57 protein-coding genes (2 of these 57 cut by a window edge) are annotated in these 54810 nt (G+C 67.1%); 19 read left to right on the top strand and 38 right to left on the bottom strand.

The window, feature by feature from the left end; genetic code table 11:
- A protein-coding gene (locus tag MGN01_RS11515) for an L-threonylcarbamoyladenylate synthase (protein WP_147046753.1) crosses the window boundary here: on the top strand, window positions 1–605 show its 3' portion. It extends 403 nt beyond the left edge of the window; the window shows 605 of its 1008 coding nt (coding positions 404–1008); its start codon lies off the left edge, out of view; it ends in the stop codon at window positions 603–605.
- A 130-nt stretch (window positions 606–735) separates the two neighbouring features.
- Here the strand turns inward: MGN01_RS11515 and wrbA are convergent, their stop codons facing one another.
- A complete protein-coding gene (gene wrbA, locus MGN01_RS11510; RefSeq protein ID WP_147046752.1) occupies window positions 736–1335 on the bottom strand; it encodes an NAD(P)H:quinone oxidoreductase in 600 nt (199 codons plus the stop codon).
- A 159-nt stretch (window positions 1336–1494) separates the two neighbouring features.
- Between wrbA and MGN01_RS11505 the strand changes: the two genes are divergently transcribed.
- Window positions 1495–2403 carry a LysR family transcriptional regulator gene (locus tag MGN01_RS11505; protein ID WP_174804578.1) on the top strand — a complete coding sequence of 303 codons (909 nt, stop codon included), beginning with the start codon at window positions 1495–1497 and terminating at the stop codon, window positions 2401–2403.
- Here the strand turns inward: MGN01_RS11505 and greA are convergent.
- The 8 genes from greA to MGN01_RS11465 form a co-directional block, all read right to left on the bottom strand.
- Window positions 2387–2851, bottom strand: coding sequence for a transcription elongation factor GreA (gene greA / locus MGN01_RS11500; RefSeq protein ID WP_147046751.1), 465 nt, complete (start codon window positions 2849–2851; stop codon window positions 2387–2389). The genes MGN01_RS11505 and greA overlap by 17 nt on opposite strands.
- A 54-nt stretch (window positions 2852–2905) precedes the next feature.
- Window positions 2906–3892, bottom strand: coding sequence for an acrylyl-CoA reductase (NADPH) (gene acuI, locus MGN01_RS11495; RefSeq protein ID WP_147046750.1), 987 nt, complete (start codon window positions 3890–3892; stop codon window positions 2906–2908).
- A 114-nt stretch (window positions 3893–4006) separates the two neighbouring features.
- A complete protein-coding gene (locus tag MGN01_RS11490; RefSeq protein ID WP_147046749.1) occupies window positions 4007–4603 on the bottom strand; it encodes a hypothetical protein in 597 nt (198 codons plus the stop codon).
- 226 nt (window positions 4604–4829) lie between these two features.
- Window positions 4830–5789 (bottom strand): cell wall hydrolase, encoded by a 960-nt coding sequence (locus MGN01_RS11485; protein ID WP_147046748.1) that lies wholly within the window; start codon window positions 5787–5789, stop codon window positions 4830–4832.
- A 133-nt stretch (window positions 5790–5922) separates the two neighbouring features.
- Window positions 5923–6180, bottom strand: a complete 258-nt coding sequence (locus MGN01_RS11480; RefSeq protein ID WP_147046747.1) for a hypothetical protein — start codon at window positions 6178–6180, stop codon at window positions 5923–5925.
- A 243-nt stretch (window positions 6181–6423) separates the two neighbouring features.
- Window positions 6424–9087, bottom strand: coding sequence for a pyruvate, phosphate dikinase (gene ppdK / locus MGN01_RS11475; protein ID WP_147046746.1), 2664 nt, complete (start codon window positions 9085–9087; stop codon window positions 6424–6426).
- A gap of 141 nt (window positions 9088–9228) precedes the next feature.
- A complete protein-coding gene (locus MGN01_RS11470) occupies window positions 9229–9381 on the bottom strand; it encodes a DUF3096 domain-containing protein (protein WP_147046745.1) in 153 nt (50 codons plus the stop codon).
- Window positions 9382–10233: 852 nt separating this feature from the next.
- Complete coding sequence (locus MGN01_RS11465; RefSeq protein WP_147046744.1) at window positions 10234–10875, bottom strand: L,D-transpeptidase; 642 nt, start codon at window positions 10873–10875, stop codon at window positions 10234–10236.
- A gap of 186 nt (window positions 10876–11061) precedes the next feature.
- Here MGN01_RS11465 and MGN01_RS11460 point away from each other — a divergent pair, with 186 nt between their 5' ends.
- Entirely contained in the window at window positions 11062–11505 is a 444-nt protein-coding gene (locus tag MGN01_RS11460) for a VOC family protein (protein ID WP_147046743.1), read from the top strand.
- 63 nt (window positions 11506–11568) lie between these two features.
- On the opposite strand, the gene MGN01_RS11455 is transcribed toward MGN01_RS11460, so the two are convergent.
- Complete coding sequence (locus tag MGN01_RS11455) at window positions 11569–12021, bottom strand: Crp/Fnr family transcriptional regulator (protein ID WP_147046742.1); 453 nt, start codon at window positions 12019–12021, stop codon at window positions 11569–11571.
- A gap of 348 nt (window positions 12022–12369) precedes the next feature.
- Between MGN01_RS11455 and MGN01_RS11450 the strand changes: the two genes are divergently transcribed.
- Window positions 12370–12555 (top strand): con-10 family general stress protein, encoded by a 186-nt coding sequence (locus MGN01_RS11450; RefSeq protein ID WP_147046741.1) that lies wholly within the window; start codon window positions 12370–12372, stop codon window positions 12553–12555.
- Between the two features lie 88 nt (window positions 12556–12643).
- Here MGN01_RS11450 and MGN01_RS11445 read toward each other — a convergent pair whose 3' ends face one another.
- Complete coding sequence (locus MGN01_RS11445; RefSeq protein ID WP_238258311.1) at window positions 12644–13126, bottom strand: MarR family winged helix-turn-helix transcriptional regulator; 483 nt, start codon at window positions 13124–13126, stop codon at window positions 12644–12646.
- 122 nt (window positions 13127–13248) lie between these two features.
- On the opposite strand from MGN01_RS11445, the gene MGN01_RS11440 reads away from it, so the two are divergent.
- On the top strand, window positions 13249–14028 hold the full coding sequence (locus tag MGN01_RS11440) for a DUF1499 domain-containing protein (protein ID WP_147046740.1): 780 nt from the start codon (window positions 13249–13251) through the stop codon (window positions 14026–14028).
- A gap of 16 nt (window positions 14029–14044) precedes the next feature.
- Here the strand turns inward: MGN01_RS11440 and map are convergent, their stop codons facing one another.
- The 3 genes from map to MGN01_RS11425 all read right to left on the bottom strand — a co-directional run bounded on the left by map (window position 14045) and on the right by MGN01_RS11425 (window position 16825).
- The gene (gene map / locus MGN01_RS11435) at window positions 14045–14797 is read right to left on the bottom strand and encodes a type I methionyl aminopeptidase (protein WP_147046739.1); all 753 of its coding nucleotides are present in this window, start codon (window positions 14795–14797) and stop codon (window positions 14045–14047) included.
- Window positions 14798–14821: 24 nt separating this feature from the next.
- Window positions 14822–15757 carry an MBL fold metallo-hydrolase gene (locus MGN01_RS11430; protein WP_147046738.1) on the bottom strand — a complete coding sequence of 312 codons (936 nt, stop codon included), beginning with the start codon at window positions 15755–15757 and terminating at the stop codon, window positions 14822–14824.
- Between the two features lie 87 nt (window positions 15758–15844).
- Window positions 15845–16825 carry a DUF2865 domain-containing protein gene (locus MGN01_RS11425; protein WP_238258313.1) on the bottom strand — a complete coding sequence of 327 codons (981 nt, stop codon included), beginning with the start codon at window positions 16823–16825 and terminating at the stop codon, window positions 15845–15847.
- Between the two features lie 890 nt (window positions 16826–17715).
- Here MGN01_RS11425 and MGN01_RS11420 point away from each other — a divergent pair.
- Window positions 17716–17892: a DUF1328 domain-containing protein gene (locus tag MGN01_RS11420; protein ID WP_012454900.1), complete on the top strand. Its 177-nt coding sequence runs from the start codon at window positions 17716–17718 to the stop codon at window positions 17890–17892.
- A gap of 47 nt (window positions 17893–17939) precedes the next feature.
- On the opposite strand, the gene MGN01_RS24580 is transcribed toward MGN01_RS11420, so the two are convergent.
- Window positions 17940–18164, bottom strand: a complete 225-nt coding sequence (locus tag MGN01_RS24580) for a NepR family anti-sigma factor (protein ID WP_147046736.1) — start codon at window positions 18162–18164, stop codon at window positions 17940–17942.
- Between the two features lie 186 nt (window positions 18165–18350).
- Here MGN01_RS24580 and MGN01_RS11410 point away from each other — a divergent pair, with 186 nt between their 5' ends.
- Together MGN01_RS11410 and MGN01_RS11405 are read left to right on the top strand one after the other, a co-directional pair.
- On the top strand, window positions 18351–19154 hold the full coding sequence (locus MGN01_RS11410; RefSeq protein ID WP_147046735.1) for a response regulator: 804 nt from the start codon (window positions 18351–18353) through the stop codon (window positions 19152–19154).
- A gap of 432 nt (window positions 19155–19586) precedes the next feature.
- Complete coding sequence (locus MGN01_RS11405) at window positions 19587–19967, top strand: hypothetical protein (RefSeq protein WP_147046734.1); 381 nt, start codon at window positions 19587–19589, stop codon at window positions 19965–19967.
- A gap of 9 nt (window positions 19968–19976) precedes the next feature.
- Here the strand turns inward: MGN01_RS11405 and MGN01_RS11400 are convergent, their stop codons facing one another.
- Window positions 19977–20516, bottom strand: a complete 540-nt coding sequence (locus MGN01_RS11400) for a hypothetical protein (RefSeq protein ID WP_147046733.1) — start codon at window positions 20514–20516, stop codon at window positions 19977–19979.
- Window positions 20517–20622: 106 nt separating this feature from the next.
- Between MGN01_RS11400 and MGN01_RS11395 the strand changes: the two genes are divergently transcribed.
- The 3 genes from MGN01_RS11395 (at window position 20623) to MGN01_RS11385 (ending at window position 23399) form a co-directional block, all read left to right on the top strand.
- Window positions 20623–22014: an aminotransferase gene (locus MGN01_RS11395; RefSeq protein ID WP_147046732.1), complete on the top strand. Its 1392-nt coding sequence runs from the start codon at window positions 20623–20625 to the stop codon at window positions 22012–22014.
- A 35-nt stretch (window positions 22015–22049) separates the two neighbouring features.
- Window positions 22050–22928, top strand: a complete 879-nt coding sequence (locus tag MGN01_RS11390) for an ATP-binding protein (protein ID WP_147046731.1) — start codon at window positions 22050–22052, stop codon at window positions 22926–22928.
- Window positions 22929–23027: 99 nt separating this feature from the next.
- A complete protein-coding gene (locus MGN01_RS11385; RefSeq protein WP_147046730.1) occupies window positions 23028–23399 on the top strand; it encodes a YidB family protein in 372 nt (123 codons plus the stop codon).
- 168 nt (window positions 23400–23567) lie between these two features.
- Here MGN01_RS11385 and MGN01_RS11380 read toward each other — a convergent pair whose 3' ends face one another.
- The 11 genes from MGN01_RS11380 to MGN01_RS11330 all read right to left on the bottom strand — a co-directional run bounded on the left by MGN01_RS11380 (window position 23568) and on the right by MGN01_RS11330 (window position 34643).
- Entirely contained in the window at window positions 23568–24836 is a 1269-nt protein-coding gene (locus MGN01_RS11380; protein WP_147046729.1) for a M23 family metallopeptidase, read from the bottom strand.
- A 133-nt stretch (window positions 24837–24969) separates the two neighbouring features.
- Window positions 24970–25638 carry a protein-L-isoaspartate O-methyltransferase family protein gene (locus MGN01_RS11375; RefSeq protein WP_147046728.1) on the bottom strand — a complete coding sequence of 223 codons (669 nt, stop codon included), beginning with the start codon at window positions 25636–25638 and terminating at the stop codon, window positions 24970–24972.
- 159 nt (window positions 25639–25797) lie between these two features.
- A complete protein-coding gene (gene surE, locus MGN01_RS11370; RefSeq protein ID WP_147046727.1) occupies window positions 25798–26562 on the bottom strand; it encodes a 5'/3'-nucleotidase SurE in 765 nt (254 codons plus the stop codon).
- Window positions 26562–27845, bottom strand: coding sequence for a serine--tRNA ligase (gene serS / locus MGN01_RS11365; protein WP_147046726.1), 1284 nt, complete (start codon window positions 27843–27845; stop codon window positions 26562–26564). The genes surE and serS overlap by 1 nt, the downstream gene beginning before the upstream one ends.
- Before the next feature lie 63 nt (window positions 27846–27908).
- Window positions 27909–28709 (bottom strand): twin-arginine translocase subunit TatC, encoded by an 801-nt coding sequence (gene tatC / locus MGN01_RS11360; RefSeq protein ID WP_147046725.1) that lies wholly within the window; start codon window positions 28707–28709, stop codon window positions 27909–27911.
- Window positions 28706–29224, bottom strand: a complete 519-nt coding sequence (gene tatB / locus MGN01_RS11355; RefSeq protein WP_147046724.1) for a Sec-independent protein translocase protein TatB — start codon at window positions 29222–29224, stop codon at window positions 28706–28708. Before tatB ends, tatC begins: the two co-directional genes overlap by 4 nt.
- Window positions 29225–29280: 56 nt before the next feature.
- Complete coding sequence (locus MGN01_RS11350; RefSeq protein ID WP_147046723.1) at window positions 29281–29547, bottom strand: twin-arginine translocase TatA/TatE family subunit; 267 nt, start codon at window positions 29545–29547, stop codon at window positions 29281–29283.
- Between the two features lie 149 nt (window positions 29548–29696).
- Window positions 29697–30704: a beta-N-acetylhexosaminidase gene (gene nagZ / locus MGN01_RS11345; protein WP_147046722.1), complete on the bottom strand. Its 1008-nt coding sequence runs from the start codon at window positions 30702–30704 to the stop codon at window positions 29697–29699.
- A 174-nt stretch (window positions 30705–30878) separates the two neighbouring features.
- Window positions 30879–32297 (bottom strand): SPOR domain-containing protein, encoded by a 1419-nt coding sequence (locus tag MGN01_RS11340; protein ID WP_147046721.1) that lies wholly within the window; start codon window positions 32295–32297, stop codon window positions 30879–30881.
- Between the two features lie 27 nt (window positions 32298–32324).
- The gene (gene argS / locus MGN01_RS11335; RefSeq protein WP_147046720.1) at window positions 32325–34082 is read right to left on the bottom strand and encodes an arginine--tRNA ligase; all 1758 of its coding nucleotides are present in this window, start codon (window positions 34080–34082) and stop codon (window positions 32325–32327) included.
- Window positions 34083–34163: 81 nt separating this feature from the next.
- Complete coding sequence (locus MGN01_RS11330; RefSeq protein WP_147046719.1) at window positions 34164–34643, bottom strand: acyl-CoA thioesterase; 480 nt, start codon at window positions 34641–34643, stop codon at window positions 34164–34166.
- Window positions 34644–34783: 140 nt separating this feature from the next.
- Between MGN01_RS11330 and MGN01_RS11325 the strand changes: the two genes are divergently transcribed.
- A complete protein-coding gene (locus MGN01_RS11325) occupies window positions 34784–35245 on the top strand; it encodes a hypothetical protein (RefSeq protein ID WP_147046718.1) in 462 nt (153 codons plus the stop codon).
- Between the two features lie 38 nt (window positions 35246–35283).
- On the opposite strand, the gene MGN01_RS11320 is transcribed toward MGN01_RS11325, so the two are convergent.
- Window positions 35284–36570, bottom strand: coding sequence for a deoxyguanosinetriphosphate triphosphohydrolase (locus tag MGN01_RS11320; protein ID WP_147046717.1), 1287 nt, complete (start codon window positions 36568–36570; stop codon window positions 35284–35286).
- A gap of 109 nt (window positions 36571–36679) precedes the next feature.
- On the opposite strand from MGN01_RS11320, the gene erpA reads away from it, so the two are divergent.
- Together erpA and MGN01_RS11310 are read left to right on the top strand one after the other, a co-directional pair.
- Complete coding sequence (gene erpA, locus MGN01_RS11315; protein WP_147046716.1) at window positions 36680–37006, top strand: iron-sulfur cluster insertion protein ErpA; 327 nt, start codon at window positions 36680–36682, stop codon at window positions 37004–37006.
- 194 nt (window positions 37007–37200) lie between these two features.
- The gene (locus MGN01_RS11310) at window positions 37201–39054 is read left to right on the top strand and encodes an aq_1923 C-terminal domain (RefSeq protein WP_147046715.1); all 1854 of its coding nucleotides are present in this window, start codon (window positions 37201–37203) and stop codon (window positions 39052–39054) included.
- 9 nt (window positions 39055–39063) lie between these two features.
- On the opposite strand, the gene MGN01_RS11305 is transcribed toward MGN01_RS11310, so the two are convergent.
- The 5 genes from MGN01_RS11305 to MGN01_RS11285 form a co-directional block, all read right to left on the bottom strand.
- On the bottom strand, window positions 39064–41274 hold the full coding sequence (locus tag MGN01_RS11305; protein WP_147046714.1) for a xanthine dehydrogenase family protein molybdopterin-binding subunit: 2211 nt from the start codon (window positions 41272–41274) through the stop codon (window positions 39064–39066).
- A 14-nt stretch (window positions 41275–41288) separates the two neighbouring features.
- Window positions 41289–41759 (bottom strand): (2Fe-2S)-binding protein, encoded by a 471-nt coding sequence (locus tag MGN01_RS11300; protein WP_147046713.1) that lies wholly within the window; start codon window positions 41757–41759, stop codon window positions 41289–41291.
- A gap of 117 nt (window positions 41760–41876) precedes the next feature.
- A complete protein-coding gene (locus tag MGN01_RS11295) occupies window positions 41877–42164 on the bottom strand; it encodes a hypothetical protein (RefSeq protein ID WP_147046712.1) in 288 nt (95 codons plus the stop codon).
- Between the two features lie 135 nt (window positions 42165–42299).
- Entirely contained in the window at window positions 42300–43454 is a 1155-nt protein-coding gene (rnd, locus tag MGN01_RS11290) for a ribonuclease D (RefSeq protein WP_147046711.1), read from the bottom strand.
- Between the two features lie 9 nt (window positions 43455–43463).
- Entirely contained in the window at window positions 43464–43892 is a 429-nt protein-coding gene (locus tag MGN01_RS11285) for a hypothetical protein (RefSeq protein WP_373319199.1), read from the bottom strand.
- A 132-nt stretch (window positions 43893–44024) separates the two neighbouring features.
- On the opposite strand from MGN01_RS11285, the gene aspS reads away from it, so the two are divergent.
- The 4 genes from aspS to MGN01_RS11265 all read left to right on the top strand — a co-directional run bounded on the left by aspS (window position 44025) and on the right by MGN01_RS11265 (window position 48186).
- Entirely contained in the window at window positions 44025–45839 is a 1815-nt protein-coding gene (gene aspS, locus MGN01_RS11280; RefSeq protein ID WP_147046710.1) for an aspartate--tRNA ligase, read from the top strand.
- A gap of 96 nt (window positions 45840–45935) precedes the next feature.
- A complete protein-coding gene (locus MGN01_RS11275; RefSeq protein ID WP_147046709.1) occupies window positions 45936–46817 on the top strand; it encodes a glycosyltransferase family 2 protein in 882 nt (293 codons plus the stop codon).
- Window positions 46814–47890 carry an acyltransferase family protein gene (locus tag MGN01_RS11270; protein WP_147046708.1) on the top strand — a complete coding sequence of 359 codons (1077 nt, stop codon included), beginning with the start codon at window positions 46814–46816 and terminating at the stop codon, window positions 47888–47890. The genes MGN01_RS11275 and MGN01_RS11270 overlap by 4 nt, the downstream gene beginning before the upstream one ends.
- On the top strand, window positions 47887–48186 hold the full coding sequence (locus tag MGN01_RS11265) for a hypothetical protein (RefSeq protein WP_147046707.1): 300 nt from the start codon (window positions 47887–47889) through the stop codon (window positions 48184–48186). The genes MGN01_RS11270 and MGN01_RS11265 overlap by 4 nt, the downstream gene beginning before the upstream one ends.
- A 150-nt stretch (window positions 48187–48336) precedes the next feature.
- On the opposite strand, the gene MGN01_RS11260 is transcribed toward MGN01_RS11265, so the two are convergent.
- The 3 genes from MGN01_RS11260 to MGN01_RS11250 are packed head-to-tail and all read right to left on the bottom strand — an operon-like array spanning window position 48337 to window position 49860.
- Window positions 48337–48933: a YdeI/OmpD-associated family protein gene (locus tag MGN01_RS11260; protein ID WP_147046706.1), complete on the bottom strand. Its 597-nt coding sequence runs from the start codon at window positions 48931–48933 to the stop codon at window positions 48337–48339.
- 13 nt (window positions 48934–48946) lie between these two features.
- Window positions 48947–49201 (bottom strand): DUF3297 family protein, encoded by a 255-nt coding sequence (locus MGN01_RS11255; protein WP_147046705.1) that lies wholly within the window; start codon window positions 49199–49201, stop codon window positions 48947–48949.
- A gap of 41 nt (window positions 49202–49242) precedes the next feature.
- Entirely contained in the window at window positions 49243–49860 is a 618-nt protein-coding gene (locus tag MGN01_RS11250) for a CatB-related O-acetyltransferase (RefSeq protein ID WP_147046775.1), read from the bottom strand.
- A gap of 80 nt (window positions 49861–49940) precedes the next feature.
- On the opposite strand from MGN01_RS11250, the gene MGN01_RS11245 reads away from it, so the two are divergent.
- Window positions 49941–52274 carry an NADP-dependent malic enzyme gene (locus tag MGN01_RS11245; RefSeq protein ID WP_147046704.1) on the top strand — a complete coding sequence of 778 codons (2334 nt, stop codon included), beginning with the start codon at window positions 49941–49943 and terminating at the stop codon, window positions 52272–52274.
- 68 nt (window positions 52275–52342) lie between these two features.
- Here the strand turns inward: MGN01_RS11245 and MGN01_RS11240 are convergent, their stop codons facing one another.
- Together MGN01_RS11240 and leuC are read right to left on the bottom strand one after the other, a co-directional pair.
- Window positions 52343–53278, bottom strand: coding sequence for a DMT family transporter (locus MGN01_RS11240; RefSeq protein ID WP_373319223.1), 936 nt, complete (start codon window positions 53276–53278; stop codon window positions 52343–52345).
- Window positions 53279–53460: 182 nt separating this feature from the next.
- Window positions 53461–54810: the 3' portion of a 3-isopropylmalate dehydratase large subunit gene (leuC, locus tag MGN01_RS11235; protein ID WP_147046702.1), read on the bottom strand. The gene runs 66 nt beyond the window's last position; 1350 of the gene's 1416 nt are visible here — the last part of the coding sequence; its start codon lies beyond the right edge, outside the window — the gene reads right to left on this strand; its stop codon occupies window positions 53461–53463.

The raw sequence follows: 54810 nt of genomic DNA, 5'->3' as shown, positions 1-54810 counted from the left end.
CAAATCGGATCGCGCGAGAGGTCCTCGCGCGAGTCGGACGGCCGATCGCTGCTCCATCCGCCAATCGCTCCGGACGGGTCAGCCCGACATCCGCCGACCATGTGCTCGGTGATCTCGACGGCCGCATCGCTGCGGTGCTCGATGGCGGCCCCTGCCCCGTTGGCATCGAGTCGACGGTGGTGGCCTGCCTCGGCGGGATGCCCCGGCTGCTGCGCCCCGGCGGTGTCACGCGCGCCGAGCTGCGCCGTGTTCTCGGGGCCGATCCGGCGGCCGCTACAACCGAGAGCGAGCGCCCGATCGGGCCCGGGCTTCTCGCCTCTCACTACGCGCCGCGTGCGGCCGTCCGGCTCGATGCCGAACAAGTCGCGGCCGGCGAGGCCGTGCTGTTGTTTGGAAACGCCCGGCCTGCCGGGCTCGACGCTGCCGTGGCGGTCGAGAATCTTAGCCGAACCGGCGATCTGGCCGAGGCTGCTGCCCGGCTCTTCGAAACGTTACGCCGCCTCGATGCGTCGGGGGCCGCCACGATTGCCGTGGTGCCGATCCCGCAAGAGGGCCTCGGCGAGGCGATCAACGACCGGCTTGGCCGGGCCGCTGCGCCTCGCTGATTTTTTTCGTACGACCCGCGGAACCGTTCGCTGCGAAGGCTGTTGTCCACTCACGAAGGCCAGTTCAGCCCCCAATGGCCTTTTTCCTTCCCAAGGCTCGCAGCAATGCGAGCCTTTTTTCTTGGATCGATCAGGCCGAAAGCTTAGCCGCGATGCCGGCGACGTGTTTGCCCTGAAAGCGGGCGCCGTCGAGTTCAACCTGACTCGACTGACGGCTGCCGTCATTGCCGGCGATCGTTGTAGCGCCATATGGCGTGCCGCCCTTCACTTCCTCCACGCCCGTTTGGCCCTGGAAGGCGTAGGGCAGGCCGACGATGACCATCCCGTGGTGCAGGAGCACGGTATGGAAACTTGTGATCGTGGTCTCCTGGCCGCCATGCTGCGAGGCAGTCGACGAGAAGACCGAGCCGACCTTGCCGACGAGCTTGCCCTGCGCCCACAGACCTCCGGTCTGATCGAGGAACTGCTTCATCTGTGCGGCCATGTTGCCGTAGCGGGTCGGCGTACCGAAGATGATCGCGTCGTAATCGGCGAGTTCGTCGGGCGTGGCGATGGGGGCCGCCTGGTCGAGCTTATAATGGAACTGCTTGGCGACCTCTTCGGGCACCAGCTCGGGGACGCGCTTCACCGTCACCTCGGCGCCGGCTTCGCGAGCACCTTCGGCCGCCGCATTGGCCAGGGCCTCTACATGGCCCCAGGACGAGTAATAGAGGACCAAAACCTTCGCCATCGCGTGATCTCCTGCCGGAATCCGAATCGAACAGAGCCGCCCGCGATGCGCGCCGCGTCTCCACGACGGACTACATCGTCCCGCTTGGTGATTGCGGAAATGCCCTGATCTGCAAAAACGTCTTTGCAGAATTGCCGATCAACCGCTGATGCCCGCCCCATGAGCCTGCCCTGGGATGACTTCCGCCTCGTGAAAGCCATCGCCGATTGTGGAGGCCTCACCCATGCCGCTGCGCATCTCGGGATCAATCACTCCACGGCTTTCCGGCGCCTGGCCGCCGTCGAGGCCGCCCTCAATGCGCAGCTATTCGAGCGCTCGCGCTCGGGATACGTGCCGACGCCGGCAGGGCTCGCGATGGTCGAAGCGGCCGAGCGAATGGAAACCGATGTCGCGCGGTTCGGCCGGGAGGTGCTTGGCCACACGCTGACGCCGTCCGGGGAGCTGCGCATCACCGCTCCCGTAGGCTTCGTGACCGACCTTTTGATGCCGTTTTTTGCCCAGTTCCGTGAGACCTATCCGGAGGTGCGGCTAGACGTCGTGATGTCTGAGGATGCGCTCAACCTGTCACGACGTGATGCCGACGTGGCAATCCGCGCGACGGGTAACCCGCCCATCAACCTCGTCGGCCGGCGCCTCTCCGGAATTGCCTGGGCCGTCTATGGGCGGCGCGATCGCCTCCTCGACAACGCCTATCGCACGCGTTGGGTCACGCCGGGACCGCAGGTGGCGGATGGCCGCTTCACCCGCTTTCTCCAGGCCCGCGAGGACGTGAACGAGATCGCGCTGCAGCTCAACGCCGTCATGGGCCTTCGAGAGGCCGTCCTTTCCGGCATCGGGGTCGGCCTGCTGCCCTGCTATATGGGAGACCGTTGTCCAGAACTTCGCCGCCTCGAAGATCCTGATCCGGGCGTGGCGTCAGACCTCTGGCTGCTGACGCATCCGGACCTGCGCCACGCCATGCGTGTGCGCGCCTTCATGGACTTCATGGCGGAGGCGATCCTGCCGATGCGCCGGGCCTTCGAAGGAATCATCGATGCGCGTCCGAAGGCGGCTACGCCGACACCTTGAGAATTTCGACCTCCTGGCCGTTCACCTCGACAGTGTCGCCGACATTCTTGCCGGTGATCGCCCGAGCGAGCGGTGAAACGTAGGAGATCGAACCCTTGGCCGGGTCTGCCTCGTCCTCGCCGACAATCCGAAAGACCTGCTTGGTGTCGTCCGCGCGAACCACGGTTACGGTCGAGCCGAAATGCACCGTGTCACCCTCGACCTTGTCGACGAGTTGGGCCGAGTTCTTCCGAGACGACCAGTAGCGCAGGTCGCGCAAGACGCGGGCGGTCTCGGCCTTGTCGTCGTGGTTGAGGCGTGCGCTCTCGGCCTGCAGCCGCGCGACCTCGGCCTCGATCTGCGCAAGACCTTCTCGGGTCACGAAGTTGGGATGCGGAGAGATCGGGCGATCGGGAAGATCCTCGAACGCCTCGCCACCCTCATTCTCGCGAACGAATGCTACACTCATGAGAGAAGCAATGCTCGGACAGGCTGTGCAGTTCCGCTTGGGCTCTGCGCAGACTCAGCCGATCTCCACCACGGTTCGACCCCGCGTCTTTCCGGCCAGGATCGTCTCCGCGAGGCCGCCGACATCCTCCAGGCCGACCGTCGTCGTCATGGCGGCGAGTGCGTCGAGGTCTAGCTCCCTCGCGAGCCGCGCCCAGGCCTCGCGCCGGGGTGTCTGCGGCGTCGTCACGCTGTTGATGCCGAGCAGCGACACGCCGCGCAGGATGAAGGGCGCGACCGAGGACGGAAGGTCCATGCCGCCGGCATTGCCGCAGGCCGCAATGGCGCCGCCAGCCTGCGTCATCGCCAGGAGGTTGGCGAGCGTCTTCGACCCAACCGCGTCGATGCCGGCGGCCCAACGCTCCTTGGCCAGCGGCCTCGGATCACTTGCCAGCTCCGACCGGTCGAGAATCTCCGAGGCGCCAAGGCCCTTCAGGTAATCCGCTTCGCCGTCACGGCCGGTGGCGGCGATGACGTGCCAACCACCGCGCTTCAGCAGCGCGACTGCGACCGAGCCGACGCCGCCCGACGCGCCGGTGACGACGGCGGGGCCGGCCTGCGGCGTGAGCCCATGCTTCTCCAGCGCGATCACCGAGAGCATGGCAGTGTATCCGGCCGTGCCGATCGCCATGGCCTGGGCCGGCGAGAGACCATCGGGCAGTGGCACCAGCCACTCACCCTTGACGCGGGCGCGCTCGGCGAGGCCGCCGAGATGCGTCTCGCCGACGCCCCAGCCCGTAAGCACCACCGTGTCGCCGGGCTTCCAGGCCGGGTTCTCGGAAGCTTCGACGATGCCGCAGAAGTCGATACCGGGGATCATCGGGAAACGGCGCACCACCGGCATCTTTCCGGTCATGGCGAGCCCGTCCTTGTAGTTCAGGCCCGAATGGGTGACGCGCACGGTGACGTCGCCGTCCATCAGGCCGGTCTCGTCGAAGTCTTTGAGGGCAAGGCTCTGGCCGCTCTCACCCTTCTCGACCACCCAGGCCTTGAACGCCGCCATCCTTGTCTCCCGTCACCGTTCCTCCAGGTGGGGAGGTACAGCGCGGGCGACCTGAATCAAGACGGCCCCGGAGGCAGGATGCTCCGAGGCCGTTCACAACTCCGGAAATGTGGCTCAGTAGCCGTCGTAGATGCTGCCCGAGGAGAAGCCGAGGCCGACACCGACATCGGCCGAGGAGGCGCCGGTGATGCCGACGGCATCCGGGATCGAACCGACGCGCAGGCCGACCGGGGCGAAGCCGCCCCCGTATCCGCCGCCGGCAGGCACCCATTGCTGGCTCGCCGGCTGCACGAGCACGCGGCGCGAGTAGCTCGCGTAGACCGGCGGGAGCGTCTCCGGAATGACCTCGGCCTGGCGCACCAGGACGCGGCGCGTCTGCACGGCAAAGCGCGGCGGCGTGGTGATCCAGCAGCCCACGAGCTGGCCGTAGGCGTCGTAGCGCGTCTGCCAATGGCGGCCGCCGGGCGAGACCATCACACGCTCGGACACCGTATCGTAGACCGGCGGCGTGGTGCGGTAGATGGTGCGGGCCGGGCGCACGAGACGCTGCTCTGACACGGTGTCGAAGATCGGCGGGGTGGTGACCCGGCGGTAACACTCGACGCCGTAGCAGCCGCCGGCCGTAGCCGGAGCCGCAAACAGGACGGCACTGGCCAATGCGGCGGCGAGTGACGTGGCAAGAGTAGGGGTACGGCTGACCGACACGGTCATGACGGCATCCTCGATCTGATACGCTGCGCGAACGGAATGCGGCTGACGCTCAGCACGCGGTCCTCGACGCGCAGGAAACGGTCAAGTTGCAGTCACGGCAAGTTCTATCGGGGAAGACGGTAAAATTAACCTATGCTCGGGACTACGCAGGCTTCGAAGTCTTGCGCATTTCCTACGGAAGACTTCGGCATTTTACGCAGTTGACCGAAGCTATGGTCTATCCTGCTCAAGTCTGCCCGCGCTTTAGCTGGTAGAAGATGTGCCGACCGATGACGTCCATCTTCTTGAGACGTCGCGACCAGCCGGGGCGGACGTAATTGGCGTGGTAGTGCGTCGCGCCGCCGACCTCGCTGAGATAGGTCTTGCCGTCGATCACGGCGCTGGCGATGCGGGTAGCGGTCTGCCAGGAGCCGGCATCGGTGATGCGCAGCGACTTGCCTTCGCAGGCGAAGGAGAACTGGCAGCCCATGTAGCGGTGCCGGTTCTGGTAGACGACGCCGCACACGTTCGAGGGATAGAGCCCGCTCTTCACCCGGTTGAGGATGACCTGCGCGACGGCGGCCTGACCTTCTTCGGGCTCGCTGCGGGCCTCGAAATACACGGCTTCGGCGAGGCACCGCTGCTCGCGGTCCATCGCCTCGGGTTGGATCAGGTCGGCGTAGCGGTGCTGCGAGGCTTCCGCCTCGGCCGGCGTCTGCTGGGGGGCGGCCTCCTGGTCGAGCCGCGGGGAGAAGCCGGGCAAGGCGAGGCTGGAGGCGGCAACCTCGATCGGCACGGCATCAGCGGGGGCCGGCGTCACCGAGGACAGGGCGACCGCCTTCGGTACTGCCGGGGTGGCGCCATCGGAATCCTCGAGGGACTCGAGATCGGCCTCGCGGCTGTTCGGGAACTCCCCAGGCGGGTAGCCCAGTCCGAGATCGGGAACCGGGATGAAGCCGTCCGGCGTCTGCTCGGGGCTCCACGCGGCTCTGCCGGCGCGAAGGCCGCCCGGCGTCACGCCCTGCGGCAGGCGAGCATCGCGCTCGAACAGGTTGGCGGGACGCAGGCCCATCATGTGGTCTGTGCCGGCCGAAGCCGTGAAGGAGATGAGCAGGCCGGCTCCGGCGGCCCATGGAACCATGGCGGCCGCCAGCCAGCCCAGTCCCGATTGGCGCTTACGCCCGCCTCGAACCCGCCTCGTCGCCACGCCGCAAGACCCGCGTCAGGAATCCAGTGCCCACGCGCAGAGTCGCAACAGACCACGCGATCAATTGGGCCGTCGCCCAGATATCGCGCGGTATGGTTGAGGTGAGGTTAAAACCAGGGCGCGGGAAGCGGGCTCAGAAACCCCTCGGCCGGCCTTGAGCCGCGATCAGCTGCGAGGCCACGACCGGAAGATAGCCGTCGCCTTTCTGCATGCCGATGATCATCCGTCCGGCCACGCGCTCGTTGTGATGCCAGACGAGCAGGGTGACCACGAAGATCGTGAGCGCCGTAGCAAAGCAGCCCAGCGCACAGAGACAGGCCGTCTGCATGGCCCGACCACCATCGGGTAGGCGGCCGTCGATGATGGCGGAAGGCGAGGTCGGATCAGACATCGGAGGAGGTCCCGCGAGCCCCGGTCGGACAGCCGACGAGTGCGCTCGCGCACATGGCTCCGATAGCAGCTAACGTGCCGCCGAGACAGGGGTTCAACGATGTCGGGCCGAAATTATTGCAAAGCTTCCACGGCAAAAACCGCGACGGGCTTAAGGCAGGGTTAACTGCCTCAAGCCGTTGCCGAATTGTGCGCCGCAGGCTGCCGGAATTTCAGGCAGGCTGCGCTCCAAAACGGCGGAGTGTCAGCCGTTCTTGTCGGCCTCGCCCAGAGCCGACTGGGCTGCCGCGAGACGGGCGATCGGCACCCGGAACGGCGAGCAGGATACGTAGTCGAGTCCAACCTCCTGGCAGAAGGCGATCGAGGCGGGATCGCCGCCATGCTCGCCGCAGATGCCGAGCTTGATTCCCGCACGAGTCTTGCGCCCGCGCTCGGCCGAGATCTTCACCAACTCGCCGACACCGTCGCGGTCGATCGTCACGAAAGGATCGGCCGGGATGATGCCGGCCTTGGTGTAGGAGCCGAGGAAGGTGCCGGCATCGTCGCGCGAGATGCCGAGCGCCGTCTGCGTGAGGTCGTTGGTGCCGTAGGAGAAGAACTCGGCCGATTCCGCGATCTCGGCCGAGCGGAGCGCAGCGCGCGGCAGCTCGATCATCGTGCCGACTTGATACTCGACCGTGTCTCCGAGCTTCTTCGCCTCAGCGTCGATGCGTGCCTTAACGATATCGAACTCGGCCTTGGTGAAGACGAGCGGCACCATGATCTCGGGTGTCACCGGCTTGCCGGTCTGCTTGGCCGCCTTGGCCGCGGCGGTGAGGATGGCGCGAGCCTGCATCTCGGCGATCTCGGGGTAGGCGATCGCCAGGCGGCAGCCGCGGAAACCGAGCATCGGGTTGGTCTCGTCGAGCTCTTTCAGGCGAGCGCGCACCCGCTCCTCCGGCACGCCGACCGTCTGCGCGAATTCCGTCACGTCCTTGTCGGTATGCGGCAGGAACTCGTGCAGCGGCGGGTCGAGCAAACGGATCGTGACGGGGAGGCCCGACATGATCGTGAACAGCTCGACGAAGTCGTCGGTCTGGTAGGGCTCGATCTTGGCGAGCGCCGCGCGCCGGCCCTCGGCATCGTCGGAGAGGATCATCTCGCGGACCGCGACAATGCGGTCGCCCTCGAAGAACATGTGCTCGGTGCGGCAGAGGCCGATGCCCTCGGCGCCGAAATTTCGCGCGGCGCGGGCGTCGCTCGGCGTGTCGGCGTTGGTGCGCACCTTCATGGTGCGGGCGGCGTCGGCCCATTCCATCAGCGCGGCGAACTCGCCCGACAGCTCGGGCTCCACCATCTTGACCTCGCCCTGGATCACCTGACCGGTCGAGCCGTCGATGGTGAGCTTGTCGCCGGCCTTCAGCGTGACGCCGCCGACCGACAAGGTCTGTGCCTTGTAATCGATCCGGATCGCGCCGACGCCGGAGACACAGGGCTTGCCCATGCCGCGGGCCACCACGGCCGCGTGGCTGGTCATGCCGCCGCGGGTGGTGAGGATCCCTTCGGCAGCGTGCATGCCGTGAATGTCTTCGGGCGACGTCTCGACGCGCACCAGGATGCACTTGCGCTCGGCCTTGCGGGCGGCCTCGGCATCCTCGGAATTGAACACGATCTCGCCGACCGCGGCGCCAGGCGAGGCCGGCAGGCCGGTGGCGATGACCCTGCGCTCCGCCTTCGGGTCGATGGTCGGATGCAGGAGCTGGTCGAGGCTGCCCGGCTCGATCCGGCGGATCGCCTCTTCCTTCGAGATCAGGCCCTCGCCCGCGAGCTCGACGGCGATGCGCAGGGCCGCCTTGGCGGTGCGCTTGCCGTTGCGGGTCTGCAGCATCCAGAGTTTCCCATTCTCGATGGTGAACTCCATGTCCTGCATGTCGCGATAGTGCTTCTCGAGGATCCCGTAGATCCGGGTCAGCTCGGCGAAGCTCTCCGGCATCGCCTTCTCCATGGAAGGTTTGTCGGACCCCGCCTCCAGGCGGGCCTTCTCGGTGATGTCCTGTGGGGTGCGGATGCCGGCGACGACGTCTTCGCCCTGGGCGTTGATCAAGAACTCGCCGTAGAGCGCGCTCTCACCGGTGGAGGGGTTGCGCGTGAAGGCGACGCCAGTGGCCGAGGTATCGCCCATATTGCCGAACACCATGGCCTGGACGTTGACGGCCGTGCCCCAGCTCTCCGGGATGTTGTTCAACTCGCGATACTTCTTCGCGCGGGGGATCATCCAGGAATCGAAGACGGCGCCGATGGCGCCCCAGAGCTGGTCCTCGGCATTCTGCGGGAAGTCGGAGCCGTGCTCCCGCTTCACGATCTGCTTGTAGGTACCGATCAGGGTCTTCCAGTCGGCGGCGCCGAGCTCGGTGTCGAGGTCGAAGCCCTTCTCCTCCTTGTAATGCTCCAGCGCCTCCTCGAAGGCATGGTGCTCCACGCCCAGCACGACGTTCGAGTACATCGTGATGAAGCGCCGGTAGGAATCGTAGGCGAAGCGCTCGTCGTCGGCGTCCTTCGCCAGGGCCTCGACCGTCTGGTCGTTCAGGCCGAGATTGAGCACCGTATCCATCATGCCGGGCATCGAGGCGCGAGCGCCCGAGCGAACCGAGACCAGCAGAGGCTTGGTGGCGTCGCCGAAGGTGCGGCCGGTGATGGCCCCGACCTTGGCGAGGGCGTCCTTCACGGCGTCCTTCAACTCCGCCGGATAGGTCTTGCCATTCTCGTAATAGGCCGTGCAGACCTCGGTGGTGATGGTGAAGCCGGGAGGCACCGGCAGACCGAGATTGCACATCTCGGCGAGGTTCGCGCCCTTGCCGCCGAGCAGGTCGCGCATCGCCGACTCACCTTCGGCCCTGCCGTCGCCGAAGGAATAGACCCATTTCTTCATCTGTCTCGTCCGTCAGATCGTGGTGCCGCCGGCAAAGGCTTGGCCTCTGAAGCCGGGGTTGGACCACCTCATGATGCAATGCAAGATGAACGGGCCGGCCTCGCGCCGCGCCGGGTAACGGTTTTCCCGCTTTGTCGCCGCTCAGGACAAGTGCCGGAACAAACCAAGGCCGATCACCCCGACGGCGATCAGGTAGATCGCAACGATGTAGTTGAGCAGGCGCGGCATGACGAGGATCAGGATGCCGGCCAGGATCGCGATGATCGGCTGCAGATGAGCGACGGTGATGGTCATCGAAGGGCTCCGCGCGGCCAAGCTTGGCCGCCTTGAAAAGACGCGCGGGAACTTCGCTGGTTCCCCGCCGAGCCGCGCACGCGTCTTTGTCCCCGCGCGGACGAGCTCCGCCGTGGGTCTGGATCGGGGAGACGCGGGACGCCGCGGACCCATGTCGACACGCGTGGTCACGAGAGGCGGGGGTCCCCGGCGTCCCGCGGTCCTGGCGCCCGTCGTGAGGGGCGGCCGGACCGGTTTTGCGTCGCGATGTCTTCGGTGATGTCGACCTGTCGCTCAACACGCCCCGGTGCCGGGCTCCTGTCTGGCAGGACGCCCCCATCCCGAGGAAGTTGCGTGGCTACCTCCTTCCGTGCGCACCGCCCCGTAGTGGACGATGCCGACAGCATCTCGGTGTCGCCCAGGCAGGGTCGGCCAAAGCCCGGCGCATTTCCTCGCCGAACCCCGCCACAGCCCGGGCAGACCTTGCGTCGACCCTTCCCGCCCGGGGCGGCGATGGGTGAGACCACCGACGCGGGCATCGCCCAAGCCTCCCTGGAACACCGCCCTCGACCCCGCGGCGCTCGCCCGACGAGCGGGAGGCTGGTGCCGGACTTCAATCATGTAATAGGAAATTTGTCAAGGGAGGCGGCGCTGTTGTCCTCCCCTCCCTAGGCGAAGGCGGCCGCACGGGGCACGATCGAGCAGGCCCCCAGCGTGACGCTGCCTCCTTCGCCCACTGCGCGGCCGCTCCCCCACAGCGAGAGAAGGGGCAGGCACCTGGGTGTCCAACAGTGATCCCGCCTCACCTCGAGTATGGCTGAATGCGGATCAGATCCGAGCGGCGGCAGCCCGGGGGAATGGGCCTTATGGGCCCTATGCGCCGCGGTATCTGCCGCTGCGCTTGATCAGCACCGTCGTCCCGACCGGCACGCGCTGGTAGAGGTCGACGATGTCCTCGTTCAGCATGCGCACGCAGCCGGACGACATCTGCTCGCCGATGCTCCAGGGCTCGTTGGTGCCGTGGATGCGGAACAGGATGTCGCGGTTGCCCTGATAGAGGTAGAGCGCGCGGGCGCCGAGCGGGTTATCGATGCCGCCCTTCAGGGTGCGCGGCAGGTCGGGATTCAGCGAGACCATGGTCGTGGTCGGGCTCCAGTCCGGCCAGACGCCCTTGCGGCCGACGCGGGCCTCGCCCTTCCAGGAGAAGCCCTGCTTGCCGACACCGACGCCGTACTGGATCGCCGAGCCGTCCTCCTGCACGAGCTGAAGCTGGCGCTTGTCGATGTCGACGACGATGGTGCCGGGCTTTTCCGCGCCGGTGTAGCGCACGGTCTGGCGGCGGAACCTGGGGTCGAGCCGCGACGTGTCGACGAGGGGCACGTCGTAGGGCTTGTCCGGCATCGTGCCGGTGTACCAGGCCGATTCGTCGTCGAGGCCTGCGCTCTGCATGCGGGACTGGCAGGCAGCCAGCGGCGCGATGGCAACGAGGGTGAGCAGGATCCGGCTGGCACGCATCGATGGGTTCCGGGCCTTTGTCGGTTGTGGTGCCTTTCGATACCCGGCCTGGATCCGGGAGGTTGTGTCTTTGCGGCCTCAGGATCCGCGGAAGCAGTCACGCAATTGCGGCGGCTTCTGCCCTATTTCACTTGTTGCAGAGGGCAGACCGACCGGCGCAATCCGGTACGCGGGAGCATGACAGGCATGGCCGACACACAGATTCTCGCCGACGAAGCCGGCGTCGCGGCGCCTGCGGATCTCGCTCCGGCGATCCATCTCGACCATTGCGTGATCCACGTGTCCGACTGGGACCGATCGACGGCCTTCTATCGCGATGTGGTGGGCGCCGAGGTGGTGCCGTTTCGCCAAGGGGTGTGCTTCCGCTTCGGTGGCATCCAGCTCAATGTGCATGGCCCAGGCCAGATCGGTGACCCCCTCGCGGCCAAGCCGGTCCAGCCCGGCAACAGCGACCTCTGCTTCCGCTGGTCCGGCACCATCGAGGAGGCCATGGAGCATCTCGCCCGTCACGGCGTGCCGGTGGAGCTCGGACCCGTCGCGCGCAACGGCGCCGCCGGGACCGGAACCAGCGTCTATTTCCGCGATCCGGATGGCTCGCTGATGGAGTTCATCACATACGAGACCGCATGAGCGAGGGTGCGTCCCTTGGACGTCGTCGCCGGCTCCTCGACCGGAAGTGCGTCGGGGCATCGCCTAACGGTCGCTGCCGCGGTGCTGGGCGAGCTGCCGGTTGGTTTGTTCAAGACGCAGGGCCAGCTCCCGCATCACCGCGATGCTGATCTGCGGAAACTGCGCCAGCAGTTCCAAGAAGACTCCGCGGTCGATTCTCAGGGCCGTCACGGCTGTCTGCGCGGTAACCGTGGCCGAACGGGGCTGATCTGCCAGGATGCCCATCTCGCCGACCAGGGCGTCGGCTCCGAGCAGGGCGAGCTGCACCACGCCCTGTGGGCTGTCGAGAGAGACAGCCGCCTCGCCCTCCAGGATCAGATAGGCAGCGTCGGCCTCGTCGCCCTGCGAGAAGAAGTGTTGCCCGCTCTCGAAATGCACGCGCTCGCTGGTAAAGGCGAGGAGCTTGAGCCGCGACGGCTCTACCTCGCGAAACAGCGGCACCTGCTTGAGCGAAGAGACCTCGGTATCGAGCGTCATGGCCTACTTGGACGGTCCCTGCCGCCAGCAGCGCGCGATGAAGTGAGGGCCGTGCTGACTGTGCGGCGCGTAGCCGCTGACGGAGGGGCTGTCAAAAGCGCCCCCCTGCGCAGCGGTGTAACTAGCCTGCCTACATTTGTCCGACGGCCGGTCATCGACTTCACCATCTCGTGATTTTTTGTGGATGAGACATTTCCGGCCACGCTCGACATCCTATTTCACAAGCTTGACGACTGGCCGCGTACCGGGCCGGTACTGTGTTCCCGCCCGCGGACGCCGATACAGCCAAGGAACCAACGATTTGGCTGCCGGTTGTCCGGTTGTGAAAACTAGGCCGAGGAGGCGCTGATGGCATCCGGTAATTCGACCTCGAAGCGAGGCTTCGCGTCTATGAACATCGAACGGCAGCGCGAGATCGCTAGCAAGGGCGGTCGCTCGGTTCCCGCCGACAAGCGCTCGTTCTCGCAGGATCGCGAACTGGCCTCGACCGCCGGCCGCAAGGGTGGTCAATCGACCGGCCGCGCCGGCGAATGACGTTGTCCTGGTCCGTGAGCCTGGGGCCGGCATAACGCTCGCCGGCCTCCGGTTCGCGGACGACTTTCTTCTTGATTGAACCAGCCGGTCAGCCCGCAGAGGTGTCGCTTCGCGCGGTATCTCGCCAGAGCAACACCAGCCGTTCGAGTTCGGCGACATTGTCGCTGCCGAGGCGGCCAAGCGTACGGCTGACATAGTCGGTCTGCACCGCGAGCGCCTTCCGCGCCAATCTCGATCCCTCGCTCGTGAGATGCAATGCGTGCGAGCGCCGATCGCCGGGGATTGCGCGCCGTTCCACGAGGCCGGCCTCGACCAGGCGGTCGATCAGTCCCGAGACGTTTCCCTTCGTGACATAGAGCCGGCCGGCGAGGTCCTGCTGGGTGAGGCCCTCCTGCTCGGTCAGCGTCGACAGCACGTCGAATTGTGGGATCGACAGGCCGAGCGCCCGTAACTCGAGCCCGACCGCTGCCGTCACCCGGCGGTGGAGGCGGATGAAACGAAACCACACCCGCATCGGATCGGAAGCGGGAACGTCCTCGGATCGGTCGGTGGGGGCGGGCTGGCTCGACATGGTGCTCGGCTTGTAGCAGAGCCCGCCCGGACGCGGCAGCCGCGACCGCCCTCACTGGCGCGGCCATGCACTGCCCTGTAGCCTGCGCCTGAATTTTCGGATCCGGAACCGCCTTCGTCCCCATGCGCCGACAGCCGATCCAGGATCCCGTCACGCGCGCCGGCGGCTATGCCAGGAGCATCGCCCTCTTCGCCGCCCTGGTGAGTATCTTTGCCGTCGTGATGGTGCGCAGCCAGCGGGCCGAGCCGGGGCCGGCTCTTGCCGTTCTCGGAAGCGGCGTCGTGCTCGCGGGGCTCGCCCTGGTGTTCGCCGGGTTCGCGTTCGTGCGCGGCTGGCGCGAGGGCGCGCGCGGCGTCGGCGCCGCCATCCTCGGTGTGTTCATCGCCGCGCTGGTGCTGGCCTACCCCGCATATGCGGCGCTGCGGGGCTTGCGCCTGCCGGCGATCACCGATGTCTCAACCGACCTCGACCAGCCTCCGGCCTTCTCCCGCTCGCGGGCAGCTTTCGCGGCGCGAGACGGGCGCTATCCGCCCGATCCCGGTCCACAGGCGCGCGAGGCCCAGCGTGCGGCCTACACGCAGATTGCGCCGCTGACCCTCGATGTTGAACCTGACGAGGCCTTCGAGCTGGCACGCAAGGCCGCGGTGAACCGCAAATGGCAGATCGTCGAGGCGATCCGGCCGGGCGGCCGCGTCGGCAACGGCCGGATCGAGGCGATTGCGCACAGCCGTGTCCTCAACCTGCCCGCCGACATCACCGTGCGGGTCCGGCCGCGTGCCGACGGGGCGCGCATCGACGTGCGCTCGGCGAGCCGCCTTGGCGCGCGCGACCTTGGCGACAATGCCGACCGCATCCGACGCTATCTCGACGAGGTCGCCAACCTCGCCATCGCCCTCAAGTAGCGGTGGTTGCCCTGCCCTATTGGCTGGGCATGGTAAGGATCAGCGGCCCGTTGCGCGTGGCGACGACGGTATGCTCGAACTGGACCGTCGGGGCGCGCGGCTGGCTGTAGAGAGTCCAGGGATCGTCGCCGTCCTCGGCGAAGGTGGCGCCGAGCGACAGAAACGGCTCCACGGTGAAGACCAGCCCATCCTCCATGATCCGGCGTTCGGAGGCGTCGGGCCAGGTCGCGATCTCGGTAGGCTCCTCGTGCAGCGACAGGCCGACGCCGTGGCTCGCGAGGTTGCGCACCAGCGTGTAGCCGTTCTTCTTCGCGAAAGCGCCCACGGCCCGGCCAATGCCGGCCAGCGGCTTGCCCGCGCCGACCTCGCGCAGGCCGGTCCACATCGCCCGGCGCCCGTCCTTGCAGAGCCGCTCGATCTTGCGTGTTACCGGCGGCACGGCAAAGGAGGCGCCCGTGTCGGAGAAGTAGCCGTCCTTCTCCGCCGACACGTCGATGTTGACGAGATCCCCCGGCGCGATCCGGCGTTCCCCCGGAATGCCGTGCGCGACTTCCTCGCCGACGCTGATGCAGGTCGCGCCGGGAAAGCCGTAGACCAGCTCCGGCGCCGGACGCGCGCCTGCCGCCTCCATGATACGTCGCCCGATCTCGTCGAGCTCGCGCGTGGTCATGCCCGGCTCGATGGCCTTGCCCATTGCTGCCAGCGTGTCGGCAACGATCTGACCGATCTGTTTCAGCGCCGTCAGCTCGTCGTCGCTCGACACCGTCATGCAGTTTTCCTTTGGAAGAGAGTCTCAGGCTGGTTCGAACACGCCGTCGAGGCGGGGCGGCCCATCACTGCGCACGAGGCCGCGCGCGACCATGTCCTCGAGATGCGCGAAGACGGAGAGCGCCGCCGCGCCGCGCAGGGCCGGGGCGAGCCCCTGGTAGACGGCCAGCACGATGGCGCCGATGTCGCGGTCGCCCGCCGCGATGCGGGCGCGGATCGCCGCCTCACGCTGGCGCCGGTGGCCGGCGAGCCCGCGCACGAAGCGGCGCGGGTCGCGTACTGGTCCACCATGGCCCGGCCAGTAGATCGTCTCCGGCCGGTCGCGCAGCTTTTCCAGGGAACTCATATAGGCCCGCATCGACCCATCGGGCGGCGCCACCACCGTCGTTGACCATGCCATGACGTGGTCGCCGGAGAACAACGCGTCCTCCTCTGCGAATGCAAACGCGAGGTGGTTCATGGTGTGGCCTGGCGTAGCCAGAGCCGTCAGCGTCCAGCCATCGCCCGTGACGGTGTCCCCTTCCCCGAGTTCCCGGTCCGGCCGGTGCTCGCGATCGGCACTGGCGTCGAGATGGGGGAACTCACCCTCGGCCAGCTCGCGGGCGGCGCGGTGCGCGCCGCAGCCGACGATCGAGGCGCCGGTCAGCGTCTTCAGACGGCGCGCGCCCGGCGAATGGTCGCGATGGGTATGCGTGACGACGATGGCCGAGACCCTCTCGCCTTCCGTTGCCGCTACCAGCGCCGCGATATGATCGGCATCGTCCGGCCCAGGATCGATGATTGCGACCTCCCCTCGCCCGACGATGTAGCTGCAGGTGCCGCTTGCAGTGAATGGACCACCATTGGGGCAGATCCGGCGCCGCACCAGGGGCGTCAGCTGCTGAAGCGCGCCGCTGGCCGGAAGGGCCGGATCAAAAGCCGGTTCCGGCGCAGCAGCGCCGGATGTGTCGGTCGTCGCCATGTCTGCCGCGAAGGTTGAGGTGGGTTGCCGGCCGCCTACGACAGACTGGGGCGAACCACAAATCGGCTCAGGCCTCGCGCCGCGCGCTCAGTACACGAAAGGGGACGGAACCAGCACCCGCACGGGCGTGAAGCCCGGCGTCTTGAGGGCCGGCTCGCCCATTCCGTCCCTCTCGGCCGATCCAACGCGGATGCCGGTGGCGGCAGCATCCGCGACGCGGATGCGGTCGTTCGCGGCGGTTACGGTACGCATCGACTGCCTGAACGCCCTCTGGGCGGCATCACGCTGTAGGGCGCCGACGCGCAGTTCGACGAAGCGCCGCCTGGCGGGGCTCAGCCGGCGCGTGCTGCGATAATCCTCGACCTCGACATCGCCCTTCGACAGGCGCGTCACCACCGCAGCGCTTGTCCTGGTAGCAACGACGTCGCCGGCCTGCAGGGTTGGGTCGTGCTCGATCGAGAGCGGCGCTGCGGTGCTGCCGGGAGTCCGGCAGTTGCAGCTCTCGACGCGCTTCTTCTTGTAGACGTTGGCCCAGGCGTCCGCGAGATAAGGCTGCCCCTTGAGGCTGACGATCTGGTCGAGCTCGGTTTTGCCCCATGGCAACGTGTAGAGCGCGGTCTGCGCATCCGGGCAGGCGGCCGCGCAGGCGGCCTGATGCACAGTCACATCCTGCTGGGAATGACGGGCGCCGAGCGGGAACATGTAGCCGTCGCAGGTGCGCACGCAGACGCTCAGCGGCCCCGACGCGGAGACCGGGCCGGCCAGACTGGTCTTCCTGTTGCGGGGGCGATGCGAGCGCTTCGGCCGCCCGTCCACGGCCGACAGGGTGACAGGGCGCGGTGTGTAGTACCGCTGCCGGGTCTCCGTGACGCGGCGGGCATCCGGCAGCGACGAATAACGGCGGGGCACCGGGCGGGCCACGGCTGCCGGGTAGGTGACGATCGCGCGCTGCGGCGCGCCGAAGAACTGGCCGAAGAAATCGAACACGCCACCTCGCTCCGAGGCCTGCACGAGACCGGCTCCCGTCGTGACGCTGCCGAAGCCCAGAACAAGTCCGGCAAGGGCCATCCCAGCCAAGCGCCGGCGTCCCGTGCGCTTCGCTTCAGTCGCCGCTCGAATGGCCGCCTGTCGACGCTTGCCGAATTCCATTTGCATAGGACTCCCGCGCCGGCACGGCCTTGGATCGTTGAGCAGACCGCTGCTGCCACGCCGTGCGGCGAGGATTGCAGGCGCGTTCAAGGAACTAGGCGAGCGAACGCGGCAGCGACAATCGCGGCAGAGAACGGATGCCGTGAACAACTCGGCCTTTCACGCCGACAAATCTCACGGAAGACTGCGCAGGTGCCGTGTCTGCACGACATTCATCGGATGTATTGTTGCCGATCCGGAAGCCACCACGGCTCATGTGCGAGGTCCAGAAACGAAAACGCCGCTGGTTTCCCAACGGCGTCCACGGGTGACAGAATCTTGCGGTGACTGCTCAGCGTCTGCTCGGCCCGCGGCCCGGGCGGACCCTCACGGGTACAGGCTTGAGCTGCGGCTGCGGACCGAGCGCCTCCAGCAGACGGCCCAGCCCTTCGGCTGCGGCGCCGAGCCAGCGCTCGATGCTTGAGGGACGCTTGGCGGCGGAGGCTGATCTCGTTCGGTTCATCACGGCTCCCACGACGTGTCCTCCCCAAGATGGTGACGAACCCGGTCTCCCGCCAGTCGGTTCCGGCCGCTGCCGAGATTTGCAGGATGGGGCGGATGATCGCACGATGGGCAGGAGCCGCGATGCAAGGCAGGCAAACCGCTCCATGCGTCTTTTGGAGTTTGGCCGGTGAAACGCCGCTTTCGATTGTGAACAACAATCGTTCGCAGTCCGTGATGCGTGAGGAACCGCTGCTCGAACCTTGACGTTATTTCCTTCAAGAGGCCGCGGCCTGTGCCGCGCCAACTATACGAGAAGGAACCAGCACATGCTCGGTTGGGCCGTAACATTCCTCGTAGTCGCCCTGGTCGCTGCCCTGCTCGGGTTCGGCGGGATCGCCGGTACAGCTATGGAAGCCGCCAAGCTCGTCTTCTTCGTCGCGATCGTTCTGTTCGCGATCTCGGCTGTCATCGGCCTGATGCGCGGGCGCTCGACGACACTGTAGGTCGTCGCCGAAGATCAACGGGGCCTCTCTTCGGAGGGGTCCCGCTGTCACCCCTGATCCGAGGCTTCGGCTGGGCCGTCATCGAGCTGCGCAATGAGATCGCTGAAGCGGCTCGGGATGGGCTGTTGAACGATCGAATCGTACATTGTGCGTAGATGGGCACCGATACGCCGATGAGCGTGTTTCCCAAGCGGCTGGACAGCGTCGGGCGTCTGCGCGGCCGGCAACGAGCCACCTGCGTGGAGGCCGCCGGCCTTCTCGTCTTCCGTCATACGGTTCGATCCCCTAGACGTCGCTGCAGCGACGTTGGCCGCGATTGTTTTACGGCTGAACTTGAGTCATGGCTCGTGCGGAAACGCCTTGGGCCGGTGTGGGTTCCGCTGCGCCGCGGAACGGAGCGCGGCGGTTCGCGTTAGGGCGGAAGCAACACTAAGAGCGGCGAAGGCTCAGGGGAACTCATGTCGACAGCACAACTCGTCGTGCAGCATCTGCCGTATCTGCGCCGATACGCCCGCGCGCTCACCGGCAGCCAAGTCGCCGGCGATGCCTATGTCGCCGCGACGCTCGAAACGCTGGTCAACGAGCCTGAAACGCTTGGCCGCAGCACCAACGTCAAGGCCGACCTTTTCCGGGTCTTCACCCGCATCTGGAATTCGCTGTCGGTGAACGGCAGCAGCGAGCAGGTCCAGCATGATCTCCCTGCCGAGATCCGCTTGGGTCAGATTACGCCGCTGCCGCGTCAGGCGTTCCTGCTCTCCTGCCTGGAAGGCTTCTCCGAGGAGGACGCGGCGATCATCCTCGACGTCGATGTTACCGAGGTGCGCGAACTGGTCGACGAGGCCGGCCGCGAACTCGCCGCCGACATGGCCACCGACATCCTCATTATCGAGGACGAGCCGCTGATCGCGATGGATCTCGAGGCGCTGGTCGAGGGTCTCGGGCACAACGTCATCGGCGTCGCTCGCACCCGTACCGAGGCGGTCAAGCTCGCTTCGGACGGCAAGCGCCCCGGACTGATCCTCGCCGACATCCAGCTTGCCGACGGCTCGTCGGGCCTGGATGCGGTTAATGATCTCCTGAAGACCTTCGAGGTGCCGGTGATCTTCATCACTGCCTATCCCGAGCGCTTCCTTACGGGCGAGCGTCCGGAGCCGGCCTTCCTCATCGCGAAGCCGTTCCAGCCTGCCAATGTCTCGGCGGTGATCAGCCAGGCGCTGTTCTTCCAGCAGAGCGCGCGCCGCCGCGAGGCGAAGTCGGCCTGAGCCGAGGGCAACGCCCCAGGATCATGACACAACAAAAGGCCCCGGCGGATCTCAATCCACCGGGGCCTTTCGTTTGCGGGCTATCGTGACGGACACAGGAAAAAACGGGCTGGATCGGATCCAGCCCGTCGATGAGGTTCCGGCCGATGCACAAGGGGAATGCGGGGAGGACCAGGTGGCCGGGTGATGACACAACGGCACCGGACGAAGCCGGTTCCTCGCCATACCGGCACGCCGCCCAAATTTTTTTGCCGATCGGCGCATTATTGCAACGCGGAGAGCGGGGATAACTGCCCCTCAAGGGACTTCTGGTATCAAGTCGAAACGGCGTGAAAACGAAAGCTTAACGGAAACGTAACAGTCAAGGAACCGACGCGACGCACGGGAGTTGTACCGACAACCTGTCAAGCTCTGTTTTTGGAGTGCTTCGCGATGCTCCGGTCTGGCTTCCTTCTTGGCGTTGGTGGACCGGCAGTGATCCTCACGCTGCTCGTGCTGCCCTCGGTACGCGCCAGCGCCGACAGGCTGGTTGTTCCGCAGGCCGCCGCTGCCGCAGCCCGTCTCGCGACCTCGCTTCCGGGCACCCGCCCGGCTTCGCTGTCGATCAGCCCCATCCATCGTGACACCGCCTCTGAGGTTTCGCAGGCACGTCCCGCCACGCGTACCAACCCGGCCATTGTCGGGCCTAGCGCCAGCGAGCGGGAGATGCTGCCGAAGCCGCGCCGCATGATGCGCGAGGGTTGCGAGGCGCCGCTCAGCTCGCTCGTCGGCCCCGAGGCACGGCGCATGGTGCCCGGCCGCTGCATGGTTTGAGGCCAGGCGTCACGCCGTCGAGCTGACCTTCTCTACATCCGCAGTCAGACCGTTCGGCGTCATCCGCTCGCGCGCGACCAGCCTGTCACCTTCGGCGAAGAGGCCGAGTGGCACGTCGCGATCGGGGAGCACCACGGTGGTGCTCTTGTTCACGTGAACCAAGACGTGGCGCTTGAGAGGTAGCGAGGCTGCGGCCCACCGCCGCAGCTGGCCGTAATACGGCTCGCGCTTCCAACAGTTCGGCTGACCAGGATCGACCTGCACGTTCAGCGACCGGCTAATGGGATCAAGCGTCAGCACCATCTTGGCGCGATCGGGCTTCCATTCCGGACCGATCCAGTTCTCGGTCATCCAGAGGCAGTGGAAGTTGCGGCAATGATCGGGACGGCTCGCATGGATGCCGCAGCCCTGGCCCGCTTTCGTATGCCGGCACCATTGCCCTGCGACGCTCTCCACGGCCGGCACGTCGTAGACCTTGCAGCACAGAGTGCAGGTGCCGCAGGCGCGGCCGGCAGCAGGCGTGGCGACGATCGTAGCGGGGTCGAGCATCGCAGGCGGTGACTTTTTGCAGCGGCGAAGGGCGGATCCTTGGGTTACTGCCGCGGCATCGGGCCGTTAGTGTGGCGGCTCCCACCTCGCCGATGAGACTGCCCCCATGCTCTCGAACATCGCCGCTCGGGACGTCGAGACGCTGATCCATCCCTACACCAACCTCGCGACGTTCCGGGAGACCGGGCCGCTGGTGCTGGAGCGTGGCCACGGCGTCTGGGTCTATGACACCGATGGGCGCCCCTATCTCGAAGGCATGGCCGGCCTGTGGTGCACGGCGCTCGGCTACTCCAACGAGGAATTGGTGGAGGCGGCGACCGAGCAGATGTCGCGGCTGCCCTTCACGCACCTGTTCTCCGGCCGAAGCCATGACCCGGCGATCGAGCTGGCCGAGACGCTCAAGGAGCTGATGCCGGTTCCGACCTCCAAGATCTTCTTCACCTCGTCGGGATCGGAGGCGAACGACACCCAGGTGAAGCTCATCTGGTACATGAACAATGCGCTGGGGCGGCCTCGCAAGAAAAAGATTTTGTCCCACCGGAAGGGCTATCACGGCGTCACCGTCGCCACTGCCTCGCTGACGGGATTGCCCGCCAACCACGCCGATTGGGACTTACCAATCCCGGGCTTCCTGCACGCCGCCTGCCCGCATCACTACCGCGGTGCCGAGCCCGGCGAGAGCGAGGAGGCGTTTTCGCAGCGGCTCGCCGACGCGCTCGAAGCGCAGATCGTCGCCGAGGACCCCGACACCGTCGCGGCTTTCTTTGCCGAGCCGGTCATGGGTGCCGGCGGCGCGATCGTGCCGCCCGCGGGTTATTTCGAGGCGATCCAGGCGGTGCTCGACCGCTACGATATCCGGCTCATCGCGGACGAGATCATCTGCGGCTTCGGGCGGACCGGAAACTGGTTCGGCAGCCAGTCGCTCGGTATGCGGCCGGACACGATCTCCTTCGCCAAGGCGGTCACTTCGGGCTACCTGCCGCTCGGCGGCATCTCGGTCGACGAGCCGCTCTACCGTGCGATGCTCGACGAGAGCGCCAAGCTCGGCGGCTTCGGGCACGGCACGACCTATTCGGGCCACCCCGTCGCCTGCGCCGTCGCCAACAAGACCCTCGAGATCTACCGTCGCGACCGCGTAATCGAGCGCGCCGCGGAGAAGGCACCCCACTTCCAGTCCCGACTGACCGCCCTCGCCGAGCATCCGCTGATCGGCGAGGCCCGCGGCATCGGCCTGATCGGCGGCATCGAGATCGTCGCCGACAAAGTCTCGAAACGGCAGTACGACCCGAAGGCCGGCGTTGCTGCACGCTGTGTCGCCTTCTGCCAAGCCGAGGGGCTGATCGTGCGCTTCCTCGCGGGAGACCGCATCGCCGTCTGCCCGCCGCTCGTCATCGAGCCCGACGAGATCGACACCCTGTTCGAGCGCCTGACCCGCGCCCTTGACCGGACGGCCGGCTGGATTGCGCAGGAAGGGCTGGAGGCGATGCCGGCTGCTTGATACTGCGCAGGAAACCGACGGCAGCCACATCCCCCATGACCGACGAAGCAAACCTCCGCACCCTTATGCCGCTTCTTGAGCGGATCGCGACGGCCCTGGAGCGCGCCGCGCCGCAGGCCGTGCCGAAGACCGACACGACGGCCGCCGACGCCTTTCTGTGGGGTCCCGAGCGGCGTCTGATCCCGGTGCCGAAGGTCAACCGCGTCGAGATCGGCCTACTCACCGGCATCGACCGGATGCGCGACATGCTGGTCGAGAATACCGAGCGTTTCGCCAAGGGCCTGCCGGCCAACAACGCCCTGCTCTGGGGCGCGCGCGGCATGGGCAAGTCCTCCCTGGTCAAGGCGGCGCAGGCCGAGATCAATGCTCGCCGGGCCGAGGGCGTGCTGCCGATGAAACTCGTCGAGATTCATCGCGAAGACATCGAGGCCCTGCCCGACCTGATGGCCGTGCTGCGCCCCGACCCGCATCGCTGGCTGGTGTTCTGCGACGACCTCTCTTTCGATGCCGACGACACCTCCTACAAGTCGCTGAAGACGGCGCTCGACGGCGGCATCGAGGGCCGGCCGGAGAACGTGCTGTTCTACGCCACCTCCAACCGCCGGCACCTCCTCGCCCGTGAGATGGTGGAGAACGAGCGCTCGACGGCAATCAATCCAGGCGAGGCGGTGGAGGAGAAGGTCTCGCTCTCGGACCGCTTCGGCCTCTGGCTCGGCTTCCACAAGTGCAGCCAGGACGAGTACCTCGCGATGATCCGCGGCTATGTCGAGCGCTACGGCCTCATGATCGAGCAGGATCGGCTGCGCGCCGAGGCGCTCGAATGGGCGACGACGCGCGGCTCACGCTCCGGCCGCACGGCTTTCCAGTTCATTCAGGATCTCGCCGGCCGGTTGGGTCAACGGCTGGAGAGCTGAGCCCGCAACCTGCTGGCGAAACCGTCGTCTGCGTGTAGTCTCACCGCCTGATACTGTACCGCCGCGGTTCTGGCGGCCGATGGCGGAAGGATGCGCGCGATGAGCTTGTTCGACAGCATCAAGGGGTCGCTCGGCGGCGTGCTCGGCTCAACGGCCGCCGCTGCCCTGCCGGGCATCATCGAGCGGGTCTATCCGGGTGGCCTGCAAGGCGTGCTCAACCAACTCTCGCAGTCGGGCTACGGCAAGCAGGTGAATTCCTGGCTCGGCCGCGGCGAAAACCAGCCGATCACCACCGACGACCTGCGCAACGCACTGAACGACCCTCATACCAGGGAGATCGCGGACAAGCTCGGCATCCCCTACGACCAGGTGCTCGACGTGCTCGCGAAGGTGTTGCCCCAGGCGGTCGACCAGCACAGCCCAGACGGACAGTTGCAGCCGCCGGCGCCCGAGAGCGGTCATGCGACCTGAGAAGGGTCGGCGCAGTCGGTACACGGTCTTGTGCGCCGTCGTTCCGGGGTTCGCTTCGCGGCCCTGGAATGGCGCATCGCCCCATAGCAATGCTGTCTCGATCCCTGCTCAAAAACCAAAGCGGCGGCTCCTCTCGGAGCCGCCGCTTTGGTCTGCTATCTCGGAAAATCAGTTGCTGGCGAGGTGCGGCATCGGGTCGACCGGGGTCGCGCCCTTGCGGATTTCGAAGTGCAGCTGGGGAGACGTCACGTTGCCGGTGGCGCCCGACTTCGCGATGGTTTGGCCGCGCTTGACCTTGTCGCCGGGCTTCACGTCGAGTTCGCCGTTATGGGCATAGGCTGAGACGTAGCCGTTGGCGTGGCGCACCAGGACGAGCTTGCCATAGCCCTTCACCTCGGATCCGGCATAGGCCACGGTGCCGTCCTCTGCCGCCTTCACGGGTGTGCCTTCCGGCACGGCGATGTTGATGCCTTCGTTGCCCGACGTGCCGTAGCCGTTGATGACCCGGCCCTTGGCCGGCCAGCGGAACGACTCGGTGGAATCGGCCTTCACCGAGGCGGTGGTAGTGGGCTCGGCGCTGGCGACCTTGGCGGGAGCGGGCGCAGGCTTCTCCGCTTCCTTGACAACAGGCGCTTCCTTCACGGCCGTCTTGGCTGCCGCAGCCTGCTTGGTCTCCTTGGCGGCGGCCTTCGCGGCGGCTTCGGCAGCCTTTGCCTCGGCAACCTTCTTCTGCGCGTCGGCCTTGGCAGCCTTCACCTCGGCCTCGCGCTTAGCGTCGGCCTTCTTGTCGGCCTTGGGCTCCGGCTTGGCTTCTACCTTGGCCGTGTGCTTCGGTGCGCTCTTGGCCTCGGCGGCTTTCTTCGCCTCGGCTGCCTTGCGGGCATCGGCCTGCTTCTTGGCTTCGGCGTCCTTGCGGGCCTCTGCCTCTTTGCGAGCTTCTGCCTGCTTCCGAGCCTCCGCCTCCCTGCGAGCCTCGGCTTCGCGGCGGGCCTCGGCGGCCTTGTCATGCTTCTCGGAGGGTTGGGCGCCCTTGCCGAACACGAGCTTCGGCTGCGGAGCGGCCGGCGAGACGCGGGGCGTCATGGCCTTGCCGGCGCTCGGGTTCATGCCGTCGACGGCACCACCGGAGACCACGACGGGCTCGGCTGCCGCGACGCGAGGCGCCGGAAGCGGGCGAGCCGACATCTTGGCGCCCGGAGCGGCGAGCTCCTGCGACTGGATGCGCGGGGTGCGGATGGCAGGCGCCGAGGTCATGGACTCGCCGCTCTCGCCGAGGCTGCCGGTGGCGGCAGGCTCGTTCGACGAGAAGGGATTGGTAAACGGGTCGCTGAGGCGCGACGCGTCCGACGAGCAGGCGGCGGTGCCGCCGCCGATCATTCCGATGAGGGCGAGACGCGATAGCGTCTTCCACCCCAGACCCGCCCCTCGCACACGCATCGACGCACCCGCTTACAGACGCAAACTTGATGACCTCATTCAAAAGGGATTCAGGTTAAACAACCGTTCCCGTTCACCAAGATTGCATCGCATTTGCGGGAATGAGGAACCTGTCGCCCCTGCGGCGAGACCGTTAGAACACACCCGCTCGACCTGCGGTCAGAGAGGGCAGGCGACAGGTCATCTCGGTTCGTCTGGTGAGGCTGCCGTCGGCTGCGCGGTCGACGACGGTGACCCGTTTTCCCTGCCCCGTCGCGACAGCGCCGACGAGCCTCCCGCCCGGCGCGAGAGCCCTGGCGAGATGCGCGGGAACGTCGGCGTAGGCGCCGTTGATCAGGATGCGGTCGAAGCTTCCTTGCCCGACCGTGTCAGCATCGAGCCCGTCGCCAATCTCCACGGTGGCGCCCGGGAGATCGCGGCTGAGACGGTCCTGGGCCGAGCGGGCGAGGCTGGCATAGCGCTCAATACTGCGGACCTGGCCGCTGCCGAGATGCACGAGCAGCGCGGTGACGTAGCCGGAGCCGGTGCCAATCTCGAGAACGCGCGCACCGGCAGGCACGCTCAGCAGCCCGAGCATCGCGGCAACCGTCGTTGGGGCCGTCATACTCTGCCCGCAGGTCAGCGGCAGGGCGATGTCGCGGCGGGCATGGGCGTGAAGTGCGGGCGGAACGAAGAGTTCTCGCGGCACCAGCTCCATGGCCCGCAGGACCGCAGTCTCGCGGGTGCCATGCTCCCGCAGAAGCAGCACGAAGGCCGCATCACCGATCGCAGAGGCGTCGTCACCCTCCCCTGCGATTGGCATCGTGCTCACTCCTCGATCGTGTCTATCGCGGCACCGCCGTTCCGGGGCGCCAGAGGAGAACCCGGAACCCACCCGTGATGCACGGCCATGGCGGAAGCCGGTGGTGGATTCGGGTTTCTCACCTGCGCCGAGCGCTGGAATGACGGTCCGGCGGGACGTTCAGTTCTCAAACGCCTTCGCAAAACGCGTCAAAGTCGGCTCGTCGGTGAGATCGAGCCGCAGCGGCGTCACCGAGATGCGGTTCTCGGCGATGGCCTTGAGATCCGAGCCGGTACCCGGCTCGAACCGCGCCTTGGCGAAGGCGAGCCAGAAATACGGGTTGCCGCGGCCGTCATGGCGGGCGTCGATACGCAGGAGCGCCTGGTTGCGCTGGCCCTGAGTGGCCACGGCGGTGCCCTGCACTTCGCCCGGCTCGCAATCCGGGAAGTTCACGTTGACGACGATGCCGGGCTCGATTCCCACATCCAGGATCTTGCGCACCACACGCGCGCCGTGCTCGGCAGCGCATTGGAACTTGATGCCGGCCCGGCCGCCGTGCCCATAGGCTTGGCTCAGCGCGATCGATGGAACGCCGAGGATGGTGCCCTCCATCGCAGCGGCGATGGTACCCGAATAGGTCACGTCTTCGGCGACATTCTGGCCGCGATTGACGCCGGACAGCACCAGATCGGGTTTGTGCTCTGCCAACAGGTGGGCGACGCCCATGATCACGCAATCGGACGGCGTGCCCTTCACGGCAAACCGCTTCTCGGAAATCTGGCGCAGCCGCAGCGGGTCGTTCAGCGAGAGCGAGTGCGAGACGCCCGACTGATCGTGTTCCGGCGCGACCACCCAAACGTCGTCGCTCAGGCTTTGGGCAATGCCCTCCAGCGTCTCGAGCCCCGGCGCATGGATGCCGTCGTCGTTGGTGACGAGAATGCGCATCAGGTGTTCGGTCCCTCGATCCGGTTGAGGCCGCCCATATAGGGCTGAAGCACGGACGGGATTGTGATGCTCCCGTCAGGGTTCTGGTAATTTTCCATCACGGCGATCAGCGCGCGGCCAACCGCGATGCCGGAGCCGTTCAGCGTATGCACGAAGGTCGGCTTGCCGTCCTTCCCCCGATAGCGCGCATTCATCCGCCGGGCCTGGAAATCACCACAGACCGAGCAGGACGAAATCTCGCGATAGGTTTGCTGGCCGGGCACCCAGACCTCGATGTCGTAGGTCTTCTGCGAAGCAAATCCCATGTCACCTGTGCACAGCGTCATGACGCGGTAGGTCAGGTCGAGCTTCTTCAGGACCGTCTCGGCGCAGGCGAGCATGCGCTCGTGCTCTTCCTCGGATTTTTCCGGGGCTGTGATCGAGACCAGCTCAACCTTGTTGAACTGATGCTGGCGCAGCATGCCGCGGGTGTCGCGCCCCGCCGCTCCAGCCTCCGCGCGGAAGCACGGGGTGAGAGCCGTGAAGCGGAGGGGGAGTTCGTCCTCGGAGAGGATAGATTCGCGGACGAGGTTGGTGAGGGGGACCTCGGCCGTGGGGACGAGCCAGAAGCCGTCTCCGGCCGCGAACTGGTCGTCCCGGAACTTCGGCAACTGCGCCGTACCGAACATCGCCTCGTCGCGCACCAGGATCGGCGGTGCGACTTCCGTGTAGCCATGCTCGGTCGTATGCAGATCGAGCATGAACTGGCCAAGCGACCGCTCCAGCCGAGCGAGCTGGCCCTTCAGCACCACAAATCGAGAGCCGGACAGCTTCGCCGCCGCTTCGAAATCCATCAGGCCAGTAGCCTCGCCGAGCTCGAAGTGCTGGCGCCCCTCGCTCAGCCGCTCGCGCCCGGAATCGTAGCGGCGATACTCGACATTGCCGTGCTCGTCGGCGCCCGGCGGCACGTCGGCCTTCGGCCGGTTCGGGATTTTTGCGAGTTCCTCGTCGAGGATCTTTCCGGCTTGCGTCTGCTCGGTCTCGAGGCGGGAGGCATCCTCCTTGAGCCGCGCGACCTCGGCCATCAACTCGCTGGCGCGGGCCTCGTCCTTCGCCTTCTTGGCGCCGCCGATCTCCTTGGAGAGTGCGTTGCGCCGCTCTTGGTTGGCCTGGGCTGCCGAAGTCGCCGCCTTGCGCGCGTCGTCCAGCGCGATCAGCGAGGCGCTCAGCGGCTCCAGGCCACGCCGGGCGAGGTCGTTGTCGAAGGCCTCTGGGTTCTCGCGGATGGCGCGGATGTCGTGCATGGGTGGCTCTGATCCTGATCGTGCACGCTTTGCAGCATCGACCGGAGCATCACAAGGCCGCCCCTACGGCTCCAGCCCTGCTGCCACCCGCTGCGCCTTGCGCATCTTCTCCACGCGGCCGACCGAGAAGACCGAGGCCTCGTAGAGCAGTAGCATCGGCAGCGCGAGGGAGAGCTGTGAAATCACGTCGGGCGGCGTCAGAACTGCAGCTGCGACGAAGACCAGCACGATGGCGTAGCGACGCTTCTCTTTGAGGAAGGCTTGGTCGATAATGCCGACCTGGCCGAGAAGCGTCAGGATCACCGGCATCTGAAAGGCGAGGCCGAAGGCGAAGATCAGGGTCATGATCAGCGAGAGGTACTCGTCGACCTTCGGCAGGAGCTTGATCGTCGGCTCGCCGGCCACACCCACCTGTTGCAGCGAGACCGAGAACGAGATCAGCAGCGGCATCGCCAGGAAATAGACGACCAGCGCACCGAGGATGAAGAAGATCGGGGTCGCGATCAGGTACGGCAGGAACGCCTTGCGCTCGTTGCGGTAGAGGCCCGGGGCTACGAAGGCGTAGATCTGCGTGGCGATGACCGGAAAGGCCAGGAAGCCGGCGCCGAACACGCTGAGCTTGATGTTTGTGAAGATCTGCTCGAGGAAATGCGTCGCGATCAGCTCGGCATTGGCCGCCCCGACTACCTGCACGTAGGGGTGGACCAGCAGGTTGTAGATGTTCCGGGAGAAGAAGAAGCACCCGAAGAACATCACCACGAAGGCGATCAACGACTTGATCAGTCGGGCGCGCAGCTCGATCAGGTGTTCGAGCAGCGGCGCACGCGAAGCCTCGATCTCGGCTTCGTCCTGCTCGGTCTTCATGAAAGCTGGCCGTCCGACGGTTTCGATTCGCTGGGTTGGGAGTGCGGAGGCGTGACGCCTGCCGTCTCGGACTGCACGACCTCGGAGAGCTCGGTCGGCCGCGGGACATCGTAGCTGCCGCCCTGCGACAGCCGCTCGGTGGTCGCATCATCCGCGCCCGCAATGGCGGAGGGCGCCGTGCTCTGCATCAGGTTCTGCGCCGGATCGGCCGCCTTGCCCGCGTTACGACCCTCGACGGCGCTCTTGAGCTCGTTGCGGATCGTATCGACGGGGTTGAAGCTCGGCTTGAAGCTCTCGGCCTGGCGCTTCACGCCTTCGACATCGCGCTTGATCTCGTCGAGTTCGGCCTCGCGGATCGCCTCGTTGAACTGGTGATGGAACTCGCCGGCCATGCGGCGCACCTTGGAGGTGACCTGCCCGACCGTGCGCAGGGCTTTCGGCAGGTCTTTCGGCCCGATGACGATCAGGGCGACGCCGCCGATCAGCATCACCTCGCCCCAGCTAAAGTCCAGCATGACGTCGTTGGTCCCGCCTTGCGCGGCCGCTTGAATCGGCGAAGAGGCGCTGAGCCTCAGCCTATGCGGTGATCGGCCGACTGCGCCGGCGCATGGCTCGGCTCGCCCTGGTGGGGAATGGTGCGGACCGGTTCGCTCGACGGCATCGTCGCCACCGGAGGCTGCTGGGACTTAGGCGCCTCGTCGTCCTCGGCCATGCCCTTCTTGAAGGCCTTGATGCCCTTGGCGACGTCGCCCATCAGCTCGGAGACCTTGCCGCGGCCGAACAGCATCATGACGATGACCGCCACGACGATCCAGTGCCAGATACTCAAGCTACCCATGGCGCATTTTCCTGCACCGCGCCGCTATCGACGCGATGCCTTTTCCAGTCGAAGAGTTCGCGCCAACCTAGGGATCGGCCCGGGCGAACACAAGTTCGCTCGTGCCATCCGCAGGTTACAAATTGGGGGCAGATCCGTGTCTCGCGGCGTCAGGCCGCGGCGGCGAGCCCCGCCTCGAAGCGGCTACGCGCCTCGGCGACATCGAAACTCTCGGAGCTATTCGAAAGCCGGGCCAGCGCGGCATGCGCCCGCTGCAGGGACATTCCAGAGAGCAGCGGCGTTCCCTCGACCACACTGCGCATCTGCCGCATCTGGCCGTTGCAGTGAAGCGCGACGTCGATGCCCGCGGCGAAGGCGGCTTCCGCGCGCCGGCGGTAGGAACCCTTGAGCGCCTTCATCGAGAGGTCGTCGGTCATCAGCAAGCCATCGAAGCCAATGGTATCGCGGATGATGTCTTCGATGACGATGCGTGACAGCGTAGCCGGCTTTTTCGGATCGAGATGCGGGTAGACCACATGCGCGCTCATCGCGAGCGGCATATCGGCGAGTGCCTGGAACGGCCGGAAGTCGGTGGCTTCCAGGCTCGCCCGGTCGGCATCGACCACGGGCAGCTGCATGTGGCTGTCGCTGGTGGCGCGGCCATGGCCGGGGAGGTGCTTGATCACCGGCAGCACGCCGCCGGCCATCAGCCCCTCGGCCACCGCGCGGCCGATCTCGGCGACCGAGTTCGCGTCCCGGGCATAGGCACGGTCACCGATGATCTCGTGGGTACCCTCGACCGGCACGTCTAGCATCGGCGCGCAATCGACGTTGATGCCGACATCCGCCAGATCATGCGCCATCAGCCGAGCGCCGAGCCAAGCCATCGCCTTGGCCGAACCATTGAGCCGCCCGAAGCGGGCGCCGGCCGGATATTTCGGCCAAAAGGGCGGTCCCATGCGCTGCACGCGTCCGCCTTCCTGGTCGATCAAGACAGGCGCGTCGGCGCGGCCGATTGTGTCGCGCAGGGCAGCGGTCAGCGCGCGCACCTCGTCGGGCGTGCCGATGTTGCGCTTGAACAGGATGAAGCCCCAGGGCTGTGCGTCGCGGAAGAACGCCGCCTCACGCGCCGTGAGCGTCTTGCCGGAACAGCCGAGAATCAGAGCACGGCAGGTCATGACTTGCGGGGGATCCTGAGGCCTTGGACAGGCTGACGTATCGAATCGTCAACGATAACAGTTGAGAATTGGCTTCACTCTGCGCGCTCGCAAGGCGAAACCGACCGGAAGCGGTCGCGCTGCCGGCCGGTGTGGCTTTCGAGAATCAGGCGGTGAGAGCCGGAGCCCGGACGCTCAGTTTTTCGAAACGAAGCACTGGCCGCCGGCGCCTTTCAGCTCCGTGCACAGGCTGGTCGCATCGTTCTTGGCCAGGGGCCCGACCCGGACGCGGTAGATCGCCTTGCCGCCGACTTCCGCCTGCTGGATCAACTCGGGCTTGCCCGAGAGCTGGCTGTACTTGCTCTGCATCTGGCGGAAGGCTGCATGAGCGTCGCTCTCGCTGGCGCGCACGCCGATCTGCACCGAGAAGCCGCCGACGCTGGCGGTGGACGCCGTGGCCTTCGGCGCAGCAGCGGGTGCCGCATCGGTGGAAGCGGTGGTCTCGGGCGCGATCGAGGCGACACGCTGCGGCGCCTTGCGGGCCGGCGGAACGGGCTCGGCCGCGGGCATCTCAGGCGTCGCGCCGGAGGCGTCGGCCGTCTGCACCGGCTTCGGTGCGGGAACGGGGGTCGGGGCAGGGCTCCGCGTCACGCTGCGCGGCTGGGAAACCGGCGTCTGCGACGCTGCGGCGGGCGACGCGTCCGGCATCATCATGGTTGGGATCGGCGAAACCTGGCCCGCATCGGCCGAGGCGACGCCCTGCGGCTGGCCCTGGGCCTGAGCCTGCGAGGCGGCGGTGACCGGAGTGTCCGGCTTCACCGAGACGGTCCGCACGCGGCGTGGCTCTCCGAGCGAATCGGTCAGCAGGGCGGTGTTGCCCGGGGTGGTGCCGCTTGCGCCATTGCCGCTCGCCGAACGCGCGGCCTGGGCTACGTCGAGCGGCTGCTCCTCGCGGTTGACGACCTTGATCTGACTGTCCTTGGCGTTGCGCTCGTAGATCTGCTTCTTCTGGTCGGGGATCTCGAGGCCGTCGGCTGTCGGCGGGGCAATCTTGAGCGGCGTCTTGTCGGCGAGAACGGTCACGGGCTCGCCGTTCGAGCCGTGCGAGCGCATCAGCTTCAGGCCGAGTGCGCCGGTAACGCAGAGGGTGAGCACGCCAATACCGGCGCCCACCTGCACGAGCCGCCGGTTCGGACGTTTGGCGACCGGCGCGCGGTAGCCAGCGCCCGAGTCGTCGAAGGCCGACGGGTCATGCTGTTCGCCGGCCGCTCCATCGGCGTAGGCGCCCTGCTCGACATTGGCGAGGTAGTGATCGAAGGCATCGGCGGGAGAGGCCTGCGCGGCTGCGAAGTCCTCTGCCTGAGCGGCCTCGGAGAAGGACGGCTCGATACGGCCGCTCTGACGCGTCTCCACGGCAGGCCGCGGGGCCGCTTGGTCGCCGCGTGATGCGAGAAGAGCGCGGAAGGGATCATCCTGGCCGACGATGCGGGCAAGCTCAGCCAGGGGGTCGGCGCGCGACGGCGCCGGTGCCGCAGGGTTGGCCAGGGACGTCTGACTCAGATCACGCTCGAACGCGTCGAAATCGATCGCCGCTCGCGGAGCGTTCGTCGCCATTGTCGCTTCCTTTCCAACCCGGCCAGCTCACCGCATTTCATCCGGTGCGGTGACACCCAGAACCGCGAGCCCAGAGGCCAGGACGCCACCAAGGGCTTCCACGAGGGCCAAGCGGGCACGGGTGGACTTTCGGTCGGTTGGATTAACAATCCGTAATTGCGGCAAGTCTTTGCCCTTATTCCAAAAACTATGCAGCGAACTCGCGGTTTCATAGAGGTGGAAGGCGATTCGATGTGGTTCGTGAGCAACGGCCGCTGATTCCAACACGCGCGGGTACTGCGCGATCAGCCGCATCATCTCGAACTCGCCGGGATCGGTGAGGAGCGAGAAATCCGCATCGGCTGCCAGTGACGCCTTCGACAAGTCCTCGTTAGCGAAGGCCTCAACTGCCTGACGCCGCACGGAAAAGCAGCGGGCGTGTCCGTACTGGACGTAGAAGACCGGGTTATCCTTCGACTTCTCGACGACCTTGGCGAGATCGAAATCGAGCGTCGCGTCGTTCTTCCGGTAGAGCATCATGAAGCGAATCGCGTCGCGCCCGACCTCGTCGATCACCTCGCGCAGGGTTACGAACTCGCCGGAGCGCTTCGACATCTTCACCGGCTCGCCGGCGCGCAGCAGCCGCACGAGTTGGCACAACTTCACGTCGAGCACGGCCTGGCCGTCGCTGACCGCCTTCACCGCTGCCTGCATGCGCTTCACGTAGCCGCCATGGTCGGCGCCGAGCACGTCGATCAACTCCGAGGCACCGGCCAGCCACTTCTCGCGATGATAGGCGATGTCGGAGGCGAAATAGGTGAAGCTGCCGTCCGATTTCAGCAGCGGCCGGTCGACATCGTCGCCGAATTGTGTGGCGCGGAACAGCGTCTGCTCGCGGTCCTCCCAATCCTCGGGAAGTTGGCCCTTCGGTGGCGGCAGCCGGCCCTCGTAGACGAGGCCCTTCGTGCGCAGCTCTTCGAGCAACTCGGCGACCTTGCCGCCATTCGCGCCCTGAAGCGTGCGCTCTGAGAAGAACACGTCGTGGCGGATGCCGATGGCGGCGAGGTCGTCGCGGATCATCGCCATCATCGCCTGGATCGCCGCCTCGCGGATGATCGGCAGCCATTCGTGCTCCGGCATGTCGAGCAGGTTGCGACCGTGCTCGCGGCTGATGTGCAGGCCGACAGGCTTCAGATAATCGCCGGGATATAGGCCCTCGGGGATCGCACCGATCTCTTCACCCAGCGCCTCGCGGTAGCGCAGGTAGGCCGAGCGGGCGAGCACGTCGACCTGGGCACCGGCATCGTTGATGTAGTATTCGCGGGTGACCTTACGCCCGGCCGCGATCAGCAGGCTGGCGAGTGCGTCGCCGAACACGGCGCCGCGGCCATGGCCGACATGCATCGGACCAGTGGGATTCGCCGAGACATACTCGATGTTCACCGCACCGCCCGGCAGCTTGGCGCGACCGAATTCCGTGTCGGTCAGGGCGGCGCGCACGACATCGTGGAACACGTCCGGAACCAGGCGCAGGTTGATGAAGCCGGGTCCGGCAACGCTCGCCTCGGTGATGCGCGGGTCGCCACGCAGCTCTTCGGCGAGCGCTTCGCCGAGGGCCTTCGGATTGGCCTTGGCCTCCTTGGCGAGCACCAGCGCCGCATTGGTGGCGAGGTCTCCGTGGGAAGGATCGCGCGGCGGCTCGACCACAACACGAGAAAGATCCAAGCCGCCCGGCAGCTTACCGGATTGAACGAGCGCTTCGAGGGCCTCGCGCACGCGCGCCTCGAACTGGGCGAAGATGTTCATGAAGTCGATGTCCGCTGGCGCGGCCGCATCCCGACGGCCGCCTGTCTCAGCGCGGCGGCATAGCAACGCGCGTCCGGGGTGTCACGGAGAACGGCCCGCATCTGCGCCATCCCTGCCCGGCACGAGGAGGCGCGCCAGTCCGTCGCGCCAGTCGTCGGGCAGCGGCACCGGCCGCCGGGTCTGTCGGTCGACATAGACGTGGACGAAATAGCCCTGTGCCGAGGCCTGGTCTTCGTCGTTGCGGAAAATGCCGATCTCGTAGCGCACGCTGGAGCGGCCGAGATGCGTCACCCGCAGGCCCGCCTCGACCCTGTCCGGAAAAGCGATCGGCGCGAAGTAGCGACAGCCCGTCTCGACGACGAGGCCGATCACGGCGCCGGTCTCGACGTCGAGCAGGCCGCTTTCGACGTGGAAGCCCGCCACCACCGTGTCGAAGAAGGCGTAATACACGACATTGTTGACGTGGCCGTAGACGTCATTCTCGGCCCAGCGCGTCGTGATCGACCGGAAATGGGCAAAGTCCGCCCGCGTCTCGCGGGCCGGACGGTCTTGTCCGTTCATGCTCTGCGCCCTTTCGACATTCATCATGACGTCGCTTCGCCGGGGATGACTGGGCAACTCAGTAGAGCGCCGTGTTGAAGATGGACGCTCCCGGTCGCCCTGATCAGAGCGGACGATCTGCTCGATCCCGGGAGTTTTTGATGAAGGCACTTCTTGTTACGGGCGCGGCGCTCGCCGCCCTGACCCTCGTGCCGGCGGCCGCCGAGGCGGGCAGCTACGGACGCGGTGGTTACGGACGCGGCGGTTTTGGCGGCTATCATGGCGGGTTCGCCGGGCATCGCGGCGGCTTCGGTGGCCACCGCGGCTTCTACGGCGCCCGTGGTTACGGTCGCGGTTTCGCCTATCGCCGTGGGCTCGGCTATGGTCTCGCCGGTGCCGGCCTCGGCCTGGGTCTCGGCCTCGCCACGGCCGGTGCCTATGGCGGCTACGGCTACGGCGGTTACGGTTATGGTTCGTCCTACGGCTATGGCGGCTATGCTCCGGCCGGCTACGGCTACGGCTACGGTGGTTGCGGCGCCAGCTACGTGCCGAGCGTGAGCTACGGCGGCTGCGGCCATTGCGGCTACAGCTACGTCTATCGCTCGCCCTGCGGCGGCTACTGATCGCGCATCGGGGCGAGCGAGATCCGCCCCGAATGTTCTCACGGCTCCGCCAGGGGCAGGCCGCGATCCATCGCATGCCAATGCAGGCTCGGCGTGCTCGGGTAGAACTTGCCGTGCTCGCGCGCGGCATAGGTATCGGTCATTCCGGCGATGTAGTCGGCGACGCGGCGCGCCCGCCGGCCCTCCTCAGCGCCGTCCAGGCCGGCCTGCCATTCCGCCGGCATCCGGCGCGGATCGGCGATGAAGGCTGCGAATAGATCGGCCACGATGTCGCTGGCCTTCTCCCGGACCGCCATGACGTCGGGGTTGCGGTACATTCGGGCGAACAGGAATGCCTTGATCTCTGCATCGGCCGCCGCGATCCGCCCGGAGAAAGCCACGACCGGCGCCTGAGCCCCCCGGATCTCCTCGACGCTTCGCGGGTTCAGGGCTGCCAGCCGCCGTTCGCTCTCGCTGATCAGGTCTTCGACGAAGCGCGTGATGATCCGACGTGCCAGTTCGTGGATCGTCCGCGAGTTTTCGAGCCCTGGGTGACGGGTTTCGATCTCATCGAGGAGCGCCGCCAGGAACGGCACCGTGCGCAGTTCTTCGAGCTCGAACAGACCTGCCCGCAATCCATCGTCGAGGTCGTGCGCATCGTAGGCGATGTCGTCGGCGAGGGCCGCGGCCTGCGCCTCGGCACCGGCATAGCTCGCGAGTTCGAGATCGTTCAGGGCGTTGTATTCGAGGATCGCCACCGGAATTCCCGCGTGGCGGTAGCGCGGCGTCGGCTGTCCGCTCTCGTCGAGCAGCGGGCCGTTGTGCTTGACCAGACCCTCCAGCGTCTCCCAGCTCAGGTTGAGCCCGTCGAATTCGGCATAGCGCCGCTCAAGGCGGGTGACGATGCGCAGGGCCTGGGCGTTGTGGTCGAAGCCGCCGTAATCGGCCATGCAGGCGTCGAGGGCGTCCTCGCCGGTATGCCCGAAGCAGGTATGGCCGAGGTCGTGCGAGAGGGCGAGCGCCTCGGCGAGATCCTCGTCGAGGCCGAGCGCCCGAGCGAGCGCGCGGGCGATCTGGCTGACCTCCAAGGTATGGGTCAGCCGCGTGCGATAGTGGTCGCCCTCATGGTGCACGAAGACCTGGGTCTTGTGCTTGAGCCGCCGGAACGCGCTCGAATGGATGATGCGATCACGGTCGCGCTGGAAGTCGCTGCGCGTCGGGGAGAACGGCTCGGGGATCAGCCGTCCGCGCGTCGCCGCCGGATCGGTAGCGTAGGCCGCCCTCCAGCGCTCGCCCGGTCGCCGTGTCGTCGATGTGTTCTGCACCACGTCCTGCACCGCCCTCATGCCGCGCTGCGTTGCGGTGTGTCGGCCTACCCCATATCTTGTCCATAGGTCTCATCCGACAATCGCGCACCGCCGTCGTACGGGACCGAACAACGAAGCCGAGCTCGCCATGGCCGACATTCAACTGACTGCCCGCGCCGCCAAACGCATCAAAGAGATCATGAGCCAGGAGCCGCCTGGCAGCTCCCTGCGCATCAGCGTCAATGGCGGCGGCTGCTCGGGATTCTCCTATGCCTTCGACATCGAGCAGGTCCGAACCGAAGAGGATCTGGTGATCGAGAAGGACGGCGCCACCGTGCTCGTCGATCCGGTCTCGATCGAGTACATGGGCGGCTCGGTGATCGACTTCGCCAACGACCTGATCGGCCAGTCCTTCAAGATCGAGAACCCGCAGGCGACTTCGTCCTGCGGCTGCGGCACGTCGTTCTCGCTCTGAGCGGTCAAATATCAGTGGCCCTCGTCATTCCGGGCGCCGCTTCCGGTCCCGAAATGACGATGATTTCGTCTGAAGCCTTGCCGTGTCATCGGCGCAATTGCCTGCTCTAGCGTTCTGCGGCAGTGCATGGCGCCCGTGCGAGCGGGCCGCGATGACCTCCACGTTCCTCGCGATCCAGCTTTCCGGACCAAGCCATGACTTTATCCTCCGGTCGCCGCGGCTTCAGGCAGGCGGTGCTCGCGTCGGTCTGCAGCCTCGCGGTGCTGAGCGCTCTGCCGGCCGCTGGGCCGGTCCGGGCCCAGGAGGCAGCCTCCGCGGTCCAGGATGTGTCGCTGCAGGACGTGGTGCTGAACTTCGGCGGCATGCGGCTGAGCGCGCCGCAGATGACGGCGAGCGGCACGCGCCTGTCGAAGGAGGATCTCCTCGCCATCCTCAAGGCCGACGGCAAGGAGCCCTGGGCGGCCCGCCTCGCTCGGCTCGATGCCGGCAGCCTCGCCATTCCCGAGCTGCGCATCGAGCAGACCAGCGGCGGCATGCGCCAGGCCGCGATCTATCGCGACGTGGTCGCCCGCGGCGTTCATGCCGGCCGCATCGCCGAGCTGACCTCGGCCGGTGCCGCCGTTACCGTAGCCGGAGCCATGGAGGGCAAGTCCGCTAACGGGGACGGCTCCTATGGGAAGATCCGGGCCGAGGACGTCGACCTCGCGGCGCTCGCCCGCCTGTCCACCGAACCGGGTGATGGCAAGGGGCCGTGGCAGCGGCTCTACGCGGCCTTCTCCGTCGAGAGCATCGCCTTCAAGGACGAGCGCGGCACGCAGGTAAGCTTCGCCCGCCTCGCCGGGCGCGACTTCTCCGGCCGCCAACTCCCGACCACCTGGAACGGCGCCTTCGACGCCTTCAAGGGTCTCGACCTCATGCAAGCCGATCCGGCTGCGCGCGCGAAGGCTGCCGGCAACGCGGCAAACCTGATCGAAGCCGTGTCCGTCGGTAGTCTGGAGGCGACGGGTCTTCGGGTTCAGGAGACCAAGGCCGACACGCCGATCGATCTGACCATTGACCGCCTCGCCTACGCGTCGACGGGTGCGGATGCAGGGATCTCACTGAGCGGCATCGGTTTCACCGGAACCGGCTCCCGGTCGACGATCTCCAAGCTGTCGCTCAGTGGTTTCTCGCTGGAGCCGACCCTCGCAACCCTGCGCCAGTTGTCGAAGCCGGGCGCGGCGGCGGTCGTGTCCGATGCCGACATGCGCCGCCTGACCCCCGTGATCGGCACGCTGCTGCTCTCGGGGCTCAGCCTCGACCTTCCGAGCGACGCGGCCCCCGGCCGCAAGGCGCCCTCGCCTGCTGATCCCCTTGCCAAGCCTTCCAACGGCACGCTGCATGTCGGACTGCGCGACGCCAGCATGACCTTCGGCCCGCCGAAGGACGGCGTGCCGGTGGCGAGCCGGCTGTCGCTCTCGGGCCTGACCATGCCCGCCTCGGTCGTGTCGGGCTTCCCGGTCCTCGGCTCGCTCGGCCTCTATGGCTACCGCGACCTCGACCTCAATATCGTGGCCGACTCCGCCTGGGACGAGAGCGCGAAGGAGCTGGCGCTCCGCGAGGTCTCGGTCTCGGGCAAGGACATGGGCACGCTTCACCTCAACGCCACGCTCGGCGGGATCGGGCCGGAGATCTTCGATCCCGATGCCGCTACCTCCGGCTTCGCCATGCTCTCGGCCACCGCCAAGACCCTCGACCTCAAGGTGCAGAATGGCGGCCTCTACGACCGCTTCATCGACGCGACCTCGAAGTCGCTGAGCCTCAAGCCGGACGAACTGCGCAAGGAATACGTCACGGCCTGCCTCATCGGTATTCCGGTGATCCTCGGCAACTCGCCGGCCGCCAAAGCGATCGGGGCCGCCATGGGCAAGTTCGCCGCGAAGCCCGGCACGCTTTCGATCAGCGCCAGGGCGAAGGGCGACGCCGGCCTCGGCGTCGTTGATTTCAGCACGGCGACGAGCCCTGCCGCCGTGCTCGATAAGCTGGATGTCAGCGCCTCAGCGGAGTGAGGCGCCCCCTCAGGTCCGCTGGAGCGCAGTCTTCACCTTCTCCGGTGTGAATGGCACCGAGCGCAGGCGCAGGCCGATGGCGTCGTAGACGGCGTTGGAGATCGCCGACGGAATCACGGCTGCCGAAGGCTCGCCGGCGCCCCAGGGCTTGTCGCGAGGCCGGTCGATCAGCTCCATGACGATCTCTGGCACCTCCGGGAAGGTCAGGATCGGGTAGCTCGCCCAATCGGTGCTCGTGACCCGCGAGCGGTCGAACATCACTTCCTCCTTGAGCACGCGGCTCACGGTCTGGATGACGTTGCCCTCGATCTGGTTGCGTACCCCGTCCGGGTTGATGATCTGCCCGCAATCCTGGACCACGAAGACCCTTTTGGCGCGGATCGTTCCGGAGCTGCGCTCGACCTCGACCTCGGCCAAAGCCGCGACATAGGTCCGGTAGAGCTCGTATTTGACGTAGGACAGCCCACGGCCGGTCTGGACGTCGCCTCCCGCCTCCTTCCCCTCGCCTTTGGGCGAAGGCCGGCTCTCCCATTTCGCGAGGGCGGCCAGGCGTTTGAGCACCTCGATTCCGCGCGGGTCGTTCAACGAGCGCAGCCGATACTCCAGGGGGTCGATCCCAGCCGCTGCGGCACACTCATCGAGAAAGGCCTCATTGGCGAATGTGTTTTGCATGCGCCCCGGCGTGCGGATCCAGGAGGGGCGCAGCGGTGTCGTAGCGAGGCGGCGGCAGACCGTCTTCACGTTCGGGAAGCCGTAGGGGATCGCCGAGTTGTGGACGATGTTGCCCGGTGCGAGCGCCGTCTCGTGTGGCAGGCCGGCCAGCGTCGCCGCCACCAGCGGCACAGTGCCCGCGGCTCCCACGGGGATGTGGAACTGCGATGACCAGGCCGTCACCGCGCCCTTGTCATCAAGCCCGGCCGAGAGGTCGATCAGGGTCGGCGGGCCCTTGGGGTCCCAGCCGTGCTCGTCGGCCCGCGACCATTGCACCCGCACCGGCTTGCCGACGGCGCGGGCGAGGATGGCCGCATCGGCTGCGGCATCCTCGTGACCGTTGCGGCCGTAGCAGCCCGAGCCCTCGACATAGATGCAGCGCACTTTTTCCGGCGGCAGCGAAAACATTGCCGAGAGCTGCGTGCGCAGCGCGTGGGTCATCTGCGACGCGGTCCAGACGGTGAGCGCGTCGCCCTCAGGCTGCGCCACCGCGCAGGAGGGACCGATGGAGCCGTGGGTATGGATCGCGAAATCGTAGGTCGCCTTCAGCTTCCGCGCGGCTTGAGCCATGGCACCGTCGGCGTCGCCCACGTTCGACGTCGTGTCCTCTTTCACCACGGGCGTGGCACGGACGTGCTCCCAGAGCTTGGCCTGCTCCGGCAGCGTCTCGGCCTTAGACCATGTCGCCGAGAGTTTTTGCGCGGCCTTGATCGCGGCCCATTCGCTCGTGGCGACGACGCCCAGGAAGTCGCCCTCACGGACGACCTTTACGAGGCCGGGGATGCCGGCAACCGAAGCCTCATCGACGCCGGTCAGCCGTGCCTCTATCGCCGGCGGCCGTATCACGCGGCCGTGCAGCATGCCGGGCAGCATCACGTCCTGCATGTAGGTGAAGGTGGCGTAGATCTTGGCCGGGATGTCGAGGCGCGGCACCGACTTGCCGACGAGGCTAAAGTCGTCGGGGTTTTTGCTTGGCGCGTCCTTGTCGAGCTTCAGCGCGAAATGGCCGTCCTTCAGCAACTCGGCATAGGCGATACCCTCCCCGCCCGCGGCTGGCGCCACGCGACCGTCCTTGGTGACCAGCGCATCCATTGGCGTGCCGAGCCGCTCCGAGGCGAGCTGGATGAGCTTGCGCCGGGCGGTCGCGGCGGCGGTGCGAATCTGCGTCCCGCCGTTCTGGATCGAAAGGCTGCCATAGGTCGGCCCCTGGTCCGGCGTTAGGGCAGTGTCGCCTTGGATCACGCGTACCCGGGAGAGCGGCAGGTCGAGCTCGTCGGCCGCCATCTGGGTCAGCGCTGTCCGGACGCCGGTGCCGAGATCGACCTTGCCGGAATAGATGATGGCCGAGCCGTCGCGCTCCAGAGCGAGGTAGCTATCGACCTCGTCGAGGGCGACCGGCTTCGAGGGCGCGGTACCGGCCATGGCGGGCAGCGCGCGGCTCAGTGTGAAGCCTACGATGATGGCGCCGCCCTGCAGAAGGCTGCGGCGGGAGAGTTGGCTGTTTGGCATGATTCCCTCCCCGCTCAGAGGCTGGCCGCGGCGCGCTGGACAGCGCGCACGATCCTGGCATGGGTGCCGCATCGACAGAGATTGCCGACAAGAGCCTGCCGGATCTCGGCCTCGCTCGGCTTCGGCTTGTCCTTCAGGAGAGCGGCCGAGGTCATGATCATGCCGTTGATGCAGTAGCCGCACTGCGCGGCCTGCTCCTCGACAAAAGCCGCCTGGACTGGATGGGGCGCTTCCGGCGTGCCGAGGCCTTCGAGGGTGACGATCTTCGCCTCGGGTTTCAGGGAGGAGAGCGGAGTCACGCAGGAGCGCACGGCCTGCCCATCGACATGCACGGTGCATGAGCCGCACTGGCCAAGCCCGCAGCCGAAGCGTGGGCCGTGCAGCCCGACCTCGTTGCGCAGCACGTAGAGGAGCGGTGTGTCGGGATCGTCCAGGCTCACGCTGAGCGAGCGGCCGTTGATGGTCAGCGAATGGGATTGGCCCATGCTCTCCTCCCTCCAATCAGAATTATTCTTGATACAGGGTGGAAGTCTGGACCGATCCCAGCCGCCGTCAAGCTGATTGATGGGGGCGCATCGAAACGCCCTGCGACCGCTGGGCTCTCAGCCCGGAGAGACGGTGCCCGTGCTCTCGAACTCGGCGACGTCTCCGACGAGGTCGGTGACCGAGATGTCGATCCGCCGGCCGTTCTTGAGGCGCAGGGTCGAGTCGGGGACGAGCCAGATCGGCAGAAGGTTCGCATGGCTCCCGGTCAGCGTGCCGGAAGCGAATACGACCCCGTCGCGCCGCTCGATCACGACGCGGTAGCGCACGCGAACCGCCTCGACCCCCTCTGCCGAGACGTGGCCTCGCCCGGTCAGGGTTTGCAGGACTTCGTTCGGTTCGAACATAAGGGGCGGTTGCGTCGGGACGTTTCGGCAAGCACTTTGCCGCTTATTCCCGAATTAGGGTAGCCCTCTCTCGAACGCCATGTGCCGTCGCCGTTGAATTCGCATGCGCCTGCCCCACAGGCGCTGTGACGTCGCTCAGCTCAGCTCGTGCACCACGACCCGGCCGCCCTCGGTCGACAGGGCCACCCGGCCGGTTTTGAGGGCGAGCGCCTTCTCTCCGAACAGGCCGCGGCGCCAGCCCTGGAGCACGGGCACGTCGGCATGGTCGTCGTCGGCGATGGCTTCGAGCTCATCCACCGTGGCGATGATCTTCGGGGCGATGCCCTCGGCCTCAGCCACCGCCTTAAGCAGTACCTTGAGCAACTCGACCACGGCGCCATTGCCGCTGCCACGCGAGCGCCCGCGTTCCGGCAGCTTGATGTCGCTGGTGTCCCGGGCGAAGCCGCGCTCGACCGCCGCGAGGATGTCGGTGCCGGTGCGCGAGCGCTCGAAGCCACTCGGGATGGTGCGCAGGCGGCCGAGCGCCTCCACACTGCGCGGCGCCGAGGAGGCGATGTCGATCACCGCCTCGTCCTTGAGGATGCGCCCGCGCGGCACGTTGCGAGTCTGCGCCTCGCGTTCGCGCCAGGCTGCAACCTCCATCAATACGGCGATCTCGCGCGGCTTGCGCATGCGGCCCGAGAGCCGGCGCCAGGCCTGGGCCGAATCAGCCCGGTAAGTCTCCGGCGAGGTGAGCACTGCCATCTCGTCGTCGAGCCAGGCACCGCGATCGGTCTCGATAAGCTGCTTGGCCAGCGCCTGGTAGACCTTCACGAGATGTGTCACGTCCGAGAGCGCGTAGGTGAGTTGCGCGTCCGAGAGGGGACGGCGCGACCAGTCGGTGAAGCGCGAGGACTTGTCGATCTTGGCCTTGGCGAGGTCGTTGACGAGCTGCTCGTAGGAAACGCTGTCGCCGTAGCCGCAGACCATGGCCGCGACCTGGGTGTCGAAGAACGGATGCGGCAGCACCTCGCCCATCAGCCAGATGATCTCGAGATCCTGGCGGGCCGAGTGAAACACCTTCACCACGCCCTCGTCCGCCATCAGGTCGACAAAGGGTTTAAGGTCGAGATCCTTGGCCAGCGGATCGACGAGCGCGGCGAACCCGTCCGGCGCCGCCATCTGGATGAGGCAGAGCTTTGGATAATAGGTCGTCTCGCGCATGAACTCCGTGTCGACGGTGACGAAGGGTTGCGCGGCGAAGCGGGCACAGGCGTCGGCAAGCTCCGACGTGGTCGTGATCAGGTCCATGACCCCAGGCTATATCGAAGGTTGAGGGCCCTTGCGAGGCGAGGAAGCCGAAGCGGCCGTGGATCGTGCGCGGCCAGTGCGCAGGCGCCGCTGCGCCTCGGCCCGGCTGAGCAGGTGGTCGAGAATGCCGGCCTCGATGCGCAGGCCGGTCTCGGGGTCCGAGAGCCGGCGGATGCGATCGGTGCGAAAGCCGCGGTAGAGGCCGCGGCCGTGATCGAGGCCGCCGAGCAGCGTCCGGCCGGGCCCGAGCTTCAGCTCGCGTGCCTCGATCATCCGGCTGCTCCAGACTCCGCGCGCATCCTCGTAGACGATCTCGAAGCTGCCCTCCAACGGCACGATGCGCCACGCACCTTCGGCGCGTTCCGCAAGCGAACGCGCCGACCGGACTTTCGAGGGAGAAAAGGCGAGCGTATTCATAGGGATGATATGGGGATTCACCCTCCGTTTCCGAAGGCCCGGACTCGCGAAAAGCGCTTCGCGAGGCCTAGCCCGTGCAGGCCGCTGCGCCGCGTGCCTTGACTTCCCTCCCCTCGCGTGAATGGTGCCGGCCTTCATTCCCAAGAGCCCGTCATGCACCGTTACCGTTCCCACACCTGCGGGGCGCTTCGCCCGTCCGACGTCGGCGGCGAGATCCGCCTGTCAGGCTGGTGTCATCGCATCCGCGACCATGGCGGCGTGCTCTTTATCGACCTTCGCGACCATTACGGCCTGACGCAGTGCGTGGTGGATTCCGATTCGAAGGCGTTCAAGCTCGCCGAGACGGTGCGCTCGGAATGGGTGATCCGTCTCGACGGCCGCGTGCGCACGCGCCCCGCCGGCACCGAGAATGCCGAGCTGCCGACCGGCGCCATCGAGGTCTATATCGACGATATCGAGGTGCTCGGCCCGGCCGGCGAACTGCCGCTGCCGGTCTTCGGCGACCAGGAATACCCGGAAGAGACCCGCCTCGCCTATCGCTTCCTCGACCTGCGCCGCGAGAAGCTGCACGCCAACATCATGAAGCGCGGCGCGATCATCGACAGCCTGCGCCGTCGCATGCGCGAGAGCGGCTTCTTCGAGTTCCAGACGCCGATCCTGACGGCCTCCTCGCCGGAAGGCGCGCGCGACTTCCTGGTGCCGTCGCGCCTGCATCCCGGCAAGTTCTACGCGCTGCCGCAGGCCCCGCAGCAGTTCAAGCAGCTGACGATGATTGCGGGCTTCGACCGCTACTTCCAGATTGCACCGTGCTTCCGCGACGAGGACCCGCGCGCCGACCGTCTGCCCGGCGAATTCTACCAGCTCGACGTCGAGATGAGCTTCGTCACGGAGCAGGATGTCTACGCGACGATGGAGCCTGTGGTCCGCGACACCTTCGTGGAGTTCGCCGAGGGCAAGCCTGTCACGCAGACGTTCCCGCGCATCCCCTACGCCGAGGCGATGCTGAAATACGGCTCGGACAAGCCGGATTTGCGCAACCCGCTGATCATCGCCGACGTATCGGACGAGTTCGCCCGCGACGAAGTCGAGTTCAAGGCGTTCAAGGGCGTCGTGAAGTCCGGCGGTGTCGTACGCGCGATCCCGGCGACGGGTGCCGCCGGCCAGCCGCGCTCATTCTTCGACAAGCTGAACGACTGGGCCCGCTCCGAGGGCGCGCCGGGCCTCGGCTACGTCGTGTTCGAGGACGAGGGCGGCGTACTCACCGGAAAGGGTCCGATCGCCAAATTCATCCCCGCCGAGATCCAGAAAGCCATCGCCGAGAAGGCCGGCGTCAAGGCCGGCGACGCGGTGTTCTTCTCCGCCGGCAACGAGGCCAAAGCGGCGGCGCTGGCCGGCAAGGCGCGCAACCGCATCGCCGACGAACTCGGATTGGTCGACCGCGACCGCTACGCGTTCTGCTGGATCACCGACTTCCCGATGTACGAGTGGAACGAGGACGAAAAGAAGATCGACTTCTCTCACAACCCGTTCTCGGGCCCGAACGTCAGCCACGAGGAATTCCTGGCGCTCGATCCGGCCGACACCGAGGCGGTGCTGAAGCTCAAGGCTGTGCAGTACGACATGGTCTGCAACGGCTACGAGGTCGCCTCGGGCTCGATCCGCAACCATCGCCCCGACGCAATGGTGAAGGCTTTCGAGATCGCGGGCTACGGCGAGGCCGATGTCCATGCCCGCTTCGGCGGCATGTACCGCGCCTTCCAGTACGGCGCGCCGCCGCACGGCGGCATGGCGGCGGGCATCGACCGGCTGGTGATGCTGCTCGTGGGCGCGATCAACCTGCGCGAGGTGACGCTGTTCCCGATGAACCAGCGGGCTGAGGACCTGCTGCTCGGTGCACCGTCCGAGGCAACGCCGAAGCAGCTGCGCGAGCTGCACATCCGGCTAAACCTGCCCGAGAAGAAGGGCTGAGGACCGGGCGGCGTTCGTGACAAGCGCTGGCGTCTCCCTCTTTCTTCTCCTGCGGAGGAGGGAGAGGTTCCCGCTTTGCGCTGGGATTTTCGCGGCGTGACGCTCACCGCCATTGTCGTCTCCCACGACAGCGCCGAGGCGCTGCCCGACTGCCTCGCCGCTCTGGCGCGAGAGCAGATTCCGGCCATCGTCGTCGACAATGCCAGCCGCGACGCCTCGGTGCGGATTGCCGAGGCATCCGGCGCTCGGGTTCTACGGAACGCGCGCAACGAGGGCTACGGCCGCGCCAACAACCGCGGCGTGCGGGCGGCAGAGGGGGCGAGCCACGTCATCATTCTCAACCCGGACCTGATCCTGCAGCCCGGCGCTGCGCGCGCCCTGATGGCCGCGGCCGAGGCTTATCCCGATGCCGGCCTGTTCTCGCCGCGCATCATGGAAGCCGACGGGCGCTTCTTCTACCAGCCGCGTTCGCTGCTCTCGCCCTATCTCCACAATCCCAAGGGCATCCGGTCGCTGCCCGAGGGGGATGCCTGCGCCCCCTTCCTGATGGGCGCCTGCCTGATGGCCGAACGCTCGCTCTTTCTCGAGTTCGGCGGCTTCGATCCCAATATCTTCCTGTTCTTCGAGGACGACGACCTCTGCCGGCGGGTCGCGGATGCGGGCCGGGCGCTGATCCATGTCCATGACGCGGTGGCGTTGCACGGGCGCGGAAAATCCTCGTCGCCGGAGCCGGGCCGCGTCTTCCGCACGCGCTGGCATCAGGCTTGGTCGCGCGCCTACGTCTCCCGCAAATACGGCCTGCCCGACCCGAACCTGCGGATGCTCGCGGTCAATGCGCCCAAGGCCGCGCTCTCGGCGCTGCTCCTGCGCCGAGCCGGCATGGAGCGATACGGCGGCTCGGCCGCCGGGGCGCTCGCGGCGCTTTGCGGGCAAGATGCCCTGGCGCACGAGGGACTGACCCGGGATGAGCCGGCATGAGCCGTGCGCCCACCCTCGCCGAGGCGCTGGCGCGCCCGCACAACGCCTTCTCGATCCTGCGGCTGGCGCTGGCCCTGGCAGTCGTCGTCTCGCACGCCTTCAGCCTCTCGACCGGGCGTCTCGAGGACGAGCCGCTGTTCGGGCTGACCGGCTTCACCCTGGGCGAGCATGCGGTGAACGGCTTCTTCGCGGTCTCCGGCTTCCTCGTCACGATGAGCCTCGATCGCCGGGGCCTGCGCGATTACGCCCTCGCCCGCACGCTGCGCATCCTGCCCGGCCTCGTCGTGGCGACCCTCATGGTCTCGCTGGTGCTCGGCGCCGCGCTGACGCGGCTGCCGCTGGCCGAGTATTACGGTGCGCCCGACTTCTGGCACTTCATTCTGCGCACGCTGACGAGCTTCAAGAGCAATGCGAGCCTGCCGGGCGTGTTCGAGACCAATCCGATCCACAGCCCGCTCGGCACCGTCTGGACCCTGAAATACGAGACGCTCTGCTATCTCGGCGTGTTCCTTGCCGGGTTGCTGGGGTTACTGCGCCGGCGCGGGTTCGCCTTGGCCCTGGTTGCGGGCCTGTCCGTCGCGCTGCTCGTGGCGGCCGCCGTGAACCCGGCTGTGCCGAAAGGCGTCGAGACGGCTTTGCGCCTGCCGCTGATCTTCGCCGCTGGCGCTGCGCTGTACGTCTGGCGCGACCGAGTGCGGCTCTCGGCTTGGCCGCTTCTCGGCCTCGGGCTGGCGCTGCTGCTGCGGGAGACGCCGCTCTATCGGACGGTGCTGTTCCTGGCCGAGTGCTACGCCGCGATCTGGGTCGCCTTCGCGCCGGCTCTCGGCAGCCCGGCCCTCGACCCGCCGGCCGACCTCTCCTACGGGGTCTATCTCTACGGCTGGCCGATCCAGCAGACGCTCTACGCGCTGTTTCCCCACGCATCGGTGACGGCGCTGCTGGCGGCGTCGTTGGTGCCGTCGCTCGGCGTCGCCGCCCTGTCCTGGTACGCGGTGGAGAAGCCGGCCCTGCGGCTTAAGGCGCGCGCGATGGGGCGCCGAACCATCGGCACCATCGAGCCGGCAGGCCCGTGAACGGGCTCCCTCCCCCCGCTGCCATCGCTCTGGCGGTGCGGCTGCTGGAAGCCGAGGGCTTCGCCATCACGGCGCGGAACGAGCGCGGCGACAGCGTCTACCTCTCGCCACCGGGCGACACCTTCGCGCTGCGCGTCTCCAACCATGCCCGGACCCCGAAGCAACGACGGAAGCATCCGGAGGTGCTGACGAGCCTCGTGCTCCACGGCGCGACGACGCCGGCGCAGGTCGAGGCGCTGGCGGCGCGAAGCCTGCGGGTTTTTCGGATCGAGCGCGAGCGGCGCGCGATCGGGTGAGCTGGCATTCGGCCGATGTTCGAGCGATCGTCAGCCACAGGCTCGACCGTCATTGCGAGTGCAGCGAAGCAATCCAGGCGACGTTTCCGTGTCTGAAGCGCCTGGATTGCTTCGCTGCACTCGCAATGACGACGGAGGATCCGAGCCCCGCTATGGCGCCTTCTTCGGATAGGGCATCTCACCCCGCTCCAGCATCGCGATAAAGCCGGCGATGCGCTTGGCGCGCGTCTCGGGCCGCTTCGCGTCGTGAATGCGGTAGAGGATCGCGTAGCGGTTCTGCCGGTCGAGGGTTTCGAACGCGCTCTTCGCCTCGGGCGCGGCATCGAGCGCGGCGGTGAGGTCAGCGGGCACCGCAATGCGGCTCGACGGGGCGTAGGCGGCCTCCCAGCGTCCGTCGGCGCGGGCAGCCGCGATCTCGGCGAGGCCCGCCTCCCGGACCCGGCCGGCGGCGATCAGCGCCTCGGCCTTCGCGCAATTGACCTGCGACCATTTCGAGCGCACGCGGCGCGGCGTGAAGCGGATCAGCCAGCAGTTTTCGTCGAAGGGGGCGAGCTGGCCGTCGATCCAGCCATGGCAGAGCGCGCCCTCGATCGCCTCCGGCTGCGTCACGCTGGCGAGGCCGGAGCCCTTGTTGGCGAGTTTCAGCCAGATCCCCTTCGTCGCGCGCGGCGCGGCGGCGAGCCAGCTCTCCCACTCCGAGAGCGAGGCGAAGGCGAGGATCGGCAGCCCGGCCCGCTCCTCGGGCATCCGCTGGAAAGGCCTACTCGGCGTCGCGCAGATACGGCTCGACCGGGCCCTTCAGCTTCACCGTCATCGGGTTGCCGGCGCGGTCGAGGGTTTTGCCGGCCGAGAGCCTCACCCAACCCTCGCTCACGCAGTATTCCTCGACATTGGTCTTCTCGACGCCCTTGAAACGGATGCCGATGCCGCGTTCCAGCAGCGCCTCGTCGTAATACGGGCTGTTCGGGTTGACCGAGAGGCGGTCGGGCAAGGTCTTGGAGGGGGTGTCGGACATCGTCGCGCTCGGGTCTGTTATCTTTGAAGGAGGTAGGAGATTCAGGCCTTGTCCGCAACGCCGTGCGCCGCCCGCGCGGCAGCGGCGAGCTCGGCGACACGACCGCTGGAGAGAAGAGGGATCAGCCGGTTCACGTCTTCGTACGGCAGGTCCCACCAAGCCGCGTCGAGCAGCGCCTCGACGGTCGCATCGTCGAAGCGACGGCGTAGGATCCGTGCCGGGTTGCCGGCCACGATCGCGTAGGGCGGCACATCGCGGGTAACGACGGCATTGGCGCCGATCACCGCTCCGTGCCCAATCGTGATGCCCGGCAGGATGAGGCATCCCGTACCGAGCCAGACGTCATGGCCGATGGTGATGCCGCCGCGCGAGCGCTCGTAATCCTCGGGTGCCCGCGCATCCGGCCAGAGCCCGCGCATCGCTGCGAACGGGTAGGTCGTCACCCAATCGTGCCTGTGATTGCCCCCCATCAGGAGCTGGACGTTGCTGGCGATGGAACAGTATCGACCGATCGTCAGCGGGTGGCCCGATTCTGGGTAGCGCACCCGCGGCCGCCCGTAGGAATACAGGCCGATCGAATAATGCCACCGCTTCGCGAGCTTCTCCAGGTGAAGTCTCGTCTCGTTGTGCGGGTTGCGCCCTTGCCGCAGGCGGTGCACCACATCGGCAAGACGAGAACGACGACGCGGCTCAGGCACGCGTGGCGCGGCAAGACCGCAGGGCAGTGGGAAGGAAAGCCATGGCCGATAATATGTCCGAAGATCTGAAGGCCGGAGCGCTCGTCTACCATCGCCTGCCGCGAGCGGGGAAGCTGGAGATCCAGGCGACGAAGCCGCTCGGCAACCAGCGCGACCTCGCGCTCGCCTATTCTCCTGGCGTCGCCGCCGCCTGCATGGCGATCCATGAGGATCCGCAGGAGGCCGCCACCCTCACCATTCGCCAGAACCTTGTCGCCGTGCTCTCGAACGGCACGGCCGTCCTCGGCCTCGGCGACATCGGCCCGTTGGCCTCGAAGCCGGTGATGGAGGGCAAGGCTGTCCTCTTCAAGAAATTCGCTGGCATCGACGTCTTCGACATCGAAGTCGGGGAGAAGGATGTCTCGAAGCTCGTGGACGTGGTCTGCGCCCTGGAGCCGACCTTCGGCGGCATCAACCTCGAGGACATCAAGTCGCCGGAGTGCTTCGAGGTCGAGGAGCAGTGCCGGGCCCGGATGAACATCCCGGTCTTCCATGACGACCAGCATGGCACGGCGATTATTGTCGCGGCCGCCGTCCTTAACGGTATGGAGCTCGCCGGTAAGAAGCTGGAAGACGTTAGGATCGTGACGTCCGGCGCCGGCGCGGCGGCCATCGCCTGCCTGAACCTGCTTGTCGCTCTCGGCGTCCGGGTCGAGAACATCACCGTCACCGACATCAAGGGTGTGGTCTACAAGGGCCGCACCGAGCTGATGGACCGCTGGAAAGACGTCTACGCCCAGGAGACAGAGGCGCGCACGCTCGCCGACGTCATCCCCGGTGCCGACGTCTTCATCGGCCTCTCGGCCGGTGGTGTCCTGAAGCCGGAATACCTGGAGAAGATGGCCGAGAAGCCACTGATCATGGCGCTCGCCAACCCCTACCCCGAGATCATGCCGGACCTCGCCGAGGAAAAGCGGCCCGACGCGATGATCTGTACCGGGCGCTCGGACTTCCCGAATCAGGTCAACAACGTCCTCTGCTTCCCCTACATCTTCCGCGGTGCCCTCGACGTGGGCGCCACGGCGATCAACGAGGAGATGAAGAAGGCGGCGGTGAAGGCCCTCGCGGCCCTCGCGCATGAGACCACCTCCGAAGTCGTCGCCCGCGCCTATGGCGGGGAGGTGCGCCCCTTCGGACCGAAATCGCTGATCCCGAGCCCGTTCGATCCGCGCCTGATCCTGCGCATCGCCCCGGCGGTGGCCCAGGCGGCGATGGATTCGGGCGTCGCCGGCCGTCCGGTCGAGAACATCCAGGCCTATGCCGAGTCGCTCGACCGCTTCGTGCACCGCTCAGGCTTCATCATGAAGCCGCTCTTCTCGAAGGCGAAGGCCGACCCGAAACGGGTCATCTACGCCGAGGGCGAGGACGAGCGCGTGTTGCGCGCCGCACAGGCCCTCGTCGAGGACGGCGTGGCCCGTCCCATCCTCGTCGGCCGCCCGCGGGTGATCGAGGTGCGCGTCAAGCGCTTCGGACTCAGCCTGCGCCAGGGCGAGCATTTCGACCTGATCGATCCCGATGACGATCCGCGCTACCGCGACTACGTCTCGACCTATCTCGACGTGGCCGGCCGCAAGGGCATCACGCCCGATCTCGCCCGTACCCTGGTGCGCACCAACTCGACGGTGATCGGCGCGCTCGCCGTGCGCCGCGGTGAGGCCGACGCGCTGATCTGCGGTCTCGAAGGGCGGTTCGACACCCGGTTACGGGTGATCCGCGACATCATCGGCCTCGCGCCGGGCGTGCAGGATCTCGCGGCGATGAGCCTGATCATCACCAAGAAAGGCGCGTTCTTCCTGGCAGACACCCATGTCCGGAAGAACCCGAGCGCGGAAGAGATCGCCGACATGACCCTCGCCTGCGCGGGTCATGTCAGCCGCTTCGGACTGACACCGAAGATCGCGCTGCTCAGCCATTCCGACTTCGGCCAGTCGGACAGTGACTCCTCGATGAAGATGCGCCGCGCCCTCGAATTGATCCAGGCGCGCGACGGAGCGCTTCAGGTCGAGGGCGAGATGCAGGCGGATTCGGCGCTCTCCGAGCTGATCCGGGACAAGGTGCTGCCCGGTTCACGCCTCAAGGGGGCGGCCAACGTTCTGATCTTCCCGAACCTCGACGCGGCCAATATCGCCTTCCAGTTCGCGAAGGTGCTAGCGGACGCCTTGCCGGTCGGCCCCCTGCTGATCGGCCCCGCCAAGCCCGCCCACATCCTGACGCCCTCGGTGACCGCCCGCGGCATCGTCAATGTCACTGCGGCGGCAGTGGTCGAGTCTCAGTCGAGCCTCCAGCTCACGACCTCGCCGGCCGCCGAGCCGGGCGCCGGGCTGGCTTTGGCGTAAGCGGCTTCGAACGGCGAGGCGTGAGCGTCGTCAGGGCGGCGGGGACGGGATCTCTGCTGCCCTGGCGGTCAGGGTGCCGGCCGTGCCCGGAACCGCTCCGCGATGGCGATGCCGCCGAGCACCAGAATCAGGGCCAGCGCTTCGGTCGGCCCAAAGGCCTCTCGGGCGACGAGCACCGCGAGCATCGCACCGAAGACGGGCACCAGGTTTACGAAAAGCCCGGCCCGGTTCGGGCCGATCATCTCGACGCCGCGGATGAAGAGGAGTTGGCCCACCAGCGTTGGGCCGAGCGCGACATAGGCGACGATCAGCCAGCCGCGCGGCGTCGGCCATTGCAGATGGCCGCTCGCCCATTCAGCCGCGAGCGGCACGAAGGAGGTCAGGGCGGCGGCGGCCGAGAGCGCGGTGAAGAAGGTCAGGCCGGCTACCTTCGGCCGTCGCGCGAGCGCCACCGCATACCCAGCATAGAGTAAACAGGCGGCGACCATCAGCGCATCGCCGAACTTGAACGACAGCGTCTTCAGCACCGCCCAATCGCCGTGGGTGGTGGCGACGACGGCCCCGAACAGGGTGATCACGAGCCCGACGGCTTGCCCGCTGGTTACCCCAATCCGGGAGACGGCGAGGTTGATCAGCACGACCAGAACCGGGATCAGCCCCTGGATCAGCGCGAGGTTGAGGGCGCTGGTCGTCTCACCGGCGATGTAGAAGAGGCTCGCGAAGGCCGTGAAGCCGGTGGCGCCCATCAGCAGTACATAGAGCCAGTGCGGCCTCAGTCTCGGCAGGTCCGAGATCGACCTGCGGCCGGTGAAGGCGATCAGCGCGGCGAAGGCGAGCACCCAGCGGAGCGTCGTCAGCACCTGTGGCGAGACCTCGCCGACCGCCCATTTGCCGGCGACGGCATTCCCGCCCCAGAGCAGCGCGGTGAAGGTCAGGAGGAGATAGGCCGTGGCCGCCTCGTTCCGGCGAGGCGCGGTGGCGGGTGGGGTTGGGTCGTTCACGATCACCTTGGACCCGCTCGGTCCGCTCGTCTGCCGAGGCAGGCCGCGTTCGGATCGACACGCGAAAGACGCCGTCGATCCAGTGGATCCTTGCTCGATCGCTTCGCCGGGAAACTCTGGCGTTATTCCGGGGCCGCCCGCGGCGACCCGGAATAATGAGGCTGGTCGGCGACCAGCGAGCCAGGTCAGGCCTGCCCGCGCCAGTCTCGGATGTCGACGAACCGACCCGCTACCGCCGCCGCCGCCGCCATGGCCGGCGAGACAAGGTGGGTGCGGCCGCGATGGCCCTGGCGGCCCTCGAAGTTGCGGTTCGAGGTCGAGGCGCAGCGCTCCAGCGGGTTGAGGCGGTCCGCGTTCATGCCCAGGCACATCGAGCAGCCCGGCTCGCGCCAGTCGAAGCCCGCCGCCTTGAGGATACGGTCGATTCCCTCGGCCTCGGCCTGGGCCTTAACCAGTCCAGAGCCCGGCACCACCATCGCCGAGACGCCGTCATGGACCTTCCGGCCCTCGACCATCTGGGCGACGATGCGCAGATCCTCGATGCGCCCGTTGGTGCAGGAGCCGATGAAGATCCGGTCGACCGTGATGTCGGTTATCCGCGTGCCAGGAGTCAGGCCCATATAGGCGAGCGCCTGCTCCTTCGATTTCCGCTTGTTCTCGTCGGCGATGGCGGCCGGATCCGGCACTACGCCGAGGACCGAGACCACGTCTTCGGGGCTGGTGCCCCAGGAGACGATGGGTGGCAGGTTCGCCGCGTCGAGCCGCACCTCGCGGTCGAAATGTGCGCCCTCGTCGGTGACGAGGCTCTCCCAATAGGCGCGGGCCTTGGTGAAGGCTTCGCCCTTCGGCGCCTTCGGGCGGCCTTCGACATAGGCGAAGGTGGTGGCATCGGGCGCGACGAGGCCCGCGCGGGCGCCGCCCTCGATCGACATGTTGCAGATTGTCATCCGGCCTTCCATCGACAGGCCGCGGATGGCTTCGCCCGCATACTCGATGACGTGGCCGGTGCCGCCAGCCGTGCCGATCTCGCCGATGATTGCGAGGACGATGTCCTTGGCGCTAACGCCGGCCGGCAGGGTGCCGTCGACGGTGACGCGCATGTTCTTCGCCTTGCGCTGGATCAGCGTCTGTGTGGCGAGCACATGCTCGACCTCCGACGTGCCGATGCCATGGGCGAGCGAGCCGAAGGCGCCGTGCGTCGAGGTGTGGCTGTCGCCACAAACGATGGTCTGGCCCGGCAGGGTGAAGCCTTGCTCCGGCCCGATGATGTGCACGATGCCCTGGCGACGATCCAGCGCATCGTAGAACTCCACGCCGAAGTCGCGCACGTTCTCGGCCAGAGCCTCGAGCTGCGTACGGCTCTCGGGATCCTCGATGCCCTTGGAGCGGTCCGAGGTCTGCACGTTGTGGTCGACCACCGCGAGCGTCTTCTCCGGTGCCCTCACTTTGCGGCCAGCCACGCGAAGACCCTCGAAGGCCTGCGGGCTCGTCACTTCGTGTACGAGGTGACGGTCGATGTAGAGAAGCGTGTTTCC

Source organism: Methylobacterium gnaphalii (assembly GCF_007992215.1).
In the GTDB taxonomy this organism is placed as follows: domain Bacteria; phylum Pseudomonadota; class Alphaproteobacteria; order Rhizobiales; family Beijerinckiaceae; genus Methylobacterium; species Methylobacterium gnaphalii.
The sequence above is the reverse complement of the archived record's forward strand: the minus strand, read 5'-3'. Positions and strand labels throughout refer to the sequence as shown.

Coding starts and splice junctions, on each gene's coding strand:
- wrbA (WP_147046752.1), bottom strand. CDS start 1,335: ATGGCGAAGGTTTTGGTCCTCTATTACTCGTCCTGGGGCCATGTAGAG.
- MGN01_RS11505 (WP_174804578.1), top strand. CDS start 1,495: ATGAGCCTGCCCTGGGATGACTTCCGCCTCGTGAAAGCCATCGCCGAT.
- greA (WP_147046751.1), bottom strand. CDS start 2,851: ATGAGTGTAGCATTCGTTCGCGAGAATGAGGGTGGCGAGGCGTTCGAG.
- acuI (WP_147046750.1), bottom strand. CDS start 3,892: ATGGCGGCGTTCAAGGCCTGGGTGGTCGAGAAGGGTGAGAGCGGCCAG.
- MGN01_RS11490 (WP_147046749.1), bottom strand. CDS start 4,603: ATGACCGTGTCGGTCAGCCGTACCCCTACTCTTGCCACGTCACTCGCC.
- MGN01_RS11480 (WP_147046747.1), bottom strand. CDS start 6,180: ATGTCTGATCCGACCTCGCCTTCCGCCATCATCGACGGCCGCCTACCC.
- ppdK (WP_147046746.1), bottom strand. CDS start 9,087: ATGAAGAAATGGGTCTATTCCTTCGGCGACGGCAGGGCCGAAGGTGAG.
- MGN01_RS11470 (WP_147046745.1), bottom strand. CDS start 9,381: ATGACCATCACCGTCGCTCATCTGCAGCCGATCATCGCGATCCTGGCC.
- MGN01_RS11465 (WP_147046744.1), bottom strand. CDS start 10,875: ATGCGTGCCAGCCGGATCCTGCTCACCCTCGTTGCCATCGCGCCGCTG.
- MGN01_RS11460 (WP_147046743.1), top strand. CDS start 11,062: ATGGCCGACACACAGATTCTCGCCGACGAAGCCGGCGTCGCGGCGCCT.
- MGN01_RS11455 (WP_147046742.1), bottom strand. CDS start 12,021: ATGACGCTCGATACCGAGGTCTCTTCGCTCAAGCAGGTGCCGCTGTTT.
- MGN01_RS11450 (WP_147046741.1), top strand. CDS start 12,370: ATGGCATCCGGTAATTCGACCTCGAAGCGAGGCTTCGCGTCTATGAAC.
- MGN01_RS11445 (WP_238258311.1), bottom strand. CDS start 13,126: ATGTCGAGCCAGCCCGCCCCCACCGACCGATCCGAGGACGTTCCCGCT.
- MGN01_RS11440 (WP_147046740.1), top strand. CDS start 13,249: ATGCGCCGACAGCCGATCCAGGATCCCGTCACGCGCGCCGGCGGCTAT.
- map (WP_147046739.1), bottom strand. CDS start 14,797: ATGACGGTGTCGAGCGACGACGAGCTGACGGCGCTGAAACAGATCGGT.
- MGN01_RS11430 (WP_147046738.1), bottom strand. CDS start 15,757: ATGGCGACGACCGACACATCCGGCGCTGCTGCGCCGGAACCGGCTTTT.
- MGN01_RS11425 (WP_238258313.1), bottom strand. CDS start 16,825: ATGGCCCTTGCCGGACTTGTTCTGGGCTTCGGCAGCGTCACGACGGGA.
- MGN01_RS11420 (WP_012454900.1), top strand. CDS start 17,716: ATGCTCGGTTGGGCCGTAACATTCCTCGTAGTCGCCCTGGTCGCTGCC.
- MGN01_RS24580 (WP_147046736.1), bottom strand. CDS start 18,164: ATGACGGAAGACGAGAAGGCCGGCGGCCTCCACGCAGGTGGCTCGTTG.
- MGN01_RS11410 (WP_147046735.1), top strand. CDS start 18,351: ATGTCGACAGCACAACTCGTCGTGCAGCATCTGCCGTATCTGCGCCGA.
- MGN01_RS11405 (WP_147046734.1), top strand. CDS start 19,587: ATGCTCCGGTCTGGCTTCCTTCTTGGCGTTGGTGGACCGGCAGTGATC.
- MGN01_RS11400 (WP_147046733.1), bottom strand. CDS start 20,516: ATGCTCGACCCCGCTACGATCGTCGCCACGCCTGCTGCCGGCCGCGCC.
- MGN01_RS11395 (WP_147046732.1), top strand. CDS start 20,623: ATGCTCTCGAACATCGCCGCTCGGGACGTCGAGACGCTGATCCATCCC.
- MGN01_RS11390 (WP_147046731.1), top strand. CDS start 22,050: ATGACCGACGAAGCAAACCTCCGCACCCTTATGCCGCTTCTTGAGCGG.
- MGN01_RS11385 (WP_147046730.1), top strand. CDS start 23,028: ATGAGCTTGTTCGACAGCATCAAGGGGTCGCTCGGCGGCGTGCTCGGC.
- MGN01_RS11380 (WP_147046729.1), bottom strand. CDS start 24,836: ATGCGTGTGCGAGGGGCGGGTCTGGGGTGGAAGACGCTATCGCGTCTC.
- MGN01_RS11375 (WP_147046728.1), bottom strand. CDS start 25,638: ATGCCAATCGCAGGGGAGGGTGACGACGCCTCTGCGATCGGTGATGCG.
- surE (WP_147046727.1), bottom strand. CDS start 26,562: ATGCGCATTCTCGTCACCAACGACGACGGCATCCATGCGCCGGGGCTC.
- serS (WP_147046726.1), bottom strand. CDS start 27,845: ATGCACGACATCCGCGCCATCCGCGAGAACCCAGAGGCCTTCGACAAC.
- tatC (WP_147046725.1), bottom strand. CDS start 28,709: ATGAAGACCGAGCAGGACGAAGCCGAGATCGAGGCTTCGCGTGCGCCG.
- tatB (WP_147046724.1), bottom strand. CDS start 29,224: ATGCTGGACTTTAGCTGGGGCGAGGTGATGCTGATCGGCGGCGTCGCC.
- MGN01_RS11350 (WP_147046723.1), bottom strand. CDS start 29,547: ATGGGTAGCTTGAGTATCTGGCACTGGATCGTCGTGGCGGTCATCGTC.
- nagZ (WP_147046722.1), bottom strand. CDS start 30,704: ATGACCTGCCGTGCTCTGATTCTCGGCTGTTCCGGCAAGACGCTCACG.
- MGN01_RS11340 (WP_147046721.1), bottom strand. CDS start 32,297: ATGGCGACGAACGCTCCGCGAGCGGCGATCGATTTCGACGCGTTCGAG.
- argS (WP_147046720.1), bottom strand. CDS start 34,082: ATGAACATCTTCGCCCAGTTCGAGGCGCGCGTGCGCGAGGCCCTCGAA.
- MGN01_RS11330 (WP_147046719.1), bottom strand. CDS start 34,643: ATGAACGGACAAGACCGTCCGGCCCGCGAGACGCGGGCGGACTTTGCC.
- MGN01_RS11325 (WP_147046718.1), top strand. CDS start 34,784: ATGAAGGCACTTCTTGTTACGGGCGCGGCGCTCGCCGCCCTGACCCTC.
- MGN01_RS11320 (WP_147046717.1), bottom strand. CDS start 36,570: ATGAGGGCGGTGCAGGACGTGGTGCAGAACACATCGACGACACGGCGA.
- erpA (WP_147046716.1), top strand. CDS start 36,680: ATGGCCGACATTCAACTGACTGCCCGCGCCGCCAAACGCATCAAAGAG.
- MGN01_RS11310 (WP_147046715.1), top strand. CDS start 37,201: ATGACTTTATCCTCCGGTCGCCGCGGCTTCAGGCAGGCGGTGCTCGCG.
- MGN01_RS11305 (WP_147046714.1), bottom strand. CDS start 41,274: ATGCCAAACAGCCAACTCTCCCGCCGCAGCCTTCTGCAGGGCGGCGCC.
- MGN01_RS11300 (WP_147046713.1), bottom strand. CDS start 41,759: ATGGGCCAATCCCATTCGCTGACCATCAACGGCCGCTCGCTCAGCGTG.
- MGN01_RS11295 (WP_147046712.1), bottom strand. CDS start 42,164: ATGTTCGAACCGAACGAAGTCCTGCAAACCCTGACCGGGCGAGGCCAC.
- rnd (WP_147046711.1), bottom strand. CDS start 43,454: ATGGACCTGATCACGACCACGTCGGAGCTTGCCGACGCCTGTGCCCGC.
- aspS (WP_147046710.1), top strand. CDS start 44,025: ATGCACCGTTACCGTTCCCACACCTGCGGGGCGCTTCGCCCGTCCGAC.
- MGN01_RS11270 (WP_147046708.1), top strand. CDS start 46,814: ATGAGCCGTGCGCCCACCCTCGCCGAGGCGCTGGCGCGCCCGCACAAC.
- MGN01_RS11260 (WP_147046706.1), bottom strand. CDS start 48,933: ATGCCCGAGGAGCGGGCCGGGCTGCCGATCCTCGCCTTCGCCTCGCTC.
- MGN01_RS11255 (WP_147046705.1), bottom strand. CDS start 49,201: ATGTCCGACACCCCCTCCAAGACCTTGCCCGACCGCCTCTCGGTCAAC.
- MGN01_RS11245 (WP_147046704.1), top strand. CDS start 49,941: ATGGCCGATAATATGTCCGAAGATCTGAAGGCCGGAGCGCTCGTCTAC.